Here is a 53,786-nt window from a genome sequence, read left to right as displayed (position 1 = left end):
GAAGAACTTTTGTCCGCCACGATTAATGGTAAATCAATCTAAACGGCTAGGCCGGCGAATTCGCCGGCCTTTTGTTCGTTAGCGTTTTACGCAAACGAAGATCGCGTTTCCTGATTGTGTATTCCACAGCTCAAGTTTTTCATAGTCGTGCTCGAACACAGTCACTTCAAAGTAAGGTTCAAGCAGGCCTTTTAGCTCATCAAATGTGATGGCAACCATAGGGTGGTTGTCATGCCATTCTTCGGTTACTTTGTTGGTGGTTTTTTCGATGCTGAGTTTCAGTGCCTGTTTGTCACCTTCGCCCTCGTAAAACCAACCTGATTGAAATACAAAATGGCTGCCGTCTTGCTCAACACTGTGGCGAACAAAGGAGTTATTGTTGATCAATCCTTTCTCTACCGTGTTAAAACAGAAAACCCCGCCTTCTTTCAACGCAGCATGCGCGCTACGAATACATGCAGTTAGGTTTTCAATGCTTCCACTGTAGTGAATGGAGTACAGAAAACAGGTGATTAAGTCGTAGGGTTGGTCAACGACAAAGTTACACATGTTTTGCAGAGAAAACTCAGCTTCTGGGCAGCGCAATTTTGCCTGATCGAGCATAGGCTGATTTAAATCCAGACCATTACTCATAAAGCCAGTATCAATGAAATGACGAATGTGTGGGCCAGTGCCACACGCCAGATCTAGATGGCGCTTTCCTTGGTTACCAAATAGCTGATGAAGTCTACGAATACAGTGACTCTGTGATTCATAGTTAATGTCTGCGCACATCAGATCGTAGTAACCCGATAGATCTGTATACAGCGCATTGGATGATGAAGTAATCAAGCCAAACCACCGCAAAGAGAAAAGGTGGCGCATGCTACATCACAAAAAAACTAAATGCGATATAAATCACAATATATATTATCGGTGTACATTTCGTTTCAATCACATGGAAAAAACGCGAGCTTTAGCTCGCGTAGATTGATGTGTTAGCTGTGGGTAAAAACGATTAGCTCTGCAAAATCATCAGAGGCAGTGCCAGCATTTCATCCCCTTTGGTGGCGAAGTACATGATCACGCCAATCAGTGAGGCCACAGTGACCAAATACCATGCGGTGCTGAACAGTTGCCCATATCGGGTGAGCGGTAGCAGGTGAGAATGGTGACGATACTTCCACTCAAACACAATTTCTGCACTACCAATCAACAACAAGAATCCGAGTAGGGCAAGTCCGAAGGTGTAACTGACAAACACACCGACTGCTGCACCCGCCACACACGCAATCAAGCCCGCGATACTGTTCATCGAAAAACTGATGCTTTTCAGTATGTGCCCACCATCAAGCGGCAAGATAGGCAGAAGGTTAAACAGGTTTAACAGAGCGTTAAAGGTTGCGAGGCCTGCAAAAAAGACATTTCCTGTCACCCAATAAGCCACCATCGCCGCGAGTGACATAAATAAGCCAAAGGTGGGACCCATGATGGAAATCACTACGTCTTGCCAGCGCGTATTGATTTTCTCGTCAGAGAGCGCGAGACCGCCCATGAATGGGATCAGGTAAATACCTTTGGTTTTCATACCGAAGTATTTCATGGCTCGAATATGACCGTATTCATGCACCACTAAACACGCAATCAATGCGGCGGCAAATTGCCATGAAAAGAGCCATGAATAGGCTGCCACGCTTGCACCTGCAAGCACCACTTTGATGACCTTGGCGCTTTTGAACAGCTTCATGCCAAGAGACGCTAAACCAATCAGGCTAAATTTGGTTTTGGCTTGTGGTTCAACAACTGGCGTTTGACGTTCGATATCTTTCTCATCACGCGAGCCTGATTCCACCACCTCATCGTTCACGGTCACGCGATAATCAATGGTAAAAGGTTGCCACGTCACGGTGGAAGCGACGTTGACCGTTAAGATCAGTTCGCCTCTGGCGAGTTGAAATGAGTGTGTTTTTTCTTCTTCACTGTCCGCACTTGCGGCCAATTGAGAGACCAGTTGGTTATCCCAGTAAAGTGCTTGCCATCCTGCGAGAGACCCTTCTAAGCGAAGTGGTTTGTCTAGGCACGAAATATTGAATAATTCCAAAATGATGGTACTGAATCTGATTAGTGATGGGCGCTAATGTAGCAGCTTTTGTTGAGCAGAGAAAACGACAGAAGGGCGCGAACGCCCGAGTTTACGCATTAGTCTAGGTTGGCATTGATCATGGTCGGGGCAACAATGACTTTGCGAGCGATGGGGTCACTGGTTTCAAACTGTTCGATAAGACGTCGTGCGGCCTGACGACCAATCTCTTTGGCGTCGGAATTAACAAACGTAATGGGCGGCTCTGTTAACTCGGCATCTTGAACGGCATCAAAGCCGACAATCGCAATCTGTTTGTTGAAGATATTGTCTGAGCCTACGGTTCGCCCTAAGCGGTGCACACCTTGAACTGCGCCCACTGCCGTTGAAGAGTAATGGCAAAGTATGGCGGTGACTTGTGGATGATTCGCCAAGAGGGTTTCTACCGCTGAGGCCGCTGGTGCTTGACCCGCATCGCATTCAACCACCCATTCGGGTTTAAAAGGCAATCCAAACTGCATTAAGGTGCTGCAATACCCCCCAACACGTTCAGCACGACAAAGAGAGCTGCTTTTCCCGCCCACATAACCAATGCGTCGATGTCCTTGATTGATCAAATACTCCGTCGCCATTTTGGCAGCACTCGCATTGTCTGGCCCAACATAGTCAATGTGTTGGTTAACGGAAGCGCGAGAAATACAGACCACAGGCAAGTTGTGTGCGTGTAACGCTTCCACATTCACTTGCTGGTTTTCATTAGCCGGGCAAAAGGCAATGCCACCCACACCTTGTCGTGCCATGGTCAGCACGCATTGTTCGAACTGACTCTCATCACTACTTTGCGTGAGAAACACCATATAGCCTTGCTTTTCCGTTTCTTCACAAAGCCCTGCCGCCACTTGCGCATAGTATGGGTCGCTGATGTCTTTGAGTATCAAACCAATGATTTCACTGCTGTTTGAACGAAGATTCGCCGCGGCGCGATTGCGTACGTAGCCAAGCTCTGACACCGCATGGTTGACCTTTTCAATCGTATCAGGAGAAATCCGCCCTTTGTTTCCGAGCACCATCGACACCGTGGTAACAGAAACGCCAGCATGTTGAGCCACGTCCGTGATGGTTACTTTTTTCACATATATTCCTTGTGCATGGTCTTAGGGCAGAGTGCATTGATAAAACGTTTTACCTGGAAAGGATACTGTTATTTTCTCGTTTTTTAAACCGGATCAAATTTGTGGATTAAGGGAGTATGCAGAGATCACATTTGTTTTGATAAAACGTTTTACCAAAATTTAAATCCCCTATGATGGCCCCGAAATCACTTATTCAGTGTGCTGGTCCGATGACCCGCCACATCTGTCATGTTCTCATGTTTCGGAGAGTTGTTATGACGAACAAAGCGACAAAAACCACCATGTGGGAGTTTCTACAAAGCCTAGGCAAAACGTTTATGTTGCCAGTGGCACTTCTTGCGTTCTCAGGCATTTTATTGGGTATCGGTAGCTCTTTTTCGAGCGCTGCTATCCGTGAAGCGATCCCCTTTTTAGATAACATACTGCTTCAATACCTGTTCATGTGGATGACCAAGATCGGCTTGGTAGCATTCATCTATTTACCGGTTATGTTCGCCATCGCGATTCCTCTTGGCATGGCGCGAGAAGAGAAAGGCGTTGCCGCCTTTGCAGGTTTCGTGGGTTATGCCGCGTTTAACCTTGCGATTAACTTCTTCTTGACGGTAGCAAACGTGCTTGGCGACCCCGTGGCGAGTAAAGCCTATGGTGTGAAGAGCATTATTGGCATTGAGTCGATCGACACGGGTATTTTAGGTGCTGTGTTGGTGGGTATTATCGTTGCGAGACTTCACCAGCGTTTTTACACCTTCAAGATGCCAGATGCGTTGGCGTTCTTTGGTGGCGCGCGTTTTGTTCCTATTATCTCTGCGATCACCTTGGGTGTTGTGGGTGTGCTGGTCCCGTTCGTATGGCCTTACTTTGCTGCGGGCATCAACGGTATCGGTAACCTGATTGCAAGTGCTGGCGCGTTTGGCCCAATGCTGTTCGGTACCGGTGAGCGTTTACTACTTCCTATTGGTTTGCACCACATCCTAGTGGCTCTGGTTCGCTTCACCGAAGCGGGTGGCACCATGGCAGTATGTGGAGAGACAGTCTCTGGCGCACTAAACATTTTCTACTCTGAGTTAGCCTGTGCGGAAACCAACGGTTTCACCCCAGAAGTGACTGCATTCCTCTCTCAAGGCAAGATGCCAGCATTCCTAGGTGGTCTACCTGGCGCGGCATTGGCGATGTACCACTGTGCAAAACCAGAAAACCGTTCAAAAATTAAAGCGCTGCTGATTTCTGGTGTTGTGGCATGTGTGGTGGGTGGTATTACCGAGCCGTTGGAATTCCTGTTCCTGTTCGTTGCCCCTGTGCTGTATGTGGTTCACGCAATCCTGACGGGTCTTGGCTTCATGGTTATGGGTCTGCTTGACGTGACCATCGGTAACACCGACGGCAACATCATCGACTTCTTGGTGTTTGGCGTACTTCAAGGCACAGCAACCAAATGGTACTTGGTGCCATTGGTCGCGGCGGCATGGTTCGCGGTTTACTACACTGTATTCAAGTTTGCGATTCTAAAGTTCAACCTGAAAACGCCAGGTCGTGAAGTCGATACCGCAGAAGTGGATGGTGAGCTAGAAGCGGCATTTATCAACGAATCTGGTAAAGGTGCAGCGATTCTGAAAGCCCTGGGTGGTAAAGGTAATATTACCTCACTAGACAACTGTATTACTCGCCTTCGCCTAACCGTTGATAACATGGACTTGGTCGATGCGGACAAGCTAAAAGCTTACGGTGCACTGGGTGTGGTGAAGCTAGATGCTCACAGCCTCCAAGTGGTTATCGGTACGCAAGTACACCTTGTGAAGAATGAAATGCAAGCGTTGATGACAGCGAGCTAATTCAACAGTATCCCCCTAAAACCCTCGGATTGACGGTCAAAGTCAGACCGAGGGTTTTCTTGTTTGTGTGGACCCTAAAATGACAACACAGAATTTCGATACCTCAATTGACCGCATGGGCACTTACTGCACGCAATGGGATTACGTGCAGGACAGGTTTGGTAAAGCAGGTTTGCTGCCTTTCACCATTTCGGACATGGACTTCGCGGCACCCGACGCCGTGATTGACGCATTAAAAGCACGTTTAGAGCATCCGGTGCTGGGATATAGCCGTTGGAACCATGATGATTTCAAAGGTGCGATTGCAAGCTGGTATCAACGCAGATTCGATACTCAGATTGATAAAGACACCCTTGTTTATGGCCCATCGGTAATTTATATCATTGCCAAGTTGATTGAGAAATGGAGCCATGCTGGCGATGGTATTGTGTTTCAGACACCTGCCTATGATGCTTTCGACAAACTGGTCGAAGGCGCAGGTCGTCGCTGTATTCGCAATCCGTTGCTAAAAACCGCCAGCGGTTGGGAGATTAACTGGTCGCTACTGGAACAGCAGTTGGCGCAACCTGACACCACAGTGTTCTTGTTATGCAGCCCTCACAACCCAACGGGACGAGTTTGGAGCCGCGAAGAACTTGAGCGTATTGCAGCGCTTTGCGATGAACACGATGTTGCCTTGATCTCGGATGAAATCCACATGGATGTTGCGTTCAAAGCACATACGCCATGGTTGGGTTTTGGCATGAAACAGCGTTGGGCATTGGTGACTTCGGCGTCTAAGTCTTTCAATATTCCGGCGCTCAATGGCGCGTATGCCATGATTTCTAGCGAACAATCGCGCAATGATTATTTGTTCAAGTTGAAAGAAGTCGACGGACTATCGTCCCCATCAATTATGGGCGTCATCGGGATGATGGCGGCTTATAACCACGGTGAAACTTGGCTAACAGCGCTGAATGCATATGTGAAAGAAAGTCATGAACTGGTGCGCGATACGTTGAATAGTGCTTTCGATAACATTGAATATCAGGTGCCTGATGCGACGTATTTGGCATGGATCGATCTTTCTGCGTTGAATCTCGATATGCAAAAACTACAAAGTGACCTGATTGAGCACTTCAATGTAGCCATCATGGACGGCGGCGTTTATGGCGAGCCAGGGAAAGGGTACGTTCGATTGAACCTTGGCTGTCCTCGAGCGAAAGTCGAAGCTGGCGTTGATGCTTTGATTGGCGCGATCAGGCTTCAACAACAATAACATCAGCACCCAATTGAAAGATAACGCCATGCTTGAAGCATGGCGTTTTTCGTTGCAGTGGATGTGAATTCGAACCTGAACGGAATATGAATAACCTCCTCACGCTGGGTTAAGTGTGTCCCCGTTAAGCTTCCTACCAACTTAAGCAAAAACATCTATTGCAAGGTAAGGAGCAACACATGGAATCAGTTAGCGTCGTTATTATCACTCTGAACGAAGAAAAACGTATTGGTCGTTTACTTGACGATTTGTGCCAACAAACGCACCGCGATTTTGAAGTCATCTTGGTGGATTCGAACAGCGACGATGCAACCCGCGAGGTTGCCCGTTCATACGCAGAAAGCCTGCCATCTCTTACTGTTCATCGCATGGAAACCCGTGGCGTAAGCCTTGGTCGCAATACCGGTGCATCGCTGGCCAACAATGAGCGTTTACTGTTTTTGGATGCCGATGTTCGCTTGTCTGCGGACTTCCTAACAAAAGCTGTTAATCAACTAAACGACAAAGACCTCGACGTTGCTGGCGTTTACATGGGCGCAAGCAATCTGCCAATGGTGCAAAAACTGTGTTACGCGGCTTTCAATGGTGGCATGTTCGCCACCCAGTTCTTCTTCCCAACCGCGGTCGGTGCCTGCATTTTTTCGACACGTGCCGCCCACGAAAAACTGAACGGCTTTAATGAAAGGATCACCCTGTGTGAAGACTGTGATTATGTGCGCCGCGCCAGTAAAAATGCACGTTTTCGATTCATCAACATCACGTTCGACTTTGACCCTCGCCGATTAGATCAAGACGGCATGATGGCAACAGGCATGACGTACGTGAAAGCTAATGTGCGTCGTTTCTTCTTCGGGGAAATGCGTAACAACGAAATGGAATACAAGTTCGGTCACTATCACGAGCAAAAGTAACGTGAACGGATTTGTTAGCGAAACAAACATAAACACGGTAATTCGAGGCAATCATGTTTGAGTCTTTCGGTCTGTTTCTGGGTGCATTTTTCGATGCGCTGATTGGGCCCAACCTGTTTGTGCCAGCAGAGCCGTTTCTGCTGGCCGCAGGGTACCAGCTTTACGATGGCATCATATCCGGTGTTTTTATGGTGTTGCTTGGCGGCTTTCTTGGCGACCAATTGAGCTATTTGGCGGGTAGAAAGTTTGGTAAGCCTGCCCAACAAAAACTGATGAAGTGGCAACCTAAAACCCGACGCGCATTCGCACACTGCCGTCGCCTGATGGCAACCAAAGGTACGGCAGCATTGACCTTCTCACGCTTGCTCGGCCCAATTGCTTGGGTTGTCCCTTTTATGGCCGGCTCGCAAAAGATTTCATGGGGGCGATTCACGATCTTCTCCAGTATTGGCTTATTGCTTGGGGCGGGGCAGTTTATCTTCTGGGGCTATTTACTCGCAGCAGGTGTTGATCAGTATCCGTATATCGACGCACTCATGACGATGTTGGCCGAGCATAAATACAGCCTGATCGCCGTGGCGGCAACACTCGTTTTGGCATGGGTAGGGTATGTGTATCGTTGGAAAAAGCTGCTGCCTAAGGTGAGTGTGTTTTTCCTCGCTGCCATGCTAACCGTGAATTACAGTCACTATTTCTGGTTTGCCGATAACTTTATCGATACGACGCCAACATCCAGTGTCTCGCCTTTATCGTTGAACTACAAAGCATATCCTGGAAAATCGCCAATATTTGATGCGCAGGGTATCAACGTGTTGTTTGTTGGCGAAACACCAAGAACCATGATGGCATCGTTAGGATGGATAGAGAATCAGACCTTTTCTCGCAATGACATTGATTGGAATGACTACGTGGGTTTGCTGAAAGGGCAAACACCGCCCGTGTCCGACCTGTTTTGGAATGGCCGCCCGCAAGACATGGCATTCCAACTGCCGGGTGATTTGCTAAAGCGAGCGCATATTCGTTGGTGGAAAGCGGGAGTTGATGACAGGTTGAATCAGCCGATTTGGGTGGGCGCAATCAGTTATGACGATGGATTAAAGCTCACCATGTATTCGGGGATCATTACCGTGTTACACAGCATTGACCCGAACATTGATGCTGAGCGAGATAAGCTCGCGTCTTTGATTAATGCTGAGTTACCAGACATCACGACGGATTACTACCAAGCCATGCCAGCGCTGACTGTTGATGAAGACCATGATTACTACAGCGATGGACGTGTGCTGGTGGTGAATGACCATCAACTCGTGCTTACGCATCAGGCCAACTGATTTTTACGGCGCTAACGGAGTGACACTCAAAGCGATAAAACGTTAAGTGTCACCCCGTCAAACCGAATAGCGCATCGGCGTGAAGATAGAGGGCGTGAAGATAGAGAGGGCGAAGAGAGAAAACTAGCGCGCTCGCTTCACGGTTAACACCACTTTCAACCCACCCATGCGCCCGTGACACAGGTCGAGCTCGCCACGGTAACTGTGGGCGATTTCCTTCACGATGTTTAACCCCAATCCAGTACCAGGAACAGATTCATCCAAACGCACACTGCGCTCGAGCACATTTGCCATTTCTTCTTTGGGAATGCTGTCGCCATCGTCTTCAATACACAGTTGAACAGTTTCTTTGTCTGCATCGACGGCGTACACACGAACGAGCGATTTTGCCCACTTGTAGCCATTTTCAAGCAGGTTTCCGAGCATTTCATCCAGATCCGCAGGGTCGACCGCCACATCCAATGCTTCATCGAGTTCGTTAACCACGATAATCTGGCGCGAAGCATACACTTTATCAAACGCCATGGTGATGGCTTCGACACGTTCTGAAGGGTTTGATTTCACGGCCAAAATATTCATTGAGCCTGCAACCCGAGAGCGACCCAAGTGATAGTCTATTTGGGTTTGGATTTGCGCCACTGACGGCAGCAGTCTTTTCTGGGTGTCTTCGTCGAGGGCTAAAATGTCATTTTTCAGCACAGACAAGGGCGTTTTTAGCGCGTGGGATAAATTACCCGCATGGTTACGTGCCCGTGAAAGTAGCTCATGATAATGGAACAACAGAGCGTTCAAATCCGACACCAACGGCGACACTTCTTGCGGGTAATTAGTACTCAGTGCGTCCTGCTTTCCTTCTTTCAGGGCGACCAGCTCTCGTTGCATATCATTTAATGGCAGTAACGACCACGCGACTTGTAAACCAATGAGCACTAACACACCAATGAACAGCATCGACAGGATCACCCATAATTTACTGGTCAGGCTTTTAAGCACATCCTCAGTGGGATCTTCATCGATACCAATCATGACCTCGACAGGTTTTTCGCTGCCTTCCGGTATCCAAGAGTCGGTAATGGTAATCAGGTTTTCTTTGCGTGCCCCATGCACTTCTTTGAGCGGCCCGTTCTGGTGATCAATGAAATCTTTTCCCGCGAGAGAAGTTGAGCGCAGCTGTTGATTTTCTGCGTTGATTGACCAATACAAACCACTAAATTGCTGCTGGAATCTGGGATCGGAAAGTGGTTGAGTGAGGGTGAGTGTTTGATCGTCATTGATCTGCAAGTTCGTCGATATTTCAGTCATCGAAAGCTGTAAGCGCTCTTTCGTGGCATCAACAAGGTAGTCATTCACCAACACAGGAATGCCCACGCCGGCAATGGACACCATCACGGTTAACCAAATGACAGTCGCCAGTAATAAACGGCTTTTTAGGCTCAATTTTCCAATGTAGCTGACTCTACTGCGCATTTAATTGATACCCCAGACCACGTACTGTTTTGATGATGTTGGGAGATATTTTCTTTCTTATTCGGCCGATAAATACCTCAACCGTGTTTGAATCGCGCTCAAAATCTTGCTTGTAGATATGCTCGGTTAACTCGGTTTTGGATATCATCTTCTCTGGGTTATGCATGAAATAGGCGATGACTTTGTACTCCAATGCAGTCAAGCTAATTGCTCGCCCTTGCCAAAGTACGTTCGAGGTCCGTGTATCTAAACTCAGGTCGCCCAATTGCAGAATGGGAGAAGCACTGCCAGAGGCGCGTCGAAGGTGCGCCCGTAAACGCGCTGTTAGCTCAAGCATTTCAAAAGGCTTGGTGAGGTAGTCATCGGCACCCGCATTTAATCCCTCAACGCGTTGCGACAAGGTATCCCGAGCGCTGAGAATGATGACAGGCGTGTTGATGTTCTCATCACGAATGCTTTTCAATACGGTCAAACCATCAATCTTCGGTAGCCCGAGGTCGAGTACGATCGCATCCCATGATTCAGACGTGGCGCGGTAGAGCGCATCAATGCCGTCTTGTGAAAGTTCAGGCACCCAATCGTTCTTCTCGAGTGTTTCGAGTATCTGTTCACCCAAACGTGGTTCGTCTTCTACCACCAAAATTTTCATTGTTGTACTCTCACAAAGTTGTCTTCTCTATCCTGCCTGATTGATATGGCAAAATGCGTCCCATTGCTGAAAAGCGACGTAAATCAACACGTACTGACAGTGCACCATAACAAAAGTATGGTAGAGAGAATGTGAAAAGAAGGTGAGATGTCGCTACACAATGCATGTAAAAAAGCCCGCGATTGCGGGCTTTGCTTATTTACACTTTTTCTTTAAATTTGGCGGTAAAGTGTCGCAGCACTGCTGGTTCATAGGTGAATTCCAGCCCTTTGAGAGACGCAGCTTTGTCTTTCAGTTCAATCAACGCATCTGCGATGTAGTCCATGTGGTCGTTGGTATAAACCCGACGTGGAATGGTGAGTCGCATTAGCTCCATCGGAGACTGTTTTTGTTCGCCGGTGGCAGGGTTTCTGCCGAGCAGCAAGGAACCAATTTCGACGGCGCGAATGCCTGCTTCCACATAAAGCGCATTAGCGAGTACATGGCCAGGGAATTCATCGCCAGAGAGGTGTGGCAACATTTTCCCCGCATCGACAAATACCGCGTGCCCACCTGTTGGATATTGAATAGGAATACCCCCTTCACGCAAACGTTCGCCCAAGTATTCCACCTGACGAATCCGATAGTTGAGGTAGTCTTCATCTGCGCCTTCATACAGGCCACGGGCGAGGGCTTCCATGTCACGACCTGCCATGCCGCCGTAGGTCACAAACCCCTCCATTGGCACGCACCGAGTTTGCACCGCTTGGAACAATTCCTCATGGTCACGCACGCAGCATAAGCCGCCGATATTCACGAGAGGATCTTTCTTCGCCGACATGGTGAGCATATCGCCGTAAGTATACATTTCGCGGATGATGTCAGTGATCGAAGCATTTTCGTATCCAGCTTCACGTTGCTTGATAAACCATGCGTTCTCGCAGTAACGCGCGGAATCGATCACCACAGGAATATCGGCTTCCTTCGCTAACTCGTATACCGCTCGCATGTTCGCCATGGATACGGGTTGCCCCCCAGAACTGTTGCACGTGACCGTCGTAATGATTGCCGCGATGTTTTCCGCACGATAGTGAGCAATGGTCTCGCGCAGTTTGTCGAGGTCGAAATTGCCTTTCCAGTCGTCATAGGTGTTGGTATCGAAAGCTTTTTCAGTCAACACATTAACGGGAGTGCCGCCATTTAGCTCAACGTGACCCGCTGTGGTATCAAAGTGATAATTGGAGATGAACACCGGATTAGTGCCGCCACGCACTTGTCGCATGCGCTCGATTAAGCATGGAAACAAGATTTGTTCTGCTCCGCGCCCTTGGTGGGTAGGCACAGTGAGCTTGTAACCAAAGAAGTGCTCTACCGTATCGCAGAGGTGGTAATAGTTTCGACTTCCTGCATAGGACTCATCACCCAGCATCATGCCAGCCCATTGGTTGTCACTCATCGCTCCTGTACCTGAGTCGGTGAGCAAATCAATGTAAACATCTTCGCTGCGTAGCAAGAAAGGGTTCAATCCCGCATCTTGTAGTGCTTGAGCACGGTATTCAGGGGTGGTCATTTTGATGGGTTCAACCATCTTGATGCGAAAAGGTTCTGGTAATCGTTTCATTGTCTTGATCCTATTTTTCGCCCAATACCACAAAGATAGATACGTGTGTGGCGTGGGGCGGTTCGATCACAAGAGGTGGCATTTAAAGCGGTCCATTGCTTCAGCTATTTCTGCACAATCATTTCCAAAAAAGCAGATGAAAAGATCGCGAAAGAAAAGGCTAAATGCCTTGTGAACGAGAAATTAAAAAATGTGTAGGTGACGCGAAGGCGTCAAACAGGATCAAGCGCGAGGGAAGTCGTAGGCGAGTTGAATATCGTTGTTATACCAATGGAATAGCACTGTGCTATCGCCACGCTGACATGTGTTCATCCGCTACCCTCCTTGATTTGGTTAACATGATTATTGGTGCCTCTGTGTTGATAACTTAGTCAATTTAAAGGGCGGATGCAAGTCTGTGTTAGTGCAGGAAATTACATTCCTTCAAACATCAACAACCCACATTAGTCATCAAAACTAGATTAAGAAACCTGACGACTCCTATCAAGTGTGAGACACATTGCCACTCAAAGGTATGCATATAGTAGAGATATACCCAAGTATTCAGAATCCTGCATATTCAGGTTGCTTGGATATAAGAGCATGACGGTTCAGCAGTGATTCTTATTGAGAGGAGAGCCTTCGCTATGCAATTTGATAATCCAGTAAATACCAAAATTTTCCACACGTTAGTGTCTCAAACGCACCATGACGCGAATCAAAAAACGCTTGCCACATTGCCTTTTTTTGAGGAAGTAAGGGAGAAAGTGGCGGCATGTTCAGACATGGACGCCAGTTATAAATCACGTATTCATCAACGTATTCGAGATCTCTCTGATCAAACGCTCAATCTGTTAGTGATTGGCCCTAAAGGGGCCGGAAAATCTGCAACCTTGAAGGCATTGTTTGGTGAATATGATTGGCAAACCGAACCGCCGGAGGAGGCTCAAGAAGTAAGCCGACATCAACTCAATCAAATGACGATTTGGCAAGCCCAACTGCCGAGTGAAATTGAATCCGCACCACATCAAATGAACGAGGTGGGTGCGTTGTTATCAGAAACCACAGAGAGTGGTGAGCCATTAATTGACCGCGTGATCGTGGTATTGGATGCAGCCAGTAACAATATTGATGACTGTTATCTCGAACTTTGCCACACCCTCATTCCAATGTTGGGGACGATGACTGAAAACCGTTTGATGATCCTGATGAACAAATCAGACAAGGTGGCAAGACACATTCGCGGTACAAGTGTGAATGAAACAATGCCGTTGGACGCTGAAATTTGGCTGGATTGCACTGCGGCGACGTTACGATATCGTTTGATCCATAACGTAGGCGTTCAAACACGTCCGATTTCATACAATGCATTGGCAGGCGAATCGCCATCTGGTCGCCCATATAACCTGCAGAAGCTGTTAGCCAGTCTGTTGGAAAACTTGCCGGAAGAGAAGCGCCTTTTGTTGCTCAATCAGCCTCTTACACTTGGCGACGAACAATGGCGTGAGCATGATGACAAGAAGATATATCGGCAAAGCATGGAGAACCTTTGCTTCGATGGCTTACACCTTGGTGCGCGAGATGGCGATCGATTTGGCGGTCAACTGGGCGCATTTTTGGGTAAGCATGGCAGGGCATTGGGCAACATTGTGTCTGATGCGCTACAAGAAAAAATGGGCGTCACCGTTTAATTTCATTAAATTTCGCCTTTCCCTTTTGCGTTATTTTCACTTCGCGTCTTCGGTCAGTGTTTTCACTCAATCATGGCTAGAGGACGCGTAGTTTGGGCAAACTGCGTTCCTATTATCCCTTATGATTAATCCGTACAACAGCCTGTAAGTAAACAAATTGTTAAACTCTATCAAGAGCGAGACAGATTCACTTTGTTGCTTTGCTTATAGTTGCACTTGGTTAAGTAGTACTCATTGAGGGCAACACCATGCAAAATAGCACTGTATTCTCTAGGCAACTGGCAATGGATATCAGCCATTCCTCGCTATTGGATGAATTTAAGAAAGCCACACTTCAATTGCGCCTGCATGAACTGGAAGCGCAATCTCTCAACATTCTTTTCGCAGGCCCGCAAGGCGTTGGTAAAACCGCCACTATAAAAGCACTCTTTGGAGATGACTTGGTGGGTGATGCATTATCCGAACAAACCGCGTCGAATTCATTAGAAGTTAGCCGTTACGAGAAGGGTGGTCTTGTGGTGTGGGATTACCCCGGACACACAGGTCACGCAGAGCAAGATGCTTTGCTAGACATGCAATTGGGTGCGACCCTAACGGAGTGTGACGGCGACGGCACCCCCCTTATTGACATGGTTGTCGTGGTGCTAGATGCGGCTGAAAGAAACCTCAATAGTGGCTATCGTCTAATTTGCGAGGTAATCGTGCCAGCGTTAGGCGATCAGTTTGATAGCCGTTTGGTCGTGGGTCTGAACAAAGTAGATGCGGCGAGTTACGGCTACGAATGGGATTTCGCAATGGATACGCCATCACCAGAAGTGGAAATTTGGCCAGAAAGCACCGCTTCTTTGTTGCGTCACTGCATGTTGGATGAGTCAGGGCTTGAAATCGCGCCGGTGTGCTACGCTGCAGAGTTTGCGCGTAAAGACGATATTGCACGTCCTTTCAACTTGTTGAAATTGGTTAATGAGATGGTGTCAAAACTGCCAATTGAGAAAAAGCTTATGGTGTTTGATGCGCCACTAAACAACAAAACCATGGCTTGGCATGAGAGTGATGATCGCATCAATTACCTCGTGCAAATGGAAAATAACCTTTTTGATCTGATTTATGAAGGCGCAAAAGATGGCGCAAGGTTTGGCGGTTTACTCGGCGCGTATTTGGGTAAACAGGGCCGAGAGTTGGGCTATTTGGTTCGTCGTAACGTTCGTCGAACGCTTCATCAAGAATAAGCCAGCCCAGCCATTTAAAGCGCGCTATTTTTGCGCACCCATTAGGCCATGCTAGTTAAGGCAGGCAACGTAACAAGAAGTAGAAAGGGAGCACAGTGGCTCCCTTTTTCATTTGCATCAGATCTGTTGTGCATCGTCTGACGCGCTTAAAGCGTAGAACAAAGGAATCTAATCGTCCCAGTTGAAGTCACTGACTCGTTCATCGGCAATATAGAACAGCAAATCATTCGGTTTGACTTCCGCTTCAAGTGCCGGGTTCAGCTTCACTTGATCGTCACGTCGAATACCGATAAGTGTTGCATCATGCTGTTGCTTCATTCGCATAAACAGCTCGCTAACCGTGGTGTATTTGGCATTACCAGGGTAGGTGACGGCGTATTGAGTCATGCCTTTTCGTGTATTCAGTAACTCATGATGCAACTCTGACGAGCCGGGGTCGACCGCCGATTTTGCCATCATCTCAACAGACACCGATGGGATGCATTCTGCTTTCGGGCAATGGCTCTTAAGGAGGTTACTCAGTACTTCCTCTTGGAAGTACGCCAAAATGTGAGCATCAGGGTTTTTGCTGGCACAGAATAACGCCGCCGCAAATGTGATGTCGTCTTCTGGGTTATCAATGATGATGCAACTTGCGTCCTCATATCCAGCTCGCGACATCGCGACCTCGTCGGTGAAGCTGGTGGTTCGAACAAAATCGATTTCTTTCGGCAATGGATTTTGAATCTCGGCACGCACACACAATACAATTGGGCGCTTGTCTTTTTCCTCATGAAGCAACATGTCGATAAGGTGTAGGGTACGGCTTTCATTCCAGCCCAAAATCAAAATGTGTCCTGACACGTCAACGCTCCTTCTTCCCAGTAATCCTCTACGCCAAAATTCAATGGCAATGCCAGCTAAACGACCGACCCCAATGGCAAAAATACTTAAGCCGCAGGGGATCACGAACAAGGCGACAATCCATTTTCCTGCAACTGTTTGTGGCGACATATCGCCATAGCCGACCGTCGATGCGGTCACGAGTAAATAGTAAACATAATCAACAAATGGCGACGTGAGCGCTTGCTCACCGGCAAGCTTAAGCAAAACCCAACTTATGACGGCGTAAGCCACCACCGCTGTTAGAACATGTTTTCCACTTAAACGCTGAAATTGAGAGGTGATCCATCGGCGAACCATGTACCACTTTGTCATCAGACGTCTTCCTTTACGTGTTATTTCAACTAGCCGCATACTATAACAGCCTAATCGAGATGCTAATTTCTCAATACTGCTGACTGTGAAAAAGTTCTCATCTTAGTGCTGGAAGCACAGATAGTTTCCCGCTAATGTCGAAGAAAAAGCGAAGCCAAATACGCTAGGTATAAAAAGCAAAGCTAAAAAGTTAAGAGAGGCGGCAATGAGCGATAACAAGTACCTTGATGAGTATTCAGAAGATAGCTTTTGGACGAAAGCTCGCAACTTTGCGCAAAAAGCGGGTTATGACGTATTGGAGAAAGCGTTAAAGCTCTACTATTCGGCGACGGATGACGACACACCAAAGTGGGCGAAAACCACAATATTTGCAGCGCTGGGGTACTTCATCACCCCAATAGATGCCATTCCAGATCTCACGCCCGCCGTGGGCTTTTCAGACGATCTGGGTGTACTTGTTGCGGCTGCCGCAGCGGTTGTGATGCACGTGAAAACGGAGCACAGCGAGAAAGCGTCAGAAAAGCTCGATCATTGGTTTAGTAAACTCGATTAAGGGAAATCCCATGAAAGGAACGCGTATTAACTTAACGCATGCATTTGAAAAAGTGTCATTTCTGCAAGGGCGAACGCCTGAGCATGCGCTGAGTAATGAAGGTGAGGAAGCGTTTGCGACACTATCACCGTACCGCGATGGGGGTGTGTTCATTGCTTACTATGATGGAAAAAGCGAATGGGAACGTCATCCCGGTGATGAACTGGTGCAAATCATTGAGGGGCAAACCACGGTATTTCTATTAGAAAATGGCGAAGAGCGTCCTGTCTCGTTGTCGGCGGGCGAAATGATTGTGGTGCCTGAAATGGTATGGCACAGGTTCGATACGCCCAATGGCGTTAAGGTGCTCACCATTACCCCACAGCCAACAGAACACAGCATTGAGACCCCGGTAACGTATGGTTGAAAGTGTTTGATGAACAGATACCGGTGACTTTGGTTAAATGTCGCTACCCGTGAGTGAATTGAGGGCGTAGAATGCCAGCCCTGCAATTTCCAGACAGCACCGATTAGGCTTTCACATGGCAAAACCGAGCAAGACATCTTCACAACAGAAAAAGGGACTTCATCCTCGCAACCCGCACAGAGCGAGATATGACTTCCCTGCCTTAGTAAAAAGCACGCCTGCGCTGAGTGCGTTTGTGAAGAAAAACCCGTTCGGAGAACTGTCGGTGGATTTCTCTGATCCTGACGCAGTGAAAACTTTAAACAAAGCGCTGTTGAGCCATTTCTATCAAATTAGCTTTTGGGATATACCTAAAGGCTATTTATGCCCACCGATCCCGGGGCGTGCTGACTATCTACACTATCTTGCAGATCTATTAGCAGAAACCCATCACGGTAAAATCCCTAAAGGCAAACAGATCAAAGGTCTGGATATTGGCATGGGTGCGAACTGCGTGTATCCGATGGTTGGGCATCGTGCTTACGGTTGGCAATTTGTGGGGGCAGACATTGACCCTGTGTCGGTGAAAGGCGCTAAGCTGCTGGTGGAAGCGAACTCTTCACTGAAAGGCGGCATTCAATGCAGATTGCAGAGTAACCCAGATAACATTTTCACCGGTATGATCAACGCCAAAGAGCGTTTCGATTTCACTCTGTGCAATCCGCCATTTCATACCTCAATGGAAGAAGCGACTCGAGGCTCAGAGAGAAAAGTTCGCAATCTTGCTGCTAACGCCCGTAAAAAAGGCGCAGACACACGCCCATCTCACGCTATGTCACATGCAAGTGCGAAAGGGGTAAGCCAAGGGAAGGGGAAACCTGTACTCAATTTCGGCGGACAAAATGCCGAGCTTTGGTGTCCCGGTGGGGAAGCGGCATTTATTAGACGTATGATCGAACAAAGTGCAGATTTCAAAACCCAATGCTTATGGTTCACCACCATGGTCTCGAAAAAAGAGAATCTGCCTGCCATCAAGCAAGCGTTAACAGCGGTGAAAGCGAAAGACATTCGCGTGATTGAAATGGCACAAGGGCAGAAGGTTACCCGAGTGGTTGCGTGGACGTTTTTAAGTACAGAAGCGCAAGCTGAGTGGTGTCGTGGCTGGAGTGAGTAAACTTGGTCACAGAAGCTATGGTCACAAAAACCATGGCCTCAAAAAACATGGCCACAGAAAACAAGATGACTGATCAATCAACGCGGCGATGAACTCGCCGCGTTTTTGTATCTGAGTGTTGTCTTGGCTTCTCGCGCCACCCAATCACTTATCAACGATGATTGAATAACTGATTCCGTCTTAATCCACCACAAACAGCTTGGCACCAACCTCGGTGGACGAGCGGTGTGCTTCGGCGTTGTCTGCGACTTGATAGCTCATTCCGGGTTTGAGGACGTGGATACTGCCGTCTTCAAGTTCGGTGGTTAGTTCGCCGGACAAACAAAACAGAATGTGCCCTTTAGAACACCAATGATCAGCGAGATAGCCAGCTGAGTATTCGACGATTCGAACCCTTAAGTCGCCGAAGTGTTGAGTTCGCCAGTATGCTACGCCTGTTTCCCCTGTATGCTCGGTGGGCGTGATCGCCTCCCAATCCGTTGTGCCAAATGGCAAGTCTTTCATTTCCATTCGTATATCTTCCTTGTGTTTTGCGATGTTCATTGTTGAGAGCATACAAAGCGAAAGCAATCAGGATAAACCTTCTTTGACTCTGCATTCATCGCCAGTCTTGCATTTGAAAGGCGTGGGATCAATAGGTGGTATTTTGTTTATCATCACTGTAATGAGTTGAAAATAAATGAAAAGGGAGAAAGAGGCATAGTGTTTCAAATTGAACACGGCAAAACGTCGTGATTGTTGCGGTTTGATACTACCGCGAATGGTTAGGCATAGGACGATAAAAGGTACTCGCCTAGCCCTTTGTCAAAGCGAGTTTGAACGACTTTTTAACAGTGGGTGTTTGCTCACCTTTACGCGCTATATCCCTGACAAAAATGTTGTCTTTTTTGCAGATTAGAAGTACATAGTTACTAACTTTATCTTCTTGGTTCTGATGTGGACAAATTGCTCAAAAAGCTGCCGTTTTTCATGGTATTGCTTATTGTGTTACTTAGCAGTTACGCCATTGGTGTGATTGGGTTAAGTGATGCAAAAATTGCCAATAATAGAGCGATTAGCCAGCAATCTACGCCAGACACTAAAATTGATACGTTTGCGTCTCGAACTTCGCTGCCGCGTGTTCTCTATTCCGCATCACGCCAGCCTAAAAAGCAGGGGGTGAATTGGCCGTTGATGCTAGCGTCTAATACAGGAGTGTTGGCGCTAAATATTACACTTTATGGATTACCTAAAAACCATCTTTTGTTCGATAGCCGCCGCCTTGCAGGCTGGCAAGATGCCAATCTTCAGTTTCGCTTTATTCATTCCCGTTAGTCACGTGTTTGCGTTGCTATTCGCCGATGTATGACATCGTCAGGCTTTCAAAAACGCACAAATAGTTCCAATGATCCTCGTAACGCGCATTTCTTGAACTTTGGTATTTTGGAGAAACCATGTTTGAAGCCATTCAAGAAGTTTTAGTGGCCATTTGGCACCAAGACTTCGACGCTCTGCTAGCACCTGGCAGTGCTACCCTTATCTACATCATTGTGGCAACGCTGATCTGCTTGGAAAGTGGCTTTTTACCCGCAGCGCCTTTGCCATGCGATAGCATCGTTGTCCTAGTGGGAACCTTGTCAGCCGTGGGTGTGCTTGACCCGTTCTTTTCATTCCCGCTACTGATTATCGCGGCGGCGATGGGTAGCTGGTTTGCGTTTATGCAAGGGCGCTGGCTAAATCGACTGCCTCTTGTTCAGTCATGGCTGAAGCGAGTGCCAGAAAAACAAATGCTAACTGTTGATGCATTGCTTTGTCGTCATGGCTTGGTAGCGTTGTTTGTCGCACGTTTCGTTCCCGGCGTACGTTCTGTGCTGCCGATGATGATGGGAATGCGTGTGAATGAGGTGCCTCGTTTCCATTACTTCTCATGGTTAAGTGCAACCATGTGGGTATGCCTGCTTTCCGGTCTCGGGTTCCTGTTGCCATCGTTGCCTGAGCCAATTAGCCGCTTAGTGACAATGGGTTTGATGGCGGCGCCAGTCATTACGTTGTGTATCGCTACTCTGACTGCATTGACATGGCGCATTCGCAAAGCAATGCGTCCTGATTTGAAGCCGTCGGTTTAACTGAACGAATTCAAGCTTGGTTTCTTTACTTAAAGAGCATGCGTAAAAATTGACATGAAAAAGGCAGGTATGAAACCTGCCTTTTTTGCATCTAAACCACGGAGAGTGACTCTGTTATTTGATGGTGACACGTTCAATAACAATCGGGTCCATCGGCACATCGTCATGTCCTGCAACGCGAGTGGTCATGGCGTTGCCGATATTGTTCACCACGTCCATGCCTGCTGTCACTTTACCGAATACCGCGTAACCCCAGCCTTGGTTGGTGGTGGCGGTGTAATCTAAAAAGTGGTTGTTTTCTAAGTTAATAAAAAACTGCGCGGTTGCTGAATGTGGCGCATCAGTACGTGCCATTGATAGCGTGCCAATAACGTTCTTTAAACCACGATTTGCTTCATTGACGATAGGCGCGTGAGTGGACTTCTCTTTCATTTTTGCAGTGAAGCCGCCGCCTTGGATCATGAACCCTTTGATCACGCGGTGGAAGATGGTGTTCTCGTAGAAGCCTTCTTGGCAATACTTCATGAAGTTCTTAGAAGTGACTGGCGCTTTGTCCATGTCTAATTCGATTTCAATATCGCCATAGTTTGTCGTGAAGATAATCATTGGGGTGACTCATTGCTAAAAATGAAAGGGGCGCAGTATATACCCAAACAACGTGAAGATGCAGGATTCAGCGAGGTTTACTGATGAATATAAACCGTGCTCAGTCAAGAGGACTGAGCACGGTTAGTCTTAATGGTCACGGTGGCTAATGGCTGGTATTTGGCTGCTCTGAAATCGCATCCGTTTTGTCGTTTACGTCATCGTCCAGTTCGCCTTCGTGGAACTTGTGTCCTCCTGAGATATAGGTGTACATCACAGGGAGTACAAACAAGGTGAACATGGTGCCCACAGCGAGACCAGCCACAATTACCAAGCCAATGTTGTAGCGTGATGCAGCACCTGCGCCGGTGGCGTATAGCAGCGGGATTAACCCTGCTATCATGGCAGATGTTGTCATCAGAATAGGGCGTAAGCGCACGGTGGCGGCTTCCACAATGGCTTCCTGCTTCGAAACTCCTTTCATGATTTGTTCTTCTTTCGCCACTTCACACATCAAAATGCCATGCTTGGTGATAAGCCCAACCAAGGTAATCAAGCCGACCTGCGAGTAAATGTTCATAGAAGTTTCGCCTGAGATATGTGTCCAGCCCAACGCAATTAACGCACCACTGATGGCGAGCGGCACGGTGAACATGATCACCAACGGGTCACGCACGCTTTCAAACTGGCTGGCAAGTACAAGGAAAATAATTGCTAATGCCAGTGCGAACGTTAGATAGAGCGAACTTCCTTCTTCTACGAATTGTCTCGCTTCACCCATAAATGAATAGGTGTAGCCTTGCGGCAAATCGGTCACCGCAAGGTTTTCTAGGAAGCTAATGGCATCTCCCATTGCGACATTAGGAGCGGGAACACCTTCAATTGAAATCGAGTTCATCTGATTGTAGTGAGGCAAGGATTTGGCTTGTCCATTCACTTCAAAGCTCACCAAGCTAGAGAGTGGAATGGCGGCACCATTTTGCGCCGTCACATAGAACTGATTGATAAGGTGCGGGTTGGCGCGGTCGACACGTTCAACTTCTGGGGTGACCTCATAAGAGCGTCCATCAATGTTCACGCGGTTAATGTAACCACCGCTCATCATGGTGCCTAATGTCGAGCCGATAGCTTGCATGGTGACGCCATATGCGCCTGCGGCTTCGCGGTCAATGGAAAGTTGCACTAAGCCTGAGTCATATTTTAAGTTCACATCGGAATAAACAAACAAAGGGCTGGCTTTCACCTTCTCCAATATTTTGCTGCCGATGTTATATAAGGTTTCAAAATCCGCAGGGCTTGTAATAACAAATTGTACGGGCAAACCGCCTGATGCTCCTGGTAACGAGGGCATTTGATAGGCTGTCGCATTGATGCCCGGTATTTTCTTGGCTGCTGCGTTGATTGTCGCTGAAATTTCCTTTTGGCTTTGTGTACGGTCACTCCAGGGGATCAATGGTCCTATTGCAATACCTTGGCTGCTGGTGGGCACACCAATCATGGCGAGTGAGGCCTCTGCTTGAGGTTGGTCAGAGATGATTTTACCGATGAGCTCCATATTTGATTGGATGTAGTCATTGTTTGATGTCGAAGGCGTACTGCCAATCACAACCACTACACCCTGATCTTCATCCGGAGCGAGTTGTGACGGGATGAAGGAGAAGATGATGGGCAAAGACACCAACACTAGTATTGCGAATACGACGACGACTGGTTTTCGGTCAAGCACAGCGTGAAGGGCGCGTTCATAGCGCTTTGTGAGTCCGCCTAGAACGCGTTCAACAGTGGCTTCAAACTTGCTCGGTGTCTCATGATGTTTGAGTATTTTCGAACACATCATGGGGGAGAGTGTTAATGCAACAAAACCTGAGATAAACACTGAACCTGCCAGTGTTAACGCAAATTCTTTAAACAAGGATCCGGTGACGCCGCCCATCAATGCGATGGGCGCGTAAACCGCTGCCAGTGTGATGGTCATCGAGATCACGGGAACGGCAATCTCACGCGTGCCTTCAAGCGCCGCTTTAAATGGGGGCGTGCCCATTTTGATGTGGCGGTCGACGTTTTCCACCACCACGATGGCATCATCCACCACCAATCCTATCGCCAATACCATGGCGAGCAAGGTCATCAAGTTCAGTGTGAAACCAAAGGCCTGCATCACGACCATGACGCCAATCAGTGATAAGGGAATCGTCACGATAGGGATGACAACAGCACGGAACGAGCCGAGGAACAGAAGAATCACAATAATGACGATCACTGCCGCTTCAATAATGGTTTTTACCACCTCATCGATGGAGTCGGTAATGGCGAGCGTGGAGTCGTACAACACCTCGGCTTTGATGGTGGAGGGGAGATTACGTTTTATCGAGTCAAACTGCACGCGTATGCCCGCCGCGACATCAAGCGGGTTAGCAGTGGGCGTGGCGTTAATGCCAACAATAACCGCTTCTCGTCCATTGGCGAGTGCACGGGAACTGTCGCTGCTTTTGCTCAAGTTAACCTCTGCAACATCACGCAGCATGACAACCTGACCATTATCACTTTTTATGATCAGGTTTTTCAGTCCTTCAACCGTATCTACCTGACTATCAATGGTGCTGTTCAATACGGTGAAAAAGCTATTGAATTGGCCGACGGCGGATTGGTAGTTATTTTGCTGCAAAATACCAACAAGCTCAGACGTTGATATGCCATATTGCCCCAGTTTTTTCGGGTCTGGCCATATTCGAAGGGCAAACGGAGCGCCCCCCATCATAACGATGTTTGATACGCCGTTGACGGTTGATAGCTGAGGGTTAACCACGCGCTCTAAGTAGTCCGCTATTTGGCTAGAATTCAAATCACCACTAAAGAAAGAGATATACATAATAGAGGTGGTTGAGCCTGTCGATGAAGTTACCGAGGGGTCATAGGCTTCTTTGGGTAACTGGTTGGTGACTGAGTTAATCTGTGACAGCACATTTGCAAGCGCGGCTTCTGGGTTGGTATTGAGCATCATGTTCAACACAATGCTCGAAGAGCCTAATTGGCTCGCGGAGGTCATAAAATCAAGGTTGTCCACCTGTGCGAGCGCTTGTTCAAGTGGCTGAGTAATGAAGCCTTCAACCAGGTTGGCATCGGCACCGGGATACGGCGTGGTTACGGTGATCACGGTATTTGTCATTTCAGGGTATTGGCGCACTTGCAGATCTTTAAGAGCGTTCAACCCTAGCAACAGTAGCAGCACGCTGAGCGATGCCGCCATGACCGGACGATGTATGAAAATATCGGTAAATTTCATGTCCGGCTCCTTAAAGTTGAGGCATCTTGTCAGGCACCGAAATAGGGTTCGGGACAACGTCTACTTTGGCGTTGTTGCCCAAATTCAATATGCCTGTTGTCACGACTTCATCGTCAAACTTTAGATCGCCAGTGATCAACGCATCGTTACCGCTGCGTTGCGCTACATCAACGGTGACTTGTTTCACGCGTGTCTCATTGTCTTTCTTCTCGACAACGTACACGGAGTTGCCATAGAGGGCGAAAACGATGGCGGTTTGAGGGACAACAAATTGATCATCAAGATTGGAGAGTGAAATATTCACGTCGGCGAACATGCCGCCTCGCAATGAGCGATCATCATTTGGCAGTTCAGCCTGCACCACCACTAAGCCTGTTTGGTTACTCACGACAGGCTCAATCGCATTGATCGCCCCTTTATAAGTGCGATCGGGGTAGGCTTCGACTGTCAAAGAGATTGCTTGCCCAATGCTGATGCTTCCTAGCTCTGCTTGCGGGACACTGAAACGAACTCGCATCACTGAAAGATCTTCCAAGCGAACGAGATCGGTTCCCACTGAAACATATTGGCCAAGGTTGACGTTTCTAATCCCCAGTAGCCCATTGAATGGCGCTTTGATTTCTCGCAGTGCAATGGTCGCTTGTAAGCTTTCAATGTTTGCTAGCATTGCCTGATATTTTGACTGCGCAGTTTCGACACTTTGCTCTGACACTGAGCGCTCTTTGTAGAGTTTGACGAGGCGATTGTAATCATCGCGAACGGAAGGAAGCTGCACTTGCTGGGCTTTCAAGTCTGCTTTTTGAACCGATGCATCCAGCTCAATTAACACATCCCCCTGAGATACTGAACCGCCATTTTTGAAGTTGATGGCGTTAACAATGCCAGACACTTCGTTGGACACATCGACGCCTTGATTGGGTTCAATAAAGCCGATGGCGCTGATGCTTTGTGGCCAAACAGTTGGGGAGAGTTTGGCAGTAGTGACGGGGTACACAGGCTCTGGCAAGTTAGCGAGTGTGTCTTTTATCTTATTGTTTACGAAGAGGTTGAAACCAATCACTGTGCCGAAGGCAAGCACGACGATCACAATCATCCCTATTACCCACTTACTCATGTGTGATTCTCCATGCTTTTTCTTCTAGGGTGGCGAGAAAGTGCCAGCAGAAAGTGCCGGCGTAGTTGCAACACGGCTCACTTCGCCGACTGCGTGCTTTAAAAAGTATATGCTGCGAGTAAATTCGAAGTGTGTCCTTGTTGGGACGAAACAGCGGCAATGTGCCCGCACTTCTTTACACGTCATAGCGTATCAATTGACGTTCAATGAACGTTTATAAAAGCCAATGGGAGATGGGGCGTTGGCACGCGTAGGCTGGGAGTGCTATAAAATACAATCAAAAACAATGAATTGATTTTTTGTTTATTCTCAATGCGCCAATCTTAGCGCCTTAGTTGACTACCCCGTTAAGCAGTAAACCAATCAACATTGGACAAGGAGAATCTGAAATGGATATTAACTCGCTGCTGTTATTTGTGGTCGCTTGCCTTGCTATCAACATGATCCCGGGGCCTGATGTTATCTACATTGTGTCCAACACAATGAAGGGGAAAATGGCCACCGGCATGAAAGCGGCGTTTGGCTTAGGTGTTGGCTACTTTGTCCATACGCTTGCCGCGTGCTTGGGGCTATCAGCAATTATTCTAAGCTCTGCGGTCTTGTTTAGTGTCGTGAAGTGGTTAGGTGCTGCCTACTTAATGTATTTGGGTATCCAGTCTTTGCTCTCTATGTGGAAAGGGGGCAGTAAGGTGGTTTTGACTGAAGATGACGCTTTGGCATCAAACAAAAATGTGTTTTTGCAAGGCGTGATCGTGAGTGTATTGAACCCCAAGGTTGCGCTGTTCTTCCTCTCTTTCTTGCCACAGTTTATTGATACATCGACAGGATCTGCGTCGCTACAATTGCTAATACTTGGCTTACTGTTCAGCGGGCTAGCGACAGTGATTAATGTGTTGTATGCCTCCATCGGCAGTTGGGCTTTCCGTCGACCGAATGCCCAACGCTATTCGCGAGCATTGGAGGGCGTCTCAGGTGTGTTGTTGATTGGGCTAGCTGGCAAAGTGGCGATTAGCGATCGCTGATTGCAAAGAGAACAGTCGGTATTTGAAGACCGTTTGAAATCAAAGGGGTGGTTAACGCACTGGCCTAAGTTGAAGGTTGTTTTGTCTGATCATTAGTGTGATTGCTGACATTTAGAAGACAGCCATTCTAGCAATGAGAGTCATGGGAACAAAACGCTACTTCTCAGCATCTGGTGCCACAGGTTCAGGCGCTTCGGTTAGGTTTTGATAAGCGAAGGAGAGGGTGATCACAGCAAGAATGGTGACGACATAGCTAAAAAAGGTGAACAAAGCAGGAAGCGGTGAGAGGAGAGCGATAGGGACTAAGAATAAGCCAAAGATGAATGGTGCAATTGCAACGACACAGAGCATATACAGGGTTTTCTGAGCAGTGAGTTGCCATGCATAAGGAAACGACACGCCTTTCCCAAGTGCAATTGCTGGAAACACTATACATAAACGGCAAGATATAATTCCAGCAACAATCGCCAATACTCCCGCGACAAAACCGATAAGCGGTGTCAGCAAAAAGATCGCATAAACACCGAACCAAAGACTAAGATAATGAGCAAAAAACCACAGCTCTATCTTGCCAATGGTGAAACGCCCCCAGTGAGGGACGGAGTCTTCGCCCTTTAGTACAATGCGGTGGACGTTGATGGCGATGATTGAACTAAGCAAAGCCTCAATGAACATGACTGTCCAATTAAACAGTTCACTCTGTAATTCCATAGCAACTAGTTGCAACAATATCGCCAACAAAATCGGGATAATGGTGATGCGCAACAGCACCAGTTTGTGCCTAACCGTGAACCTTAATGCCGCTGAAAGTGTGTCACCAAACATCGTGATATCCCTATCAAACTATTGTCTCAACTCGCTTTGTGAGCGACGAATACGCAGATAACTAAGCTAACGCAATTTACTTTTTAGCGGTTGCTCATTGCTAAGAAGGCATGAAGAAAAGCAAACACCTTTCAGATAAAAAGTGCTCACTGAATCAAACCTAGTTCGATCCTCGATCACACAAGGGGCTTTCCGCCGACCACCAGAGATTTTGGAATTGACAATTTTTCTGTTATAAATGTTATGTTATAACATATCAAATAGAATTAGGCCGAGGTGTATATCCATGTCGTCAATTGCACTAAATAAATTACCGGTAACAGTGCTATCTGGCTTTCTTGGGGCGGGCAAAACCACCATCCTCAGCCATCTACTCAACAATGTTGACGGAAAGAAAATCGCCGTCATCGTGAATGACATGAGCGAAATCAATATAGATGCAGCGATAGTGAAAGACCAAGTATCGCTGAATCACAGCCAAGAAAAGCTCGTTGAAATGAGTAACGGGTGTATCTGTTGTACTTTGCGTGAAGATTTACTGGTTGAGGTTTCTAAACTCGCCAACAGCGGAAAGTTTGACTACCTCGTGATTGAATCTACAGGCATTTCTGAACCCCTTCCTGTTGCTGAAACCTTCACATTCACGGATGACGATGGCGTTTCACTTTCTGATGTAGCCGAGCTCGATACCATGGTCACAGTGGTCGATGCCGTTAACTTTCTGAAGGATTTTGACGAAGCCAAAGATCTCACCGAAACGGCAGAATCGCTTGGCGAGGAGGACGAGCGAAGTGTCGCCGACCTCCTTGTCGATCAAGTGGAGTTTGCCGATGTTATTCTGATCAGCAAGACAGACTTAGCATCACCAGACGAACTGCAGCGCCTAATCGCCATTCTAAAAAGCCTCAATACCCAAGCTGAGATCATCCCCATTGCAGAAGGCAAAGTGGAAATAGATGCGATCTTGAATACCCGCTTGTTTGATTTTGAACGTGCCCAACAAGCACCGGGCTGGTTAAAGGAAATGCGCGGTGAACATATACCGGAAACGGAAGAGTACAACATTGGTAGCTTTAGCTACTTGGCACGCCGTCCTTTCCATCCTGAAAAATTTCATCAATTCCTTCATCGCACCGAAAGCTATGGAAAGTTGCTGCGTTCAAAGGGGTATTTCTGGCTAGCTTCCCACCCTGATTTTGCATGGCAGTGGAGCCAAGCTGGTGGTATGGCGCGATATGGCGCAGCGGGACTCTTCTGGAAAGCCGTACCTAAGGACGAATGGCCGACAGACAGCGATTACCTTGAATCCATTCAAAAGCAATGGATAGAACCTTTTGGCGACAAGCGTCAAGAGCTTGTTTTCATCGGGCAAGGGTTAGATCAAGCTCAAATGATGTCCGATCTCGATGCGTGCCTATTGAGCGACGATGAGCTTTCTCTAGGCCATGCACACTGGAAAGGCGTAACCGACCCTTTCATCAACACGGAGTGACCACATGTATTCTGATCTTTCATCTTCACAAATAACCCCAATGGCGCATCGCTCGACAGAAATACTGACACGCAGAGAAGCCATCGGAACGTGTCCTACTGTGTTAGGTGATATCTACCGTGACGACACCAACATTGCGGTTTGGGAGCGAGAGCTTCCTGAGGCCGTTCAAAATGCCGTCAGCGCGTTGATCATTGAGAAACCCCATTACCGAGCGTCAATGAATGTCACGCCAGACAATGTACGTGAAAGCTTAGAGGAATCCCTCGATCCGCTGTTGCATCAAATGCTGATCAACGACATTGAGTTACTGGTGAACATGTTCTGCTGCTTGTTTGATCTCAAACGTGCAGGCTTGCGGTTAACGGTGATTGATAAAGCTATGTGTCCCCGTTTTCACACCGATAAAGTCCCTTGTCGCTTGGTCACCACGTATCAAAACGTCGCGACAGAATGGTTACCACACAATCTGGCAGACCAATCTAAGTTGGGCATGGGAAGCGGCGGTAAGCCGGACAACGAATCAGGGTTATTCAATGGCAAGGAAGATATCCGTCAGCTTCACTGTTTTGATGTTGCTTTACTCAAAGGCGAGAGTTGGGAAGGAAACGAAGAGGCTGGCCTTGTGCATAGGTCTCCAGCACACGATCCAAGCCAAAGCCGGTTGCTTTTAACGCTCGATTTTGCGGATTGACCGAAAGGGTCAGATTCGAGCAACGGGTATATCTATCTTGGAACCACCGTATTGACTTGTATAGCCTAACCAATAGCTTATCCTCCAGTGATTCATGACTGTGTGAGAAATGTGAGAGTTGATTAAGTAATAAGTCACACTAAATTTTAGGTTTGTTTTTAGCTTTTCAGCTGAAACCTTATGCACGTCAGAGAGATAGATTTAACGGTGGATCTTAGACTGGCGGATCATAAGCTTAAATACCAAGTCATCTTTATTAATGGTGCTGTTAAAGTTCTTCTTTGCTTCATCCTTATTATCAAAAATGATCACCAGTTTTATGATGTCATAAACAGTTGGCAATGTTGGTTATCGATAGGTCCATATATAGAGAGGGCGAGGGGCATAGGCTGTGATTCGTCCAGAAGTCTTTGTAGATTTGCTAGCGTGGTCGCCGCATAGAATCTAGCGGTGAAGAGAGTATCAACCCGTTCTCCGTCTAAGAGGAAAGCAATATTTTCGCTTCCCATGTACTGAGATAGTAGATACTTATCGCTTGCGTCTTTTCCTAGAATACTGACCAACATGCTTTCCGTTTCCACATACTGCATCGGGTACAGCGTAGGTATATGTGGATATGAGAAGTAAGCTTGACGATAAAATTAATTTAGAACCATTATTCATTGATATGCCCTTATGGTATGTAACGTGTACTATTTTGTTTCTCAAAAAGCAGATTATTTGCAAATTGAAAATTTCCCTTCGTTATAACCCAAGAAATAAGGCTATGAATTTATCAATACAAGAAGCATTCCAGTATGATGTTCGGTATTTATCACCGGATAAAAGCCGAATTGAATTGTTGCGAGGCCACATAATTACGAAAGCGATATGCAATGAATGTCGGGTTGGTTAGGTGTATTGGAATGGTATAAAAATAGGGCGCTCGACTGAGCACCCTAGAATGTTCGATGTGATGACTAGATCTTCATCACCAGCTTGCCACGAACGTGGCCTTGAGCGCTAATATCAAATGCGGTGGTGATATCTTCAAAGCTAAAGGTTTGTGCCACATTCACGGTCAATTGACCAGTGTCTACCAATTCTGCAACTTGGCGCAATTGCTCACCATTGGCCTGAACAAAGACAAACTCAGCGGATATGCCCAATATGTTGGCTTTCGCCTCTGTCTCAGGTGTTAAGCCAGTGATCGATACAAGCTTTCCGGCACGTTTTAGCACGTTCAGCGATCTAAACTGCGTTTCACCGCCCAAAGTATCAAACACCATGTCCACTTTCGCGTTAGCTAGCGCGGTTTCAAAATCCACTTCGTTATAGTTTATGATTTCATCTGCGCCGAGTTGGGCAACGAATTCCGCATTTGCCTCCGAAGTGGTTGTGATAACGACAGCGCCTTTGGCTTTAGCTAATTGAATAGCGATGTGGCCGACGCCACCTGCTCCGGCATGAATCAGAACACGTTGACCTGCTTCAAGCTGACCCGCGTTAAACATTGCCTGCCAACTCGTTAAGCTCACCAATGGGAGCGCAGCGGCTGCGACTAAATCGACGGAGATTGGCGCTTTTGCCAGATGGCATTCTTTAACAATGCAATATTCGGTAAAGGCACCGTCGTAGCCAATCACAGGCATTGCAAACACGCGGTCACCAACATTGAATGCATTGACGTTTGCTCCAAGCTTCAACACCTCGCCAGCCATGTCCCATCCTAGTGTTAATGGCAGTGGCTGGTTAACAAGTACCGCCAAATCACCGTTTGCGATTTTCCAGTCGACGGGGTTAATGCTTGCCGCAGCGACTTTAACCAGCACTTCACCCTCTCCTGGAACAGGGCGGTTGACTGATTCCATTGAAATTTGACCATAGTCTGTAATACGCAGTGCTTTCATATTGTTACCCTTCAATTGTGTCGGTTTCTAGGTGTCTTCGTTTTGATAGCGCTATCATATTTATTCCAATAAAGATTAAAAATAGGGATAATATGGAAACAATTATTCCAATATGGAACAGATGAGTGGATAAACTCGATGCCATGCGAACGTTTGTTCGCGTTACGGAAGCTGGGAATTTCTCCCGTACAGCGGCTGAATTTGGTGTGTCGCCTTCTTACATCAGCAAGCAAATGGCCTATTTAGAAGGCGAGCTGGGAGTACGCCTTCTACAACGCACAACGCGTTCTATTAATTTGACGCAAGCTGGGGAAGTGTATTTAACGCAGTGTCAGCAAATTCTTGAACATATTTCCGTGGCGGAATCGAATCTAACCGAATTGAAAGGAACACCTTCCGGCAGGTTAAGGATCAGTTTCTCAAGCATTTTGGGTGAGAAGAATACCGCGGCATGCTGCACGGAGTTTATGGCGCTTTATCCTGACATTGATTTAGATATTCTGATTGACGATCGCATCGTCGATCTGGTGGAGGAAGGGTTTGATTTGTGTATTCGGGCAAGCACGACAATGCCCGATTCTTCTCTTATCCGAAAGAATATTGGAGAGATGGTAACGCACTTATTGGCTTCAAAAAGTTATATCGAAAAGTACGGCGAACCTCTACAACCGTCTGATCTCGTCACACATAGGTTTATAGGGCACACTTATGTGAAAAATACCGTCTTCACTTTCAAACACGACCAAGGGACCGATAAAGTGACGATCCCGAAGAAAGTTCGGGTGAACAGCACTTACTTTGTGCGGCAGATGGTTGAAACCGGTCAGGGCATCGCTTTTTTACCGGCGTATTTTAAAAATGCTAATCCCGACTTAGTGACTTTGCTTCCCCATTGTTATCCTTCAAGTATTGATATTAGTGCCGTTTACCCTGAACGCGCATTTACGCCAGTCAAGACGCATAAATTTATCGCCTTTTTCCAAGAATGGTTCCAACGGCATATGGAAGTTTGTTGAGCGCATGTCTTACACTGCACCAAAGAAATTACTCACAGTCCGCCCATGTATTGACTCGTCATTATGGGCTGCCATCTGAGTGTCATCGCTGTGATTCATCGCTCTCTATCCATTTAACAAACTGCCTATTGATAGCGGATAATGTAAGAATGAGTGAGAGCAAAGCATATTTGAGTAGATAGGAAGTGAGTGTCATGACGTTGTTTAATACTAAACGTATTGTTATCGGTCTCGTGGCTATGGTGCTGAGTGCGGCTGTAAATGCTGAGGCGGTATGGATTGATACGAGAAGTGCGGCGGAGCATTTTTTCGATAACATTCCCGGCGACGTCAGGTTCTCCCATTCAGATATCGTGAAAGAAGTGACGGCGCTATACCCGGATAAAAATCAAGAAATTCGCCTGTATTGCCTTAGTGGCGTTCGTTCAGGAAAAGCAATGAAAGCGCTCAAGGCTGAAGGCTATCAGAACGTGTTTAATGCGGGTGGTATTGAAGATGCGAGAGAGCAGCGCGGTTTGCTAGGTGAGTGATTTGATGATGTGTGAGTTGGAGTTCAACGCAACTTTGTTTTGCTGCTCCTCTGGTTGTCTCACACATCTTTGGATGAACGCCTGACTGCGTCCATCCAAGAAGCGTTTATTTGTAGCTACCATACGACAGGGCGATCTACACCTCTTCCATCTTCAATAGTCGTTTTAATAACCTTTTCACCCTTCTTAACTTGCAGAACGGCATAGTAGAGCGGCTCATCAGCCAAATTTCTCCAACAGCGCACACCTTCTGGTGCAACACGCACGACCGATCCCGGTTCTACTTCAAAACGATCATTGTCGATCATCACTTCTCCCTTACCGTCGATGAAGATGTAGATCTCTTCATGTTCAATATGGGTGTGATGAAAAGGCATGGAAGCATGGGGGGCAAGCTTGTTGAGTGAGAGAATGCCGCCAGACATGCCAAGCGCTTCGCTCACAAATACCTTGCCTTCAATTTTGAACGGTACCGCTTCATGGGTGAATGTGAATTGGCCTATGGCATCCAAGCGACCGGGTGAGACTGCGCAGTGGTTGTTACCTTTTGATAGTGTAGTGAGATTTTTCATCGTGTTGATCCCTTACGTAGTTTGGAGATAAATCAATTTGAAAATGCGGAGTGTCCAGAAAGAAGCGATGCCGAGCTTTCTTTCTGAATAGGGAAGAGATTAAGATGATTGACTATATGTTCAACATAATATTCTGGAGTCACCATGCCTTGGCCTGAATCGAGAAAACAGGAAACGAAACAGAAAATTTTAAAAAGTGCAGTGAAGCTTTTTGCACAGAAGGGTTTTAATCGTGTTTCACTGGGTGATGTGATGAAAGATGCAAAACTCACACATGGGGCGTTTTACGCGCATTTTGACTCCAAGCAAGAACTCTACAAAGAAGCGGTTTCTGCAGCAACGGAACATAGTCCGTTGGCAGAGATCCTTAGAAAATCAGAAGGTGCTTTGAGCGTTGATAAAATAGTGAGTACTTATCTCTGCCATGAGCATGTCGACCAAAAGTTTTCGCCATGTCCACTTGCTGCATTTGCAACCGATACGCCAAACCAGAATGGCGAGACAAAGGATGCTTATACCCGTGTGTTTCAAGGGATGATCGATATATTGGAAAGCAAAACTGATGGGAGTATCACCGACCGGCAAAGCGCTTTGTCATTGGCAGCGTTATTGATTGGCGGGGTCGTGGTATCACGTGCGCTGAATGACCAAGAGACGATTGATGAACTACTAGCCGCCTGTATTTCAAAAGCACCGCAATTACTAAAGTAATGGTGACGCTAAAAAGAAGCATGCGGCGATTATAGTGAGTTTGATTGGCGTACTTTAAAATTCACACTCTGCATTGATGGAGCTAGAGACCTGTGCGGCCAGCGAATTGAATGATCCTTTGACCTCGTTGTATCCCACGCGAAGCTTATGATCAAAAAAGCCAGCAGAAAACTGCTGGCGAAGAAATTCACATCGGACACGTTGGAATACCTATGTGAATTAAACGGGAATATTATTGGGTTTATCTCTCTCTCATAGAGTGCTGTATTTGGTCGACGATTGGCTTCATCAAGTATGAAAGGACAGAGCGCTCTTCAGTAGTAAAAAACACTTCCACAGGCATCCCTGGGATAAGGCTTTTACCGTTGAGCTTATCTAGCTCACTTGCTGCGATGTTTAGCCTCGCCATGTAAACTGGCGCCATCTCTTGGCTTTGTTGAACTAAATCGGGCGAAATCAGTGAAAGTTCAGCATACAGATCGGGCGTCGTTTTTTGATTAAAGCTGGGGAATCTCACTCGACTGAGCTGTCCTGGGTGGATCTGATCAATGTCTTTGGGGGCTATCTGCGCTTCCACGATCAGGTTGTCTTCTTTGGGTATAATTTCCATGATCACTTGCCCTGATGTTACCACCCCACCACGAGTATGAACCACAAGGTTGTGCACGTAGCCCGTAACGGGAGCTTTGATAACAATGCGTTTTAGGTCATCAGCGAGAGAGAAATATTCATTCCTCAAGTCACCGATGCGATAGCGCGTGTCTTGTAGTGTGGCGAGCACTTCAGTTCGATGTTCGGTATCGATCTGCGCTAACGCTAAGTGATTACCGCTGATTTCTTGGCGAGCGATCGCAATCTGGTTTTTCGCTTCGGCGATTTCTGTCTGCACAATCAATAGCTCGCGCTCAAAGCGGTGCATAATCTCTTTGCTAACGAATTGTTTGTCTCTTAGCTTACGCGTGTCCTTGATCTGTTGCTTTAAGATGTTGGCTTCACGATTTTTTGCCACCACTTTGGATTTGAGAGAGGTGATTTGGAGGTTCATACTAGCTATTTGTTGTTCAATACCTTCTTTTTGTAACACCCGTGACGCTTTTCGCTTACGAAACAATGCCTGCTGGCTAGCGAATATATTGTCAATTTCTTCTTGCTCAATGATGTTTTTCCCTTCAATTAGCGGGAAACTGATCGTGAGTCGCTCATCTCTTTCCGTTTCAAGCCGAGCAAGCTTGGCGATCTGTTCGACGAGTTGCTGATAGGTGATAGTCAACTTAGTTTCGATAAGTTCGCTGTCAAAAAGCACGATGGGCTGTCCCGCCTTCACCTCATCACCATTATCGACATAAATGGTACTAACAATGCCGCCAGTGGGGTGCTGAACCTGCTTGGCATTGCTTTCCACCACGATGACGCCGGAGCCAATAACCGCACCAGAAATGTTCTGGAACCCAGCCCAGCCGCCAATAAGCAACGCGAGAAGCAATGCAAGCACCCACATCGTTTTTTTGTGGCTGTTTAAACTGTTGTCGACATCTTTTTCAGCTGACTTGTCGATGTATGCATTATCTACCACGATTGCTCTCCTGCTTTGGCACCGAATTCACTAACTGTCCCAGGGCTTTATCCTTTGGAAGGAAGCTCTTCATGCGGCCCTCTCCCAACGTCAGTACATAATCCACCGCCGTCAAAGCACTCGGGCGGTGCGCCACAATGATGACCATGCTGCCTCTCTTTTTCAGCGAATGGATAGCCGCCGTCAGCGCACTGTCACCATCGGCATCGAGGTTTGAATTGGGTTCATCCAGCACAACAAGGAACGGGGTGCCATACATGGCTCGTGCCAGTGCAATACGTTGTTTCATGCCGCCAGATAGTGACATGCTCTCGGCACCAATCAAGGTGTCGTAACCATCGGGGAATTGAAGGATAAGTTCATGGATTGACGCCATCTTTGCCGCTTCAATGACGCTGTCTGCATCAACATCGGCGACAAAACGGGCGATATTTTCAGCGATGGTGCCATCAAACAACTGCACTTCCTGAGGAAGATATCCAATGATGTCGCCAAGCTGCTCATCGCTCCAACGTTCCAGTTCTGCGCTGTCAAAACGCACATCACCCATCAAAGGAGGGGCCAAACCGGAAACCGTGCGGGCCAGCGTAGATTTTCCTACGCCGGAAGGGCCGATAATCGCAACGGCATTACCCGCATTGAGTTGGAATGAAATCCCGTGAAGCACGGGCTTACTTATGCCTGCCGGAGCGCAGGCCAACGAATTGATGCAAAGGTTGTCTTTTGGTAATGGAATGTCCATCACTTCAGGTTTGGTTTTGGCGAGTTCCAACAGCTTGGAAAGTCGGTTGTACGCAGATCGCGCTCCCTGAAATCCCCTCCATTGGGAAACTGCCTGCTCAACGGGAGCTAAAGCACGCCCCACCAGAATGGATGCCGCAATCATCACACCCGGTGAAATTTCCTGTTTAATGGTTAACCATGCCCCCATCGCCAGCACAGCAGACTGCAGCATAAAGCGGATGGTTTTGGTGGCAGAACCAAACACGCCGGAAACATCGGTTGCATGGCGCTGGCGCGGCAGAAACGAGCGGTTTCTTTCATTCCAACGACGTACCAGAGCACTTTGCATCCCCATGGCGCAAATCGCTTCTGAATGAGTTCGCCCTTCCTCAGCAAGTTTCTGGCGGTAACTGCTTTCCTTCGAGGCTTCTTCTGAGGGTGTTTTTGACAACCATTCATTCAGTGCAAGAAAAGCAATAAGTACCAGCGCACCCACAATGCCCACTATGCCTAAAAGGGGATGAAAAAGGTAAACTAATGCAAGGTAGAAAGGTAGCCAGGGCATGTCGAAAAACATCGCCGGGCCTGGGCTTGCCACAAATTGGCGAATTTGCTCGAGATCCTGAACCGGGCGGAACACACTGCCTTTGGCTCCTAACATGGTGGGTAAACGGCATGACAGGTCAAAACAAGTACCCGAGTAATGAATGTCAATCTTCTGCCCAATTCGACTAAGGATCCTACCCCGAAGTGCATCAAAGATGCCGAAAAAACTATAAAGGATGACGGCAAACCCGCAGATCACCAACAATGTTGGAATCGAGCCACTAGCGAGTACTCGGTCATAGATTTGCAACATGAATATGGGGCCTGTCAGCATTAGCAAGTTGATCGCAAAGCTGACTACAGCTACCGACCCTAACGCCGGCTTAACAGTTGAAAACAACATGATTCAAACCCCTAACCCAGATTCGATAGCGTATCTTCGGCAGGGCGAAGCACATCGGATTTATCAAAGTTGATCGGCTGAAGGCACTCCTTCACTCGACCAATCATATTCACGCCTTGATAGGTGATGATGCGCCCGTGTGTGCTGTCTTTTTTCACCCGAAGTGAACGGGCAATGTTATTGGGAAACACTTCGGTACGAAGGATAGATACCATTTGGCGGGCATAGCCGTCTGTGGCGATAAAATCAGGAAACCACAATCGATTGCCATTTCGCCACTCGTCTGTATCTAGACTGTGGGGTTTGGCGATGTATTTCACTTCCGTTTCTTCATTGAAAAATGCCCAGCTGACGTAGCCGACGATCTCACTGTCGTCTTTGAAAATGTAATATTGACTGTTCTGAAACGCCGGGATCACCGACGCCTGCATAATACGTACGGGCCAATCACGGTGCAGGGACGATTGCATCCACATCCAGCACGCTTCACTCAAAGCACCTTTTCCATAAGTCAGTTTCATCGCAACTCTCCTTAAGGGGGCATGCCAACGTTTCATGCCACCTTTGTTATCAGTTTTCGTTCAGGTATGGATTACACGAAGCGGAAATCCTGCGCATTCAAATCGGCGACCTCGACGTCTCTCAACGTTAAAGATGCGTTTTCATTGAATTCGAAGGTTGTATTCCCGCGGTATTCCGTCGCAAAGGAGAGTAGCTCTTCAAAGCTGTCTGCAAAGTTACTGGCGATTTCGATTGTGTCGGCCAGCTCGTCGGTGTCTGCTGCGGCTACCGATCCGGAAACAAAGTCCATCAACAGTGTGCCGCCGGTAAAAGAGGAACCAATGGCAAAGGTGTCACTGCCTTCCCCGCCAAAGAGGAGGTTGAATCCTTCGTTGGCGACCAGTTTGTCATTGCCTTCGCCACCGACCAGGATGTCGCTGCCACCACTGGAAACCAGAAGGTCATTGCCTTTACCACCAGAAATGGTGTTGTCGCCCATGCTGTCGTAGACCACGTCGTCGCCGTCAGTGGCAATAAGGTTTTCAACATTGGCGATAGTGCCTTCTTTAACAAACTGTCCTGTTTTGTCGTAGGCATAGTGGTACTTTCCATCTACCGAGGAATACCAACGAATTGCAGAGCTGCTGTGGTTGGCGGTAAGACTATATTCTTCGTCTTCAAGATTGACGTACAGAGAAGCTTCGTCACTTCGATACTTAGTGTAGGAATCAGAAAGGGTTTTGGTTTTCTTCCCATCCTTAACTTCATAGCTGTAGCGGCCGTAAAAACGTGCGCTGTAGCTAAGGTCTGAACCGGATAAATCAACCGTGTCCATCCCTTCGCCACCATCAATGGTATCTAGCCCATATACGGCAAGATCAACGATGATTTTGTCATTCCCGTTTCCGCCAAGTAACGTATCCCTGCCACTTCCGCTGATCAGGGTATCGTTACCATCGGCACCACTAAGATAATCATTGCCATCTTCGCCGTTGAAGACATCGTCCCATTGAGAGCCATAGAATTTATCAGCACCGTTGGATCCAATAACGCCTTCGACATTTTTTACCGTATCTCGATTGTTGAAATATACGTTGCGGTTTTCGTACCCCAAACTCTCAATGGTGTGGGTGTCTTTACCTACTTCATATTCGTTCGACTCAATCACCGCCACTTTGACATTGTAGTAACCGTATTTTTTAACGAAATAGTCACCTTCTTCCGCACCCGCTGTGACCGTTACACCGCGGTTGAGGTTCTGGTAAGAGATATAATCGACACCTTCTCCACCATCAAGATAGGATTTAGCAGCAGAGCCATAATACACATCGTCGCCATCTCCTAAATTTGCCGTCAATGCAAATTCATTGGAGCTCAACGACGAATAACGCACCGAGCTATCAACCAGCGCCTGAGTGACAATGTTATTTGTGTTCACGATGGTGTTGCGTGCCCCATCATTGAACACAATTTTGCCCTCAGTAATACCGACGATTTCCGTTGTATAGGTATGTTTTCCCGTTTGAGAAGTGTCTGTTTGGATATTCAAAGCATCCAGATGCGTAAGAACACTGACATACTGGGTTACGTCACTGTCGTTATCCTTGGTCACATCAATAACCAAGGTTCCGCCACTTGAGTTGATCTTGCTCTGTGATGGGCCCCCGTTCCCTGTCCAGGTGTGCATGTAGTGTTCTGCCTGAAGTGCTGCTTCAGGATTACGGATAAATGCCGCATAGTATTCGATGTGTTCACCCAGCTCTTCAGTGGTAAAGGTACCCAGATTCGTGAACTCATCAAGCTGATCATTTTCATTGATAAAGTCATTGATATCTTTGGTGATAGATAGTGCAAAATACCGCGCACGGGACTCTAACCCTTGACTGATAAACTCATCGACAGACCCATATTTTTCGACGATTTCATTGAGCTCGCGGTCGCGAATACCTTCTTCTACCAAGCCTTTCAGCCACGGAATTACATTGTAGAAAGGAATAATGCCGAGCCACGCTTTCTCTATCAATAGCTGTGCCACTTGCATATCACCATCAAACAAGATGCCATCGGCATTGTTTTCCAGCGTTTCGTACTCTCCCAGCTTCGCCAATTCAGCTTTGGTCTTGTAAGCATCCACAATGTTGACGATAGAAGTTACGCCGACACCCAAAATGCCTAATGGTGTCACCAGCAAGAAGGCATCAATGGTGCCGGCTATTTTCTGCTCAATCGACAGTTCGCCATCTGCCCACAAGGTGGCGATATGTGTGCCAATGATCACCGCAGAAGCCAGCACGCCCACGCCAGCCGCCGCCGCGCCAAGCACCGCAGCAACCGGTGTCATGACGGCGGAAAATGCCGACACAGTTGCTACAAGAGTTGCGACGCCAGCCGCAGCCTGCAAGCCTCCTGATACCGCCAATAGGGCATTTCCGACTAGCCCACCCACACCAGCGATAAAGTCCTGAGCTTCTTCACCTTCAATCAGTGTTGCCAACGAAGCGGCTGCGCCAACTAAGCCCGCCACTACCTGCAATGTGCCAGCGACAATGTTTACGGCTCCGCCAGAATAGGTTCCCCACGCCCCAGTCGATACGCCAAAAGATGAGAGGGTTGCACCGGTTGGAATCGCTTCCGTGAGCGAGTTCAGCGAGTAGAAAACGCCACTGAGCCCCTGAAGAACGCCAGATATATCGTCCGAATGGAAAATCTGGTGAATGTAGGAAGGCAGTAATACGGCCCCGGCTGCTCCTTTAAACTTACTCAGAACATTCAGGTAAATGGCGTTGATTTGTGTCGGCGTAAACGTCGAAGTGACTTTGCCGTCTGCATCCGTTTTGATCAGGCCAATCTTCAGGGTGTTGTAGATATTCATAAATGAAGAAATAGTTTTGGCACGGGCAAATCGCGCATGCAAATCTAAATCTTCCAACGAGTCGTTGTAGTTGAACATCTGCTCAATAAATTGCAGTTGCTCTGGCAACTCTATCGAATAGGTTTCCTGAAGGTTCTCATAAAATACAAATTCAAGAATGTAATCGGTCAGTTCCTCCTGCGGTAGCACAGTAACGTTAGTATTCGTTTCATAGTGCTCCATCATGTATGCCTGAAAATCATCTTGATAGAAGTAGATAAATTCGTTTAAAGCCGAATCCCTTTCTTCGTCAGTCAGATTTAAATCAAAAGCAGCCTGAAGGAGCCGAGATGCCTGAGTATACGTGGCGTCACCTTCATCATTGGTTGCAGTCGTCGTGCTTGCATAATCAACGGTCATTAATTTTCTCCGAAATGTTATTTTATTCCACTTACGGGTCCTATATGCAGTTTTATGTTCTGCATAAGCTTCGAATAATGTTGTTGTAGGCAACTAATGGTGAGGATGTTGGTTTAAAAGTAGGCAGGGTGCAAGTTAGCAAATGCTAAATAACATTGAATAAATATTCAATATTGTTGAGGATTAAGTGTTTAAAAAGTATGTATAAATTTTTAGATAGGACTGGATCATCATCTGGGGGATCTGTGCAGTAAAAAGCACTATGACAAAATGGAAACGTTAACAATTTAGCAACAAATCGATGTGATGGTGAATTATTCTGATACTGAGCTGATTATGTGGGCATAACGACTAACTTTTTTGTAATCTCTTCTTTGTATGGTGGATTTTTAGTCATTATTGAATGAATAATCTTTTATGGAAGCAGGTATAACCATTCGATATAAATTATGAACTTTTTTAAAAGTGAGACATTTTTTATCGGTGATGGAAATATTTTTATACGATCTTTGAAATGCTCACAGACTTATGTGAGTTTGCTTTTTATGTGCGTGAAAAATAATTAACCATTTAGATTAATAACTTATAAGTTTTTATTGCAATGGCGAGTATCTGTTAACTTTACGTGTAGCCTATGGTTTACAGTAATCAACACAGGACCGTATTTTTAAAACGGTCCTTAGAGATAATTTTTATCGCAGGGGCGGGTTGAACATTTGAAACAAACTTCCTAGCCCTACTTCGATATGTAGCAAGACTTTAAAACTCACACTCTGCATTGAATGTCATGCGTTGGTGCGTGTAAGGGTGATCAAATGAAAGTTGTTCTGCATGCAGGTGAAGGCGTGTGTCGGGTTCACCATATAAACCGTCGCCAACCATTGGCATATTCAGCCCCATCACGTGTGCGCAATGCACGCGGAGTTGATGAGTACGACCTGTTTTGGGGTACATGTGAAGCTTGCTTTGACCATTTTCGGTTAGAATAAGCTGCCAATAGGTTGTCGCGGATTTACCATGTTCAAAGCAGACTAATTGGCGGGGTCTGTCGTCAGGGTCGCCACGCATCGGCAAGTTAATTTCACCGCTTTGCTGCTCAACAATACCTTCCACCATGGCGACATAGCGCTTTTCAACACCGCGGGTGATGAACTGTTTTTGCAGGTTCTTGTTTGCACGCCGTGTCAGGGCGAATACCAGTAAGCCTGATGTTGCCATGTCTAATCGATGCAGAACAAAGATCTCTTCAACCTCTGGCAGCATGGCAATCACGCGGGTGTAGGCCGAATCTTTAATGGTTTTGCCCGGCACGGAAAGCAGGCCTGACGGTTTGTTCACCACGATGATGGCCTCGTCCTGATAAACCACCTCTAACGCTTTGTCTTCTGCCCAGTTGGTTTCGAGCGGGTTTGGGTCTACCGTTAACCCTTCCAGCATGTGCCCCAGAATGGGATTGCACTTGCCGTGGCACGATGGGTAGAACTTTTTATGCTGACGCACTTCTGATTTTGGAGAAACGCCCCACCAAAACTCCGCCATCGCGAGCGGGGTATATCCGTGTTTGTAGGCATAGTGCAGCAGCTTAGGCGCAGCGCATTCCCCTGCACCCGCAGGCGGCGTTGGGCTAGTGGTTGGGGCAAAAATGGCGTTGAGTGATTTTTCTTCACCGCGCGCATTGAGGAAGCAATATTGCTCAAACAGCTTGTTTTGCAGGGCGTTCGACAAAGTTTTACGTTGCTGCTTCGCATGGTCGATTGCGGCGGTTAGCTCAGTTAACTCAGATTGAAGGGTATCGATTTTATCGTCCCATGCCATCTTGAGGTACTTGAGGTCGTTTTTCTCGGCAACGCTTTGCTTGGCAAGTTGCTCTAGCGCGGCGTTCAACGCCTCGCCCGTCAAGTGGGCTTCAGCGTGCTGACGCTGCTGTTTACGCTCTGCGCGTCCTTCAATCATGGTTTGGCGCTGTTGGTGCTCTAGCGCTTTGTAGTCGGCTTGGTATTGCGCTAGTTTGCCACTCAAGTGCGATATTTGAGGGTTGGCAGAAAGGGCAGTGACTTGCGCGTTAAGGGCGGTGATCGCTTCCAATTCGGTTTGGAAGAAACATTCCTCGGCCAGCATATCAAACACAGGCGGTACGAAATTCGGCAGGATGTTTTGATCAGCAATTTTGCCTGAAAACGCACTGAAATAGCCGAGCTCCCCGCGTGGAGAGCGCACCAGCAAGACGCCAAACATTTTACCTGTGCCTTCTGCCGTATTTTCGCCATCCAGTTCGTGCTCACTGTTAAGCCCAAAGTCATGTTGCCAATCGATTTGCGTGGCAAGGTGTTGCTGCAGTTCTTGCGCAGCAAGCACACAAAGCGGGTGTGGCTGATAGTAAAACGGGAAGGTAAACGCGCTCGGCAATTCGAGATGATCGATATCGACGTTAAAGCGGGTAAATAGCCCGTCTGGGGTGAACGGTGCGTCTGTGTGCATGGTAAAAGTCTATCAGCAACTCGATTGGGGGCGTGATTTTACCTGTTTAGGGGAGAAATACTACTTTAGTTAACGGTACTAATAGTTACGACGGTAAAGACTACTTTCTGTGCATTACGCTTTATCACGGCTAGCCAGAATCTCTAGGTATTAATCGCGTTTATCTGGCTTTACGACGGCATGGCCGTTGTCATTGAAAAACGGCGTTGGCACGTTATTTCCCTGAATTTTATTCTTGAGCATGAATGACATCACGGCCACGAGTGAGGCAAAGGAAAACTTAGGGTGCGGGTTCGTCGGTGGTGTGCCTTTGGCAAATTTGCCCATGACATAACATTTCACTGGGCCAACAGCGGCGTCTTTGCCTTCACCATGAAGCGCGGTGAGCGGAATGCCTGCAAACGGCATCTTTCTGCTGATGGTGTTTACGATGGGGGAGTGACAACAAGCTGTGTAGAAGCGATAAACGCCTTTGGGTGTCATGCGCATGCAGCGCAGTTGGTCTGCCCCTTGATGGATTTCCACTTGCGAAGGTGCCAGTTGGAATAAATCTGTGCCGCCAAATTCATCTAACCATTTCTCCTCACTGCCAATGTACTTTGCGAAGCCCTGACAATCGTCACAGTAGCAAACCATATGGTTGCCTTTCTTGGGTGATACATTCTTGACTGTGCCTTTTAATGCGCCGCAATCACACTGCAATGATAAATCTGTCATAGGAGAATTCCATTTGTTAAATATTAATACTTAGTCGATTCCTTGAATCGTGACTAAAGCGCTCCTCGAAGCTATAACGAATGGCGTCAAGGAGCCAGTGTTGAGAAAGGCACTTTAGTGCCTGTCTCATAAACGATTCTGTGTTTTTGTTTAAAAGCCGCGTAGGTCGAGCTCTACGGCATTTCCTAGCCAGTAAGCGTGCTGTGTGTGGTCTGCCAGATCGTTGCCGGTACTTGCATGCACCAATACATTGAGCGCGTCACGTTGCTCATCCAGCCAAGGAATGAAGCTGTCAAAATCGGTATCAAAGAAAAGCACCTGATAACTCCACATTGTGTGGGGGCCAACGGGTCTTTCATGTATTCGTCCGAGTTTGAGTGAAAACGCGTTTTTGGTTTTTTCATATAGTCGCTTTGCAGCGTCCAATGTGTTTGCATCAAAGTACACATGTGCGTGATACGCTTTATGCGCATTAATCGGTTTTTTTGGGCTGTCCATCCTTGTCTCCTCAGCCTTGAATATTTATCCCAGCCTAGCGCATTTGTCTGTGAAGATTCCATGAGATATTTACATATACCTATGCACCAGTTCTTGTTGTAGATACCCAATCAACCTGCATCTTCAGGTTGTTTGGGTATAGCGTCTGCTGCAGATTTATGAATAATGACATTGGTAAGGCAATCGCTGTATGAAAGAGTATTCAAAACACTGGCACTGTTTTCCCTCAATGATTAAGTAAGGATTCGGTTTGGCTAAAAAATATTATGTTGTGTGGAAAGGTCGTAAGAGTGGCATTTACACTGACTGGGCACAGTGCAAAGCGCAAGTTGATGGCTTTCAAGGTGCAAAATTCAAATCATTTCCGTCACTTGCTGAGGCAGAAGCCGCGTTCGGTGGTAAAGCAGGATCTGCATCCTATAAGCCTTCTGCCGCCAAAACCGCAGCGAAAGCTAAGCCTGCAGCGCTGACTCAAGCACAAATCACAGACATGCCTTTTGATATTAAGATTTTCACTGATGGCGCGTGTGAGCCAAACCCAGGCGAGGCAGGCACTGGGCTTGCGGTGTACGAAAACAACGTTATTAGTGAGTTGTGGTATGGCCTTTATCAACAGCTAGGAACAAACAACACCGCAGAGCTGCATGGGCTAGAACAAGCGTTCATGCTTGCGCAAGAGAAGCTTGAAAAAAAGCAGTCCGTGGCGATTTATTGTGACTCAAAATACTCCATCGATTGTGTGACAAAGTGGGCTGAAGGGTGGGAGAAAAAAGGCTGGAAAAAGGCAGGCGGTGAAATTAAAAACCTCGACATCATTCAGTCGGCTTATGCGCTTTATCAATCAATGAAATCTGACATCACGATCCATCACGTGAATGGTCACGTTGGCATTGAAGGCAATGAATTGGCTGACAGAATGTCGATCGTAGCGATTGAGCGTCAAGATCAAGGTCTAACTTTGTTCCGAGAAACGGATGATATTGAAGAAATATTAGCGTTTCGAAAAGGTTAGAAGCGGCGTCAAAGGTGATGGTATAGACAGAAAGTACGCTTCTCCACCATCACCTATCAATTCACCGTATTGATTTTTTTTAGTTTATGACTTATTCGATGCTTTAATGGATTGGTTTTGATGCATAGCGCACGCCAATGATTACAATGTGTGTCGACCTGTGCTTGCCTAATGCGATCACTTCCTACTTTGTTATAGTTGCCTTTTGTACGAATATTCATCTTGTTGCGCAAATGTTAGGCTTCTCTGCTTGGCGAGGGATGACAATCGTAAAGGGAAAGATGATGAAAAAACAAACATTTGCCATCGTGTTGACGATGATGTTGACGGGTTGCGCGAGTAATGATTTGGGTCAAGTGGTTAATGAAGGTGTGAATGGCGCAATTAATGGGGTGCTGGGCTCAGTTGGCAGTGCTCCAGTAATTAATAGCGATAAAGGGTACACCATTGAAGAAGAAGCCATTTACACCACTAACGCGACTCGAACTAAGAAAGACTATGGTTCAATCGAAATCACCAAGACGCAAAAAAATCCCAAGTCAAAAACTGAAATCTATTTGCAAAGTTGTGTTCACCCTCGTATCGGTGCAGTGGATTGTGATGGCTATCTTTATGAAGTGACATCTGAAGGCTGGCTTTTAGATGATAAAGTGCTCTTTAACTCGAGTAACTATCAAAGCCGAGTTATCGCGTCAGGGACGTATTACTTTAAATTGGAAAGTGAAAAAACAGGAACGGATTATCACGCAACGGGTGAAGCAACCATTGTTCCGTTTGTTACCAATTACATCACGATAACGGTCGAGTAATTCTCAAGTCCGTGAGTGACATTGTCGTCGTTGAATGAAACTCATACATATAATGAAGAACGGCTTAAGGGATAATCCCTTAAGCCGTTTTTTGATCTGTTTGTTGCATTATTGCTTATTGTTGGCGAAATCTTGGCGCGAACCTCGCCACCAACACCTCAGGAGTATTACAGCGCTTTTTTCACTTTATCTGCCACATTTGCAGGTACCCACTGGGTCCAAACATGTGGGTAGGATTCCAAGAACTCAAACGCTGCAATTTCTCCGTCTGCTTGGTTTTCTTCCATCCATGCCATCATGGCGCTCATGTCGGCATTGGCGTAGGCACGTTTAGAAATGTATTCATATGCCGCGGGTGATTCTTGAGCAAAAGACTCTGTGGTGATGGTATTCACTGCCGACGGCGGGTAGGCCGTTACTTTTGGGTTTTCGCAGTCTTCTTGGGTAATGCAGCTTTCATAGTGCGCCGGATCTGCCTCTACACCGAAATCGACGTTGACCATGTCATAACGACCTAATACAGGCGTTGGTGACCAGTAATAACCTAACCATGAATTCCCGCGGTCGTATGCGCGAGCGATAGAGCCAGCGAGCGCTGCACCAGAGCCGGGGTCAACCAGCTCAAAACCAGATTCTTCCATATTCAGAGCATCAAACAGATGTCCTGCAGTGACCTGGCATGTCCAGCCTGAAGGACAGGTCATGAATGCTGATTTTGTATCATCTTCTGGGTGAGGGAAGAGTTTTGCATTGGCTTTAATGCCCTCGATGGTAGCTAGTTCAGGATGCTTATCGACCATGTATTTCGGTACCCAGAAGCCTTCCTCGCCGCCTTCAGAAAAAGCTTTGCCAGCGAATCGAAGTTTGCCTTCATCTACGCCTTTTTGGAGCATGTCCTTGTGCGAGTTGCTCCAAAATTCGGGCGCAATGTCAGGTTCTCCTTTTTCCGTCATAGATACGCCTGTTGGCATGGTATCGCCGGGAACGAGTTCCGCGTTGCAATCATATCCGTTTTCAAGGATGAACTGATCAACGTGTGCCATCAGCGTCGCCGAATTCCAGTTCATATCGGCAATGGTGACATCGCCACATTCGTCGGCTTGTGCAAACGGAGACAGAGCAACAAGTAAAGCCAAAGGAGTTAACCGTACAAACATTTTTATCGCCTCAAACAAAAGAATACAGAGTTGAATCATATAGCTGACAGACTTCGTGAGTAGGGAGGGAAGTCACGACTTGATACGCTTTGACCGATAATATCTCGCAACAATCGAAGTAAGGTGATTTTGTATATCTGTGTTCAGGATAACAAAGGCGGTGCAACTGATGTTTACTCCTTGTTTATAAACGTGATCTTATTACGCTAACTGGTTGATTTTCTTGTTGAGAGAAGTGCACTTTTGCATGAGATAGCTTTGATCAGTCTCTCACAAGTTAGTATGCGTTTTGGTCAATGTTACGGGCATGTTATACGCTTATGTTTGTTTAGAGGTGTAAGGAATGCTCGAGAGATGCAACAGGATGAATATTCAAAGGATTCACCATTTCCCTTCGTAAAGTTCGATAATATCCAAAAGAGCTATGATGGTAGAACGTTGGTGGTCAAAGGGTTCGAAATGGATATCGAGCAAGGTGAATTCATCACTCTGCTTGGTCCTTCAGGATCAGGAAAGTCGACGGTACTCATGATGATGGCGGGTTTTGAACAGCCAACCCATGGTGACATCTTTCTCAACGGCAATCCGATTAAAACACTTCCGCCACACAAACGTGGCATTGGATTGGTCTTCCAAAACTACGCGCTTTTTCCTCACATGACAGTGGAAGAAAACCTCGCGTTCCCTTTGCAAGTTCGCAACATGTCTAAATCCGATGTTGAAAAGAAAGTGAAGCGAGCGCTCGATATGGTTCGTCTTTCTGAATTTGGTCATCGTCGCCCCGCACATTTGTCTGGTGGTCAGCAGCAACGCGTTGCTGTCGCGCGTGCTTTGGTGTTTGAACCCGAGTTGGTCTTGATGGATGAACCGCTTGGCGCCCTAGACAAAAATCTTCGCGAAGAGATGCAATACGAGATCAAACATATTCAAGAAGATTTGGGCGTGACCATGATTTACGTCACCCACGATCAATCTGAAGCCCTCACGATGTCTGATCGCATTGCTGTATTTAACGATGGCATTGTGCAGCAATTGGCGACACCTGAAGAGCTTTATGAGCGTCCTGCCAATGCGTTTGTTGCGCAGTTTATCGGTGAGAACAACCGCTTGAAAGGTGACGTGCTGTCGCTAGATGACAACCATTGCAAGGTTCAAGTCCCCAATGGCGACATCATTACCGCCAATCCCGTTGCTGTGAATAAGGCGGGTGACATCTCTACTTTATCTTTACGACCAGAGCGTATTGTTATCAACCCTGCGCAAGGGGCGTTACCCAACATTTTTGATGCCAAGGTAGAAGAAGTTATTTACCTCGGTGATCACCTGCGAACTCGCGTGAAGGTCTGCGATAGTGACGAGTTTATTATTAAAACGCCGAATGCCGAAGGTCACCCTGATTTGCGACGTGGTGACATGATCAGTATTGGTTGGTCGCAAGATGACTGTAGAGCGCTCGATGCTTCTTAATTGCAACAAAGGCTCGTGCGTTAGCGCTGAAACGAAAATGCTCTGCCGGAAATGAAAACGATATAAAGATCGGGAAAAGATTGAGCAAGTCAGGAACGTCGTTTTTCTTTCGCCTAATTTTAGGCTAAGAAGTGGAGTCCTTATCCTGCTCAGACATCAATATGCGAAAGAATTAAGGATGAATACAATGAAAAAACTCGCGTTACATGTTGCCATTCTGGCTGGTTTTACGGGTGTTGCTTCAACGGCAATGGCTGCTGAAGAGTCACTCAATGTTGTTTCTTGGGGTGGTGCATATACTGCAAGCCAGACTAAAGCCTATCATGAACCATGGACAGCGAAGACTGGTCAAAAAGTCGTTAACATTGATAAAGCACAAAACGGCCTGTCGGGCCTACGTGCGCAAGTTGAGTCTGGAAATGTGACATGGGATTTGGTTGATATTCTTCCATCAGATGCAATTGTTGCGTGTGATGAAGGTTTGGCTGAGCCTCTAGATCACGATGTTTTGTTGGCTGCTGCTCCTGATGGTACTGCGGCAACCAAAGATTTCCTTGCTGGATCGCTGAGTGAGTGCTTCGTCCCTTCTATTGTTTACTCCAATATTGTTGCGTTTAACTCAGAGATGTTTGCTGGCAATCAACCAAGCAAGATTCAGGATGTGTTTGACCTGAAAAACTTCCCAGGCAAGCGCTCACTTCAGAAAAAGCCAATTAACAACCTTGAGTGGGCTCTGATTGCAGATGGTGTACCAGCGTCGGATGTTTACGAGGTGCTCGGTACTGAGCAAGGTGTTCAGCGTGCATTTAAAAAGCTCGATACCATTAAAGACTCAGTTATTTGGTGGGAAGAAGGTGCACAGCCGCCACAACTATTGGCGGACAAAGAAGTTGCGTTTGCTTCTGCATACAATGGCCGTATTTTCAATGCTGCAGTGAACGAGAAACAACCGTTCGACATCATTTGGGATGGTCAGGTATTTGAGCTAGACGGTTGGGTTGTGCCAAAAGGCAAAATGGACAAAGTGAAAGATTATCTGCGCTTTGCTACTGACTCACAGCGTTTGGCTGACCAAGCAAAATACATTTCTTATGGTCCAGCGCGTAACTCTTCAGCAGCTATGGTGACAACGCACGCGGATACTGGCATTGACATGAAACCACATATGCCAACATACGGACCTAACTTCGCAACTGCTATTCCGAAAGATGATGAGTTCTGGGCGGATAACGGTGATGAGCTAGCTCAGCGTTTTAATGCGTGGTTAGCGCAATAAATTGAAGTATTGGCGGGTGATCGTTTTTCGCGATCCCTGCCTTTTGCGTTTCGTTAAGTAGGGAGAGTGTGGTGCAAGGAAGTACAGCCAACGACATTAAAACGGCAGACGGTGTATCACTACGCGTGAGCCAACAGCGCTCGATTCGTCGCAATAAAATCAAAGCTTTTATGCTTGTCGCCCCATTGTTGGCGTTTTTGCTCATCGCCTTCGTGCTCCCTATTTTTGACATGCTACAACGCAGTGTTGAAAACCCTGAAGTACATACTTATCTACCGCAAACCACGGCGGCACTTGAAAGCTGGGATGGTAACGAGTTACCGAGTGAAGAAGTGTATGCCGCGTTGGTGTCAGATTTACAAATTGGCGCTGAAGCGAGAAATATTGGTAAGGCTGCCTCTCGTTTAAACTACGAGAAATCAGGTATGCGCTCGTTGATCATGAAATCGGCGCGTAAATCAAAACGTATGACGGATGGACCATACAAAGAAGCAATGGTAAAAGTGGATAAACGCTGGGGGGATATTAGTGTTTGGAAACTGATCGAGCGCGAGTCATCGCCTTATACCTTGTCTTACTACCTTAATGCCGTCGATCTTAGGTATGACGACAACGGTGACATTGTTGCTCAACCTGAATATCTGCAAATTTATAACTCTCTGTTCTGGCGCACGCTCTACATGAGCATGTCTATCACCTTCCTTTGCTTGTTATTGGGTTACCCCATTGCGTATTTGCTGGCTAACTTGCCACCTAAAAAAGCCAATATGCTGATGATCTTGGTTCTTCTGCCATTTTGGACATCATTGCTGGTTCGAACCGCAACTTGGATTGCCATTTTGCAGCAGCAAGGCGTGCTGAATGACCTGATGGTGGGAGCAGGGGTGTTAGACGACGAAAGTCGGATCCAAATGATTTACAACCAAACAGGCACCTTGATTGCGATGACGCATATCTTACTGCCGTTTATGATTTTACCGCTTTATTCTGTGATGAAAACTATATCACCAAGCTATATGCGTGCTGCGCGTTCGATGGGCGCAACGCAAGCGATGGCATTCCGTCGAGTCTATTTCCCTCAAACATTACCAGGCATTGGCGCAGGTTCGATTTTGGTGTTTATCCTTTCAATTGGTTACTACATTACTCCTGCTCTAGTAGGGGGGCAAACCGGCACATTTATTACCAACTTCATTGCTTACCACATGCAAACGTCTTTGAATTGGGGTTTGGCTGCGGCTATCGCTTCTATTTTGCTGGTGGTCGTGATGATTTTGTATTGGCTTTATAACCGTCTAGTTGGCGTCGACAACGTGAAGTTAGGGTAGGGATAACAATGGCATTACCAGAATGTGCGACGACCGGCGAAAAAGTATGGTTTGTTGTTTTCCGCGTGATTTGTGCAGCAATATTTTTGTTTTTGATTGGTCCGTTGCTGGTTATTTTACCGCTAAGTTTTAATGCTCAGCCTTATTTTACATTCACGCAAGAGATGTTGAGTTTCGACCCCGCGGGCTATTCACTGCGCTGGTATGAAGATTTCTTTACTTCGGATGCTTGGCAATCAGCCGTTAAGAACAGCATTATTGTTGCGATTGCTTCGACCTTTCTAGCGACAGTATTAGGGACAATTGCTGCATTGGGGCTATCAAGCCGCTACATGCCTTATAAGGACTTGGTCATGGCGATTTTGATCTCGCCAATGATAGTGCCACTGATTATATCGGCAGCTGCGATGTTCTTCTTCTTTTCCCGTTTCCAACTTACTCACACGTATGTGGGTGTTGTATTGGCTCATACTGCATTAGGGATCCCTTTTGTGGTAATCACAGTGACCGCAACACTAAGCGGGTTTGATCACTCGTTAACTCGCGCAGCAGCAAGCTTAGGTGCAAATCCAGTGACAACTTTCTTTAAAGTGGTCTTGCCATTGGTGACACCTGGGGTGATTTCGGGTGCCTTGTTCGCATTTATCACATCGTTTGATGAGGTCGTCGTGGTGTTGTTTATTGCGGGTCCGGAGCAAAGTACTTTACCGATCCAGATGTGGTCGGGAATACGTGAGGAAATTAGTCCAACGATTCTCGCGGCGGCAACCTTGTTGGTGGTGCTTTCGATTGCTTTGCTGACGACGCTAGAGTTTTTGCGCCGACGCAGTGCGCGATTGCGAGGTATTGAAGAATAAGCGACAGATTCTAGTCGTGTTAGTGAGTTGTTTTCGGACAGGTCTCGCAGAGATAAAAAGCACGATGATGCCATCGTGCTTTTTTAGTGCTGATCTGCCAGCGATCCATTCCCCCAAATGAGATAGCTGGCAGACCAGACAATCTATTCAGCCAGCGATTGCCAGCTAGGGACGGACTTACGTTTTGCGCTAATTCTGTACCAAATCGACATCAATAGACCAAAGAACATCCCTGTGATCAGTGATGCATTAACGGCGTAACTTAGAGAAACCCCCAGTGTTTGCCATTGCATAAACCACATGATGACGCCCCATAGCGTGCCAAACCACAAAGTGCCTGCAAGAATGTTCGCGCCAAAATGCGCGAATTGAGGTGGTGGTAGTTTGATACCCACCTTGCGTGCAAGACGGTAGATGATGGGATTGATGGCTGCGCCAGAAAATCCTTTCTTTAGAAGTACTTGGTGTGCACGATCTAAGTGTTGTTCGAAATCCATGGTTCTTCACTGTCTACAACTCAATGTTCGGAACTATACCTAAACCATTTGCATATTGAAGCGAAGTCCTCTTATTTGGTGACTCTGCTCTCGTCGAGCTGGTTTTTTCACCGCATTTTCTCGATGTTATACGCTGAGAGAGTATTGACGTGTGACGTGTCGAATTTCAAATGATGTAGCTCAGATATCAAGCGGTTGAACTTGCTTGACTAAAACGTGTTCGATAGTGTGCGTGTTTGTTAAATCGAGAAAAGAGACAGCATTGATGAAAGTGGACTATAAAAAACGGTTGCGCCCTGTTATTCGTTATTTGGAAAAACACTTCAATGATCCGTTGAATCTCACTGAGGTGGCTGCCCTTGCAAACTTGTCCCCGTATCACTTTCATCG

48 protein-coding genes (1 of these 48 cut by a window edge) are annotated in these 53,786 nt (G+C 47.0%); 24 read left to right on the top strand and 24 right to left on the bottom strand.

Features of this window, described 5'->3' with window-relative positions:
* Positions 1–78 precede the first annotated feature (78 nt).
* From LRP50_RS11710 to malI, 3 genes are all read right to left on the bottom strand, one after another.
* Positions 79–864 carry a class I SAM-dependent DNA methyltransferase gene (locus LRP50_RS11710; RefSeq protein WP_274164648.1) on the bottom strand — a complete coding sequence of 262 codons (786 nt, stop codon included), beginning with the start codon at positions 862–864 and terminating at the stop codon, positions 79–81.
* 133 nt (positions 865–997) lie between these two features.
* Entirely contained in the window at positions 998–2,080 is a 1,083-nt protein-coding gene (locus LRP50_RS11705) for a site-2 protease family protein (protein WP_274164647.1), read from the bottom strand.
* Between the two features lie 98 nt (positions 2,081–2,178).
* Positions 2,179–3,198: a Mal regulon transcriptional regulator MalI gene (gene malI / locus LRP50_RS11700; protein WP_274164653.1), complete on the bottom strand. Its 1,020-nt coding sequence runs from the start codon at positions 3,196–3,198 to the stop codon at positions 2,179–2,181.
* A gap of 248 nt (positions 3,199–3,446) precedes the next feature.
* On the opposite strand from malI, the gene malX reads away from it, so the two are divergent.
* The 4 genes from malX (at position 3,447) to LRP50_RS11680 (ending at position 8,521) form a co-directional block, all read left to right on the top strand.
* Positions 3,447–5,021: a maltose/glucose-specific PTS transporter subunit IIBC gene (gene malX / locus LRP50_RS11695; protein WP_274164646.1), complete on the top strand. Its 1,575-nt coding sequence runs from the start codon at positions 3,447–3,449 to the stop codon at positions 5,019–5,021.
* 79 nt (positions 5,022–5,100) lie between these two features.
* Positions 5,101–6,279 carry a MalY/PatB family protein gene (locus LRP50_RS11690; RefSeq protein ID WP_274164645.1) on the top strand — a complete coding sequence of 393 codons (1,179 nt, stop codon included), beginning with the start codon at positions 5,101–5,103 and terminating at the stop codon, positions 6,277–6,279.
* 179 nt (positions 6,280–6,458) lie between these two features.
* Complete coding sequence (locus tag LRP50_RS11685; RefSeq protein WP_274164644.1) at positions 6,459–7,190, top strand: glycosyltransferase family 2 protein; 732 nt, start codon at positions 6,459–6,461, stop codon at positions 7,188–7,190.
* A 53-nt stretch (positions 7,191–7,243) separates the two neighbouring features.
* A complete protein-coding gene (locus tag LRP50_RS11680; RefSeq protein WP_274164643.1) occupies positions 7,244–8,521 on the top strand; it encodes an LssY C-terminal domain-containing protein in 1,278 nt (425 codons plus the stop codon).
* A 123-nt stretch (positions 8,522–8,644) separates the two neighbouring features.
* Here the strand turns inward: LRP50_RS11680 and LRP50_RS11675 are convergent, their stop codons facing one another.
* From LRP50_RS11675 to LRP50_RS11665, 3 genes are all read right to left on the bottom strand, one after another.
* The gene (locus LRP50_RS11675) at positions 8,645–9,988 is read right to left on the bottom strand and encodes an ATP-binding protein (protein ID WP_274164642.1); all 1,344 of its coding nucleotides are present in this window, start codon (positions 9,986–9,988) and stop codon (positions 8,645–8,647) included.
* A complete protein-coding gene (locus tag LRP50_RS11670) occupies positions 9,978–10,637 on the bottom strand; it encodes a response regulator transcription factor (RefSeq protein ID WP_274164641.1) in 660 nt (219 codons plus the stop codon). Before LRP50_RS11670 ends, LRP50_RS11675 begins: the two co-directional genes overlap by 11 nt.
* A gap of 199 nt (positions 10,638–10,836) precedes the next feature.
* Positions 10,837–12,237, bottom strand: a complete 1,401-nt coding sequence (locus tag LRP50_RS11665; RefSeq protein ID WP_274164640.1) for a tryptophanase — start codon at positions 12,235–12,237, stop codon at positions 10,837–10,839.
* Positions 12,238–12,863: 626 nt separating this feature from the next.
* Between LRP50_RS11665 and LRP50_RS11660 the strand changes: the two genes are divergently transcribed.
* Positions 12,864–13,907, top strand: a complete 1,044-nt coding sequence (locus LRP50_RS11660) for a GTPase family protein (protein WP_274164639.1) — start codon at positions 12,864–12,866, stop codon at positions 13,905–13,907.
* A 248-nt stretch (positions 13,908–14,155) separates the two neighbouring features.
* Complete coding sequence (locus LRP50_RS11655) at positions 14,156–15,136, top strand: GTPase family protein (RefSeq protein WP_274164638.1); 981 nt, start codon at positions 14,156–14,158, stop codon at positions 15,134–15,136.
* A gap of 168 nt (positions 15,137–15,304) precedes the next feature.
* Here the strand turns inward: LRP50_RS11655 and LRP50_RS11650 are convergent, their stop codons facing one another.
* Positions 15,305–16,333, bottom strand: a complete 1,029-nt coding sequence (locus LRP50_RS11650) for an ion channel (RefSeq protein ID WP_274164637.1) — start codon at positions 16,331–16,333, stop codon at positions 15,305–15,307.
* A 205-nt stretch (positions 16,334–16,538) separates the two neighbouring features.
* Between LRP50_RS11650 and LRP50_RS11645 the strand changes: the two genes are divergently transcribed.
* The 3 genes from LRP50_RS11645 (at position 16,539) to rlmF (ending at position 18,445) form a co-directional block, all read left to right on the top strand.
* The gene (locus LRP50_RS11645; protein WP_274164636.1) at positions 16,539–16,886 is read left to right on the top strand and encodes a YkvA family protein; all 348 of its coding nucleotides are present in this window, start codon (positions 16,539–16,541) and stop codon (positions 16,884–16,886) included.
* A 10-nt stretch (positions 16,887–16,896) separates the two neighbouring features.
* Complete coding sequence (locus LRP50_RS11640; RefSeq protein WP_274164635.1) at positions 16,897–17,292, top strand: cupin domain-containing protein; 396 nt, start codon at positions 16,897–16,899, stop codon at positions 17,290–17,292.
* A gap of 115 nt (positions 17,293–17,407) precedes the next feature.
* Positions 17,408–18,445, top strand: coding sequence for a 23S rRNA (adenine(1618)-N(6))-methyltransferase RlmF (gene rlmF / locus LRP50_RS11635; RefSeq protein WP_274164634.1), 1,038 nt, complete (start codon positions 17,408–17,410; stop codon positions 18,443–18,445).
* A 180-nt stretch (positions 18,446–18,625) separates the two neighbouring features.
* Here rlmF and LRP50_RS11630 read toward each other — a convergent pair whose 3' ends face one another.
* On the bottom strand, positions 18,626–18,988 hold the full coding sequence (locus LRP50_RS11630; protein ID WP_274164633.1) for a DHCW motif cupin fold protein: 363 nt from the start codon (positions 18,986–18,988) through the stop codon (positions 18,626–18,628).
* Between the two features lie 393 nt (positions 18,989–19,381).
* Between LRP50_RS11630 and LRP50_RS11625 the strand changes: the two genes are divergently transcribed.
* A complete protein-coding gene (locus LRP50_RS11625; protein ID WP_274164632.1) occupies positions 19,382–19,759 on the top strand; it encodes a hypothetical protein in 378 nt (125 codons plus the stop codon).
* Between the two features lie 119 nt (positions 19,760–19,878).
* Positions 19,879–20,550, top strand: a complete 672-nt coding sequence (locus LRP50_RS11620; protein WP_274164631.1) for a DedA family protein — start codon at positions 19,879–19,881, stop codon at positions 20,548–20,550.
* A 114-nt stretch (positions 20,551–20,664) separates the two neighbouring features.
* On the opposite strand, the gene LRP50_RS11615 is transcribed toward LRP50_RS11620, so the two are convergent.
* The 3 genes from LRP50_RS11615 to LRP50_RS11605 form a co-directional block, all read right to left on the bottom strand.
* Positions 20,665–21,156, bottom strand: a complete 492-nt coding sequence (locus tag LRP50_RS11615) for a peptidylprolyl isomerase (RefSeq protein ID WP_274164630.1) — start codon at positions 21,154–21,156, stop codon at positions 20,665–20,667.
* A gap of 145 nt (positions 21,157–21,301) precedes the next feature.
* Positions 21,302–24,418 carry an efflux RND transporter permease subunit gene (locus LRP50_RS11610; protein WP_274164629.1) on the bottom strand — a complete coding sequence of 1,039 codons (3,117 nt, stop codon included), beginning with the start codon at positions 24,416–24,418 and terminating at the stop codon, positions 21,302–21,304.
* 10 nt (positions 24,419–24,428) lie between these two features.
* A complete protein-coding gene (locus tag LRP50_RS11605; RefSeq protein ID WP_274164628.1) occupies positions 24,429–25,532 on the bottom strand; it encodes an efflux RND transporter periplasmic adaptor subunit in 1,104 nt (367 codons plus the stop codon).
* A 389-nt stretch (positions 25,533–25,921) separates the two neighbouring features.
* On the opposite strand from LRP50_RS11605, the gene LRP50_RS11600 reads away from it, so the two are divergent.
* Positions 25,922–26,554, top strand: coding sequence for a LysE family translocator (locus LRP50_RS11600; protein ID WP_274164627.1), 633 nt, complete (start codon positions 25,922–25,924; stop codon positions 26,552–26,554).
* 156 nt (positions 26,555–26,710) lie between these two features.
* Here LRP50_RS11600 and LRP50_RS11595 read toward each other — a convergent pair whose 3' ends face one another.
* Positions 26,711–27,379, bottom strand: a complete 669-nt coding sequence (locus LRP50_RS11595; RefSeq protein WP_274164626.1) for a hypothetical protein — start codon at positions 27,377–27,379, stop codon at positions 26,711–26,713.
* Positions 27,380–27,665: 286 nt separating this feature from the next.
* Between LRP50_RS11595 and zigA the strand changes: the two genes are divergently transcribed.
* Both zigA and LRP50_RS11585 read left to right on the top strand, forming a co-directional pair.
* Positions 27,666–28,871, top strand: a complete 1,206-nt coding sequence (zigA, locus tag LRP50_RS11590) for a zinc metallochaperone GTPase ZigA (RefSeq protein ID WP_274164625.1) — start codon at positions 27,666–27,668, stop codon at positions 28,869–28,871.
* Positions 28,872–28,875: 4 nt separating this feature from the next.
* Positions 28,876–29,565 (top strand): DUF1826 domain-containing protein, encoded by a 690-nt coding sequence (locus tag LRP50_RS11585; RefSeq protein ID WP_274164624.1) that lies wholly within the window; start codon positions 28,876–28,878, stop codon positions 29,563–29,565.
* A 317-nt stretch (positions 29,566–29,882) separates the two neighbouring features.
* On the opposite strand, the gene LRP50_RS11580 is transcribed toward LRP50_RS11585, so the two are convergent.
* Positions 29,883–30,131 (bottom strand): hypothetical protein, encoded by a 249-nt coding sequence (locus tag LRP50_RS11580; protein ID WP_274164623.1) that lies wholly within the window; start codon positions 30,129–30,131, stop codon positions 29,883–29,885.
* A gap of 393 nt (positions 30,132–30,524) precedes the next feature.
* Complete coding sequence (locus tag LRP50_RS11575) at positions 30,525–31,454, bottom strand: NADP-dependent oxidoreductase (protein WP_274164622.1); 930 nt, start codon at positions 31,452–31,454, stop codon at positions 30,525–30,527.
* Between the two features lie 125 nt (positions 31,455–31,579).
* Between LRP50_RS11575 and LRP50_RS11570 the strand changes: the two genes are divergently transcribed.
* A complete protein-coding gene (locus LRP50_RS11570; RefSeq protein WP_274164621.1) occupies positions 31,580–32,470 on the top strand; it encodes a LysR family transcriptional regulator in 891 nt (296 codons plus the stop codon).
* Positions 32,471–32,664: 194 nt separating this feature from the next.
* Complete coding sequence (locus LRP50_RS11565) at positions 32,665–33,000, top strand: rhodanese-like domain-containing protein (RefSeq protein ID WP_274164620.1); 336 nt, start codon at positions 32,665–32,667, stop codon at positions 32,998–33,000.
* A 116-nt stretch (positions 33,001–33,116) separates the two neighbouring features.
* Here the strand turns inward: LRP50_RS11565 and LRP50_RS11560 are convergent, their stop codons facing one another.
* Entirely contained in the window at positions 33,117–33,572 is a 456-nt protein-coding gene (locus LRP50_RS11560; protein WP_274164619.1) for a cupin domain-containing protein, read from the bottom strand.
* A 144-nt stretch (positions 33,573–33,716) separates the two neighbouring features.
* Between LRP50_RS11560 and LRP50_RS11555 the strand changes: the two genes are divergently transcribed.
* Positions 33,717–34,283: a TetR/AcrR family transcriptional regulator gene (locus LRP50_RS11555; RefSeq protein WP_274164618.1), complete on the top strand. Its 567-nt coding sequence runs from the start codon at positions 33,717–33,719 to the stop codon at positions 34,281–34,283.
* 241 nt (positions 34,284–34,524) lie between these two features.
* Here the strand turns inward: LRP50_RS11555 and LRP50_RS11550 are convergent, their stop codons facing one another.
* The 7 genes from LRP50_RS11550 to LRP50_RS11520 all read right to left on the bottom strand — a co-directional run bounded on the left by LRP50_RS11550 (position 34,525) and on the right by LRP50_RS11520 (position 44,993).
* Positions 34,525–35,856, bottom strand: a complete 1,332-nt coding sequence (locus LRP50_RS11550) for an HlyD family type I secretion periplasmic adaptor subunit (RefSeq protein ID WP_274164617.1) — start codon at positions 35,854–35,856, stop codon at positions 34,525–34,527.
* Complete coding sequence (locus LRP50_RS11545) at positions 35,846–37,528, bottom strand: type I secretion system permease/ATPase (RefSeq protein ID WP_274164616.1); 1,683 nt, start codon at positions 37,526–37,528, stop codon at positions 35,846–35,848. Before LRP50_RS11545 ends, LRP50_RS11550 begins: the two co-directional genes overlap by 11 nt.
* A gap of 11 nt (positions 37,529–37,539) precedes the next feature.
* Positions 37,540–38,049, bottom strand: a complete 510-nt coding sequence (locus LRP50_RS11540) for a toxin-activating lysine-acyltransferase (protein ID WP_274164615.1) — start codon at positions 38,047–38,049, stop codon at positions 37,540–37,542.
* 71 nt (positions 38,050–38,120) lie between these two features.
* Positions 38,121–41,300 (bottom strand): hypothetical protein, encoded by a 3,180-nt coding sequence (locus LRP50_RS11535; protein ID WP_274164614.1) that lies wholly within the window; start codon positions 41,298–41,300, stop codon positions 38,121–38,123.
* 759 nt (positions 41,301–42,059) lie between these two features.
* Complete coding sequence (locus LRP50_RS11530; protein ID WP_274164613.1) at positions 42,060–43,778, bottom strand: RluA family pseudouridine synthase; 1,719 nt, start codon at positions 43,776–43,778, stop codon at positions 42,060–42,062.
* Positions 43,779–43,928: 150 nt separating this feature from the next.
* Positions 43,929–44,495 carry a DUF6151 family protein gene (locus LRP50_RS11525; protein ID WP_274164612.1) on the bottom strand — a complete coding sequence of 189 codons (567 nt, stop codon included), beginning with the start codon at positions 44,493–44,495 and terminating at the stop codon, positions 43,929–43,931.
* 150 nt (positions 44,496–44,645) lie between these two features.
* On the bottom strand, positions 44,646–44,993 hold the full coding sequence (locus tag LRP50_RS11520) for a DOPA 4,5-dioxygenase family protein (RefSeq protein ID WP_274164611.1): 348 nt from the start codon (positions 44,991–44,993) through the stop codon (positions 44,646–44,648).
* Between the two features lie 250 nt (positions 44,994–45,243).
* Here LRP50_RS11520 and LRP50_RS11515 point away from each other — a divergent pair, with 250 nt between their 5' ends.
* Both LRP50_RS11515 and LRP50_RS11510 read left to right on the top strand, forming a co-directional pair.
* Complete coding sequence (locus tag LRP50_RS11515; RefSeq protein ID WP_274164610.1) at positions 45,244–46,005, top strand: ribonuclease H family protein; 762 nt, start codon at positions 45,244–45,246, stop codon at positions 46,003–46,005.
* Between the two features lie 284 nt (positions 46,006–46,289).
* On the top strand, positions 46,290–46,814 hold the full coding sequence (locus LRP50_RS11510) for a hypothetical protein (protein WP_274164609.1): 525 nt from the start codon (positions 46,290–46,292) through the stop codon (positions 46,812–46,814).
* 167 nt (positions 46,815–46,981) lie between these two features.
* Here the strand turns inward: LRP50_RS11510 and LRP50_RS11505 are convergent, their stop codons facing one another.
* On the bottom strand, positions 46,982–47,971 hold the full coding sequence (locus tag LRP50_RS11505; RefSeq protein WP_274164608.1) for an ABC transporter substrate-binding protein: 990 nt from the start codon (positions 47,969–47,971) through the stop codon (positions 46,982–46,984).
* 354 nt (positions 47,972–48,325) lie between these two features.
* Here LRP50_RS11505 and LRP50_RS11500 point away from each other — a divergent pair, with 354 nt between their 5' ends.
* The 4 genes from LRP50_RS11500 (at position 48,326) to LRP50_RS11485 (ending at position 52,899) form a co-directional block, all read left to right on the top strand.
* Positions 48,326–49,438 (top strand): ABC transporter ATP-binding protein, encoded by a 1,113-nt coding sequence (locus LRP50_RS11500; RefSeq protein ID WP_274164607.1) that lies wholly within the window; start codon positions 48,326–48,328, stop codon positions 49,436–49,438.
* 187 nt (positions 49,439–49,625) lie between these two features.
* A complete protein-coding gene (locus LRP50_RS11495) occupies positions 49,626–50,714 on the top strand; it encodes an extracellular solute-binding protein (RefSeq protein ID WP_274164606.1) in 1,089 nt (362 codons plus the stop codon).
* Positions 50,715–50,785: 71 nt separating this feature from the next.
* The gene (locus tag LRP50_RS11490; protein WP_274164605.1) at positions 50,786–52,042 is read left to right on the top strand and encodes an ABC transporter permease; all 1,257 of its coding nucleotides are present in this window, start codon (positions 50,786–50,788) and stop codon (positions 52,040–52,042) included.
* A gap of 8 nt (positions 52,043–52,050) precedes the next feature.
* Positions 52,051–52,899, top strand: coding sequence for an ABC transporter permease (locus LRP50_RS11485; RefSeq protein ID WP_274164604.1), 849 nt, complete (start codon positions 52,051–52,053; stop codon positions 52,897–52,899).
* A 143-nt stretch (positions 52,900–53,042) separates the two neighbouring features.
* Here LRP50_RS11485 and LRP50_RS11480 read toward each other — a convergent pair whose 3' ends face one another.
* Positions 53,043–53,396, bottom strand: coding sequence for a DUF6404 family protein (locus tag LRP50_RS11480; RefSeq protein WP_274164603.1), 354 nt, complete (start codon positions 53,394–53,396; stop codon positions 53,043–53,045).
* 265 nt (positions 53,397–53,661) lie between these two features.
* Between LRP50_RS11480 and LRP50_RS11475 the strand changes: the two genes are divergently transcribed.
* On the top strand, positions 53,662–53,786 hold the beginning of the coding sequence (locus tag LRP50_RS11475; protein WP_274164602.1) for an AraC family transcriptional regulator. The gene runs 781 nt beyond the window's last position; 125 of the gene's 906 nt are visible here — the first part of the coding sequence; its start codon is at positions 53,662–53,664; its stop codon lies off the right edge, out of view.

The organism is Enterovibrio gelatinilyticus, from assembly GCF_028683095.1.
In the GTDB taxonomy this organism is placed as follows: Bacteria; Pseudomonadota; Gammaproteobacteria; order Enterobacterales; family Vibrionaceae; genus Enterovibrio; species Enterovibrio gelatinilyticus.
Note: the sequence above shows the minus strand (reverse complement) of the source record. Positions and strands in the feature narration are given on the sequence as shown.

Bases quoted from the DNA above. Each gene is read 5' to 3' on its own strand.
- LRP50_RS11685 (WP_274164644.1), top strand. From the start codon at position 6,459: ATGGAATCAGTTAGCGTCGTTATTATCACTCTGAACGAAGAAAAACGT.
- LRP50_RS11640 (WP_274164635.1), top strand. From the start codon at position 16,897: ATGAAAGGAACGCGTATTAACTTAACGCATGCATTTGAAAAAGTGTCA.
- LRP50_RS11500 (WP_274164607.1), top strand. From the start codon at position 48,326: ATGCAACAGGATGAATATTCAAAGGATTCACCATTTCCCTTCGTAAAG.
- LRP50_RS11600 (WP_274164627.1), top strand. From the start codon at position 25,922: ATGGATATTAACTCGCTGCTGTTATTTGTGGTCGCTTGCCTTGCTATC.
- LRP50_RS11585 (WP_274164624.1), top strand. From the start codon at position 28,876: ATGTATTCTGATCTTTCATCTTCACAAATAACCCCAATGGCGCATCGC.
- LRP50_RS11480 (WP_274164603.1), bottom strand. From the start codon at position 53,396: ATGGATTTCGAACAACACTTAGATCGTGCACACCAAGTACTTCTAAAG.
- LRP50_RS11485 (WP_274164604.1), top strand. From the start codon at position 52,051: ATGGCATTACCAGAATGTGCGACGACCGGCGAAAAAGTATGGTTTGTT.
- LRP50_RS11520 (WP_274164611.1), bottom strand. From the start codon at position 44,993: ATGGACAGCCCAAAAAAACCGATTAATGCGCATAAAGCGTATCACGCA.
- LRP50_RS11535 (WP_274164614.1), bottom strand. From the start codon at position 41,300: ATGACCGTTGATTATGCAAGCACGACGACTGCAACCAATGATGAAGGT.
- LRP50_RS11545 (WP_274164616.1), bottom strand. From the start codon at position 37,528: ATGTTGTTTTCAACTGTTAAGCCGGCGTTAGGGTCGGTAGCTGTAGTC.
- LRP50_RS11495 (WP_274164606.1), top strand. From the start codon at position 49,626: ATGAAAAAACTCGCGTTACATGTTGCCATTCTGGCTGGTTTTACGGGT.
- LRP50_RS11540 (WP_274164615.1), bottom strand. From the start codon at position 38,049: ATGAAACTGACTTATGGAAAAGGTGCTTTGAGTGAAGCGTGCTGGATG.
- malX (WP_274164646.1), top strand. From the start codon at position 3,447: ATGACGAACAAAGCGACAAAAACCACCATGTGGGAGTTTCTACAAAGC.
- LRP50_RS11655 (WP_274164638.1), top strand. From the start codon at position 14,156: ATGCAAAATAGCACTGTATTCTCTAGGCAACTGGCAATGGATATCAGC.
- LRP50_RS11680 (WP_274164643.1), top strand. From the start codon at position 7,244: ATGTTTGAGTCTTTCGGTCTGTTTCTGGGTGCATTTTTCGATGCGCTG.
- LRP50_RS11575 (WP_274164622.1), bottom strand. From the start codon at position 31,454: ATGAAAGCACTGCGTATTACAGACTATGGTCAAATTTCAATGGAATCA.
- LRP50_RS11660 (WP_274164639.1), top strand. From the start codon at position 12,864: ATGCAATTTGATAATCCAGTAAATACCAAAATTTTCCACACGTTAGTG.
- rlmF (WP_274164634.1), top strand. From the start codon at position 17,408: ATGGCAAAACCGAGCAAGACATCTTCACAACAGAAAAAGGGACTTCAT.
- LRP50_RS11615 (WP_274164630.1), bottom strand. From the start codon at position 21,156: ATGATTATCTTCACGACAAACTATGGCGATATTGAAATCGAATTAGAC.
- LRP50_RS11505 (WP_274164608.1), bottom strand. From the start codon at position 47,971: ATGTTTGTACGGTTAACTCCTTTGGCTTTACTTGTTGCTCTGTCTCCG.
- LRP50_RS11650 (WP_274164637.1), bottom strand. From the start codon at position 16,333: ATGACAAAGTGGTACATGGTTCGCCGATGGATCACCTCTCAATTTCAG.
- LRP50_RS11620 (WP_274164631.1), top strand. From the start codon at position 19,879: ATGTTTGAAGCCATTCAAGAAGTTTTAGTGGCCATTTGGCACCAAGAC.
- LRP50_RS11580 (WP_274164623.1), bottom strand. From the start codon at position 30,131: ATGTTGGTCAGTATTCTAGGAAAAGACGCAAGCGATAAGTATCTACTA.
- LRP50_RS11510 (WP_274164609.1), top strand. From the start codon at position 46,290: ATGAAAAAACAAACATTTGCCATCGTGTTGACGATGATGTTGACGGGT.
- LRP50_RS11525 (WP_274164612.1), bottom strand. From the start codon at position 44,495: ATGACAGATTTATCATTGCAGTGTGATTGCGGCGCATTAAAAGGCACA.
- LRP50_RS11595 (WP_274164626.1), bottom strand. From the start codon at position 27,379: ATGTTTGGTGACACACTTTCAGCGGCATTAAGGTTCACGGTTAGGCAC.
- LRP50_RS11530 (WP_274164613.1), bottom strand. From the start codon at position 43,778: ATGCACACAGACGCACCGTTCACCCCAGACGGGCTATTTACCCGCTTT.
- LRP50_RS11645 (WP_274164636.1), top strand. From the start codon at position 16,539: ATGAGCGATAACAAGTACCTTGATGAGTATTCAGAAGATAGCTTTTGG.
- LRP50_RS11690 (WP_274164645.1), top strand. From the start codon at position 5,101: ATGACAACACAGAATTTCGATACCTCAATTGACCGCATGGGCACTTAC.
- LRP50_RS11565 (WP_274164620.1), top strand. From the start codon at position 32,665: ATGACGTTGTTTAATACTAAACGTATTGTTATCGGTCTCGTGGCTATG.
- LRP50_RS11605 (WP_274164628.1), bottom strand. From the start codon at position 25,532: ATGAGTAAGTGGGTAATAGGGATGATTGTGATCGTCGTGCTTGCCTTC.
- LRP50_RS11555 (WP_274164618.1), top strand. From the start codon at position 33,717: ATGCCTTGGCCTGAATCGAGAAAACAGGAAACGAAACAGAAAATTTTA.
- LRP50_RS11560 (WP_274164619.1), bottom strand. From the start codon at position 33,572: ATGAAAAATCTCACTACACTATCAAAAGGTAACAACCACTGCGCAGTC.
- LRP50_RS11610 (WP_274164629.1), bottom strand. From the start codon at position 24,418: ATGAAATTTACCGATATTTTCATACATCGTCCGGTCATGGCGGCATCG.
- LRP50_RS11665 (WP_274164640.1), bottom strand. From the start codon at position 12,237: ATGAAACGATTACCAGAACCTTTTCGCATCAAGATGGTTGAACCCATC.
- zigA (WP_274164625.1), top strand. From the start codon at position 27,666: ATGTCGTCAATTGCACTAAATAAATTACCGGTAACAGTGCTATCTGGC.
- LRP50_RS11670 (WP_274164641.1), bottom strand. From the start codon at position 10,637: ATGAAAATTTTGGTGGTAGAAGACGAACCACGTTTGGGTGAACAGATA.
- LRP50_RS11630 (WP_274164633.1), bottom strand. From the start codon at position 18,988: ATGAACATCGCAAAACACAAGGAAGATATACGAATGGAAATGAAAGAC.
- LRP50_RS11710 (WP_274164648.1), bottom strand. From the start codon at position 864: ATGCGCCACCTTTTCTCTTTGCGGTGGTTTGGCTTGATTACTTCATCA.
- LRP50_RS11675 (WP_274164642.1), bottom strand. From the start codon at position 9,988: ATGCGCAGTAGAGTCAGCTACATTGGAAAATTGAGCCTAAAAAGCCGT.